Annotated in this window: 50 protein-coding genes and 1 tRNA gene (2 of these 51 running past the window's edge); 21 read left to right on the forward strand and 30 right to left on the reverse strand. The window is 69.2% G+C overall.

All coding sequences use genetic code 11. The annotated features are described in order from the left end of the window. The 5 genes from PSQ40_RS03875 to PSQ40_RS03895 all read left to right on the forward strand — a co-directional run. On the forward strand, window positions 1-231 hold the end of the coding sequence (locus PSQ40_RS03875) for an acyl-CoA dehydrogenase family protein (protein WP_273948960.1). 933 nt of this gene lie to the left of the window's left edge; the window shows 231 of its 1,164 coding nt (coding positions 934-1,164); the start codon falls outside the window, past its left edge; it ends in the stop codon at window positions 229-231. A 101-nt stretch (window positions 232-332) separates the two neighbouring features. Then, complete coding sequence (locus PSQ40_RS03880; RefSeq protein WP_273948961.1) at window positions 333-1,517, forward strand: CaiB/BaiF CoA transferase family protein; 1,185 nt, start codon at window positions 333-335, stop codon at window positions 1,515-1,517. Window positions 1,518-1,582: 65 nt separating this feature from the next. Beyond that, window positions 1,583-2,977: an MmgE/PrpD family protein gene (locus tag PSQ40_RS03885; RefSeq protein WP_273948963.1), complete on the forward strand. Its 1,395-nt coding sequence runs from the start codon at window positions 1,583-1,585 to the stop codon at window positions 2,975-2,977. Next, on the forward strand, window positions 2,974-3,852 hold the full coding sequence (locus tag PSQ40_RS03890) for an HpcH/HpaI aldolase/citrate lyase family protein (protein WP_273948964.1): 879 nt from the start codon (window positions 2,974-2,976) through the stop codon (window positions 3,850-3,852). The genes PSQ40_RS03885 and PSQ40_RS03890 overlap by 4 nt, the downstream gene beginning before the upstream one ends. Before the next feature lie 246 nt (window positions 3,853-4,098). Then, window positions 4,099-5,091 carry a tripartite tricarboxylate transporter substrate-binding protein gene (locus PSQ40_RS03895; protein ID WP_409338545.1) on the forward strand — a complete coding sequence of 331 codons (993 nt, stop codon included), beginning with the start codon at window positions 4,099-4,101 and terminating at the stop codon, window positions 5,089-5,091. A gap of 141 nt (window positions 5,092-5,232) precedes the next feature. Here the strand turns inward: PSQ40_RS03895 and PSQ40_RS03900 are convergent, their stop codons facing one another. The 3 genes from PSQ40_RS03900 to PSQ40_RS03910 form a co-directional block, all read right to left on the reverse strand. Continuing rightward, window positions 5,233-6,291: a Bug family tripartite tricarboxylate transporter substrate binding protein gene (locus PSQ40_RS03900; protein WP_273948965.1), complete on the reverse strand. Its 1,059-nt coding sequence runs from the start codon at window positions 6,289-6,291 to the stop codon at window positions 5,233-5,235. A gap of 42 nt (window positions 6,292-6,333) precedes the next feature. Beyond that, the gene (locus PSQ40_RS03905; RefSeq protein ID WP_273948966.1) at window positions 6,334-7,203 is read right to left on the reverse strand and encodes an isocitrate lyase/PEP mutase family protein; all 870 of its coding nucleotides are present in this window, start codon (window positions 7,201-7,203) and stop codon (window positions 6,334-6,336) included. 76 nt (window positions 7,204-7,279) lie between these two features. Beyond that, window positions 7,280-8,260, reverse strand: a complete 981-nt coding sequence (locus PSQ40_RS03910; RefSeq protein ID WP_273948967.1) for a tripartite tricarboxylate transporter substrate binding protein — start codon at window positions 8,258-8,260, stop codon at window positions 7,280-7,282. A gap of 177 nt (window positions 8,261-8,437) precedes the next feature. Between PSQ40_RS03910 and prpR the strand changes: the two genes are divergently transcribed. The 3 genes from prpR to PSQ40_RS03925 all read left to right on the forward strand — a co-directional run bounded on the left by prpR (window position 8,438) and on the right by PSQ40_RS03925 (window position 12,679). After that, window positions 8,438-10,441, forward strand: a complete 2,004-nt coding sequence (gene prpR / locus PSQ40_RS03915) for a propionate catabolism operon regulatory protein PrpR (protein ID WP_273948968.1) — start codon at window positions 8,438-8,440, stop codon at window positions 10,439-10,441. Between the two features lie 228 nt (window positions 10,442-10,669). Further along, a complete protein-coding gene (locus tag PSQ40_RS03920; protein ID WP_273948970.1) occupies window positions 10,670-11,650 on the forward strand; it encodes a cation diffusion facilitator family transporter in 981 nt (326 codons plus the stop codon). A 138-nt stretch (window positions 11,651-11,788) separates the two neighbouring features. Next, window positions 11,789-12,679, forward strand: coding sequence for a transglutaminase-like domain-containing protein (locus tag PSQ40_RS03925; RefSeq protein ID WP_273948971.1), 891 nt, complete (start codon window positions 11,789-11,791; stop codon window positions 12,677-12,679). Window positions 12,680-12,754: 75 nt separating this feature from the next. On the opposite strand, the gene PSQ40_RS03930 is transcribed toward PSQ40_RS03925, so the two are convergent. After that, window positions 12,755-13,258 (reverse strand): DUF1294 domain-containing protein, encoded by a 504-nt coding sequence (locus PSQ40_RS03930; protein ID WP_273948972.1) that lies wholly within the window; start codon window positions 13,256-13,258, stop codon window positions 12,755-12,757. 116 nt (window positions 13,259-13,374) lie between these two features. Between PSQ40_RS03930 and PSQ40_RS03935 the strand changes: the two genes are divergently transcribed. Further along, window positions 13,375-14,469 (forward strand): M14 family metallopeptidase, encoded by a 1,095-nt coding sequence (locus PSQ40_RS03935; RefSeq protein WP_273948974.1) that lies wholly within the window; start codon window positions 13,375-13,377, stop codon window positions 14,467-14,469. Between the two features lie 14 nt (window positions 14,470-14,483). Here PSQ40_RS03935 and nth read toward each other — a convergent pair whose 3' ends face one another. Beyond that, window positions 14,484-15,122, reverse strand: coding sequence for an endonuclease III (gene nth / locus PSQ40_RS03940; RefSeq protein ID WP_273948975.1), 639 nt, complete (start codon window positions 15,120-15,122; stop codon window positions 14,484-14,486). Between the two features lie 228 nt (window positions 15,123-15,350). After that, complete coding sequence (locus PSQ40_RS03945; protein ID WP_273948978.1) at window positions 15,351-16,178, reverse strand: HDOD domain-containing protein; 828 nt, start codon at window positions 16,176-16,178, stop codon at window positions 15,351-15,353. Window positions 16,179-16,475: 297 nt separating this feature from the next. Here PSQ40_RS03945 and PSQ40_RS03950 point away from each other — a divergent pair, with 297 nt between their 5' ends. The 4 genes from PSQ40_RS03950 to trxC all read left to right on the forward strand — a co-directional run bounded on the left by PSQ40_RS03950 (window position 16,476) and on the right by trxC (window position 19,627). Then, window positions 16,476-17,666 carry an aminotransferase-like domain-containing protein gene (locus PSQ40_RS03950; protein ID WP_273949910.1) on the forward strand — a complete coding sequence of 397 codons (1,191 nt, stop codon included), beginning with the start codon at window positions 16,476-16,478 and terminating at the stop codon, window positions 17,664-17,666. A gap of 63 nt (window positions 17,667-17,729) precedes the next feature. Then, window positions 17,730-18,734 (forward strand): aldo/keto reductase, encoded by a 1,005-nt coding sequence (locus PSQ40_RS03955; protein WP_273948979.1) that lies wholly within the window; start codon window positions 17,730-17,732, stop codon window positions 18,732-18,734. Window positions 18,735-18,797: 63 nt separating this feature from the next. Beyond that, window positions 18,798-19,175 carry a hypothetical protein gene (locus PSQ40_RS03960; RefSeq protein ID WP_273948980.1) on the forward strand — a complete coding sequence of 126 codons (378 nt, stop codon included), beginning with the start codon at window positions 18,798-18,800 and terminating at the stop codon, window positions 19,173-19,175. Beyond that, window positions 19,172-19,627 carry a thioredoxin TrxC gene (gene trxC, locus PSQ40_RS03965; protein WP_273948981.1) on the forward strand — a complete coding sequence of 152 codons (456 nt, stop codon included), beginning with the start codon at window positions 19,172-19,174 and terminating at the stop codon, window positions 19,625-19,627. The genes PSQ40_RS03960 and trxC overlap by 4 nt, the downstream gene beginning before the upstream one ends. Window positions 19,628-19,836: 209 nt before the next feature. On the opposite strand, the gene PSQ40_RS03970 is transcribed toward trxC, so the two are convergent. The 5 genes from PSQ40_RS03970 to mfd form a co-directional block, all read right to left on the reverse strand. After that, complete coding sequence (locus PSQ40_RS03970; RefSeq protein WP_273948982.1) at window positions 19,837-21,183, reverse strand: MFS transporter; 1,347 nt, start codon at window positions 21,181-21,183, stop codon at window positions 19,837-19,839. Window positions 21,184-21,351: 168 nt separating this feature from the next. After that, window positions 21,352-22,671, reverse strand: coding sequence for a diguanylate cyclase (locus PSQ40_RS03975; RefSeq protein WP_273948983.1), 1,320 nt, complete (start codon window positions 22,669-22,671; stop codon window positions 21,352-21,354). 139 nt (window positions 22,672-22,810) lie between these two features. Next, a complete protein-coding gene (gene serB, locus PSQ40_RS03980; RefSeq protein WP_273948985.1) occupies window positions 22,811-23,518 on the reverse strand; it encodes a phosphoserine phosphatase SerB in 708 nt (235 codons plus the stop codon). 138 nt (window positions 23,519-23,656) lie between these two features. Beyond that, on the reverse strand, window positions 23,657-24,307 hold the full coding sequence (locus PSQ40_RS03985; RefSeq protein WP_273948987.1) for a hypothetical protein: 651 nt from the start codon (window positions 24,305-24,307) through the stop codon (window positions 23,657-23,659). Between the two features lie 24 nt (window positions 24,308-24,331). Beyond that, on the reverse strand, window positions 24,332-27,811 hold the full coding sequence (gene mfd / locus PSQ40_RS03990) for a transcription-repair coupling factor (RefSeq protein ID WP_273948988.1): 3,480 nt from the start codon (window positions 27,809-27,811) through the stop codon (window positions 24,332-24,334). Window positions 27,812-27,890: 79 nt separating this feature from the next. Between mfd and ispD the strand changes: the two genes are divergently transcribed. Continuing rightward, window positions 27,891-28,652, forward strand: a complete 762-nt coding sequence (ispD, locus tag PSQ40_RS03995) for a 2-C-methyl-D-erythritol 4-phosphate cytidylyltransferase (protein ID WP_273948989.1) — start codon at window positions 27,891-27,893, stop codon at window positions 28,650-28,652. After that, window positions 28,649-29,128, forward strand: coding sequence for a 2-C-methyl-D-erythritol 2,4-cyclodiphosphate synthase (gene ispF / locus PSQ40_RS04000; protein WP_273948991.1), 480 nt, complete (start codon window positions 28,649-28,651; stop codon window positions 29,126-29,128). The genes ispD and ispF overlap by 4 nt, the downstream gene beginning before the upstream one ends. Window positions 29,129-29,186: 58 nt before the next feature. On the opposite strand, the gene PSQ40_RS04005 is transcribed toward ispF, so the two are convergent. Both PSQ40_RS04005 and ompR read right to left on the reverse strand, forming a co-directional pair. Then, on the reverse strand, window positions 29,187-30,593 hold the full coding sequence (locus PSQ40_RS04005) for a sensor histidine kinase (protein ID WP_273948992.1): 1,407 nt from the start codon (window positions 30,591-30,593) through the stop codon (window positions 29,187-29,189). Between the two features lie 91 nt (window positions 30,594-30,684). Then, window positions 30,685-31,416, reverse strand: a complete 732-nt coding sequence (gene ompR / locus PSQ40_RS04010; protein ID WP_273948994.1) for an osmolarity response regulator transcription factor OmpR — start codon at window positions 31,414-31,416, stop codon at window positions 30,685-30,687. 285 nt (window positions 31,417-31,701) lie between these two features. On the opposite strand from ompR, the gene PSQ40_RS04015 reads away from it, so the two are divergent. Then, the gene (locus tag PSQ40_RS04015) at window positions 31,702-32,451 is read left to right on the forward strand and encodes an SIMPL domain-containing protein (protein ID WP_273948996.1); all 750 of its coding nucleotides are present in this window, start codon (window positions 31,702-31,704) and stop codon (window positions 32,449-32,451) included. Between the two features lie 98 nt (window positions 32,452-32,549). Here PSQ40_RS04015 and PSQ40_RS04020 read toward each other — a convergent pair whose 3' ends face one another. Further along, a complete protein-coding gene (locus PSQ40_RS04020; protein WP_273948997.1) occupies window positions 32,550-33,332 on the reverse strand; it encodes a 3-hydroxybutyrate dehydrogenase in 783 nt (260 codons plus the stop codon). 72 nt (window positions 33,333-33,404) lie between these two features. Between PSQ40_RS04020 and PSQ40_RS04025 the strand changes: the two genes are divergently transcribed. From PSQ40_RS04025 to phaR, 4 genes are all read left to right on the forward strand, one after another. Then, window positions 33,405-34,325 carry an alpha/beta fold hydrolase gene (locus PSQ40_RS04025; protein ID WP_273948998.1) on the forward strand — a complete coding sequence of 307 codons (921 nt, stop codon included), beginning with the start codon at window positions 33,405-33,407 and terminating at the stop codon, window positions 34,323-34,325. Beyond that, entirely contained in the window at window positions 34,325-36,538 is a 2,214-nt protein-coding gene (locus tag PSQ40_RS04030; protein WP_273949000.1) for a RelA/SpoT family protein, read from the forward strand. The genes PSQ40_RS04025 and PSQ40_RS04030 overlap by 1 nt, the downstream gene beginning before the upstream one ends. A 121-nt stretch (window positions 36,539-36,659) precedes the next feature. Beyond that, window positions 36,660-36,736, forward strand: a tRNA-Val gene (locus tag PSQ40_RS04035). Window positions 36,737-37,167: 431 nt separating this feature from the next. Beyond that, window positions 37,168-37,701 (forward strand): polyhydroxyalkanoate synthesis repressor PhaR, encoded by a 534-nt coding sequence (phaR, locus tag PSQ40_RS04040; RefSeq protein ID WP_273949001.1) that lies wholly within the window; start codon window positions 37,168-37,170, stop codon window positions 37,699-37,701. Window positions 37,702-37,913: 212 nt separating this feature from the next. On the opposite strand, the gene PSQ40_RS04045 is transcribed toward phaR, so the two are convergent. The 5 genes from PSQ40_RS04045 to PSQ40_RS04065 all read right to left on the reverse strand — a co-directional run bounded on the left by PSQ40_RS04045 (window position 37,914) and on the right by PSQ40_RS04065 (window position 41,951). Continuing rightward, on the reverse strand, window positions 37,914-38,273 hold the full coding sequence (locus PSQ40_RS04045) for a protocatechuate 3,4-dioxygenase (RefSeq protein WP_273949002.1): 360 nt from the start codon (window positions 38,271-38,273) through the stop codon (window positions 37,914-37,916). Then, window positions 38,270-39,124 (reverse strand): gallate dioxygenase, encoded by an 855-nt coding sequence (locus PSQ40_RS04050; protein WP_273949004.1) that lies wholly within the window; start codon window positions 39,122-39,124, stop codon window positions 38,270-38,272. Before PSQ40_RS04050 ends, PSQ40_RS04045 begins: the two co-directional genes overlap by 4 nt. Window positions 39,125-39,160: 36 nt before the next feature. Beyond that, window positions 39,161-39,652, reverse strand: a complete 492-nt coding sequence (locus PSQ40_RS04055; RefSeq protein WP_273949006.1) for a nuclear transport factor 2 family protein — start codon at window positions 39,650-39,652, stop codon at window positions 39,161-39,163. Continuing rightward, window positions 39,646-40,365, reverse strand: a complete 720-nt coding sequence (locus tag PSQ40_RS04060) for an alpha/beta fold hydrolase (RefSeq protein WP_273949007.1) — start codon at window positions 40,363-40,365, stop codon at window positions 39,646-39,648. Before PSQ40_RS04060 ends, PSQ40_RS04055 begins: the two co-directional genes overlap by 7 nt. Before the next feature lie 161 nt (window positions 40,366-40,526). Beyond that, complete coding sequence (locus tag PSQ40_RS04065) at window positions 40,527-41,951, reverse strand: LysR substrate-binding domain-containing protein (RefSeq protein WP_273949008.1); 1,425 nt, start codon at window positions 41,949-41,951, stop codon at window positions 40,527-40,529. 261 nt (window positions 41,952-42,212) lie between these two features. Between PSQ40_RS04065 and PSQ40_RS04070 the strand changes: the two genes are divergently transcribed. Next, on the forward strand, window positions 42,213-43,145 hold the full coding sequence (locus PSQ40_RS04070) for a LysR family transcriptional regulator (protein WP_273949010.1): 933 nt from the start codon (window positions 42,213-42,215) through the stop codon (window positions 43,143-43,145). 38 nt (window positions 43,146-43,183) lie between these two features. On the opposite strand, the gene PSQ40_RS04075 is transcribed toward PSQ40_RS04070, so the two are convergent. The 11 genes in view from PSQ40_RS04075 to PSQ40_RS04125 are tightly spaced (at most 36 nt apart) and all read right to left on the reverse strand, a layout consistent with a single transcriptional unit that may run on beyond the window. Then, window positions 43,184-44,182 (reverse strand): fumarylacetoacetate hydrolase family protein, encoded by a 999-nt coding sequence (locus tag PSQ40_RS04075; RefSeq protein ID WP_273949011.1) that lies wholly within the window; start codon window positions 44,180-44,182, stop codon window positions 43,184-43,186. Window positions 44,183-44,192: 10 nt separating this feature from the next. After that, complete coding sequence (locus tag PSQ40_RS04080; RefSeq protein WP_273949012.1) at window positions 44,193-44,987, reverse strand: cyclase family protein; 795 nt, start codon at window positions 44,985-44,987, stop codon at window positions 44,193-44,195. After that, window positions 44,984-46,153, reverse strand: a complete 1,170-nt coding sequence (locus PSQ40_RS04085; RefSeq protein ID WP_273949013.1) for an MFS transporter — start codon at window positions 46,151-46,153, stop codon at window positions 44,984-44,986. Before PSQ40_RS04085 ends, PSQ40_RS04080 begins: the two co-directional genes overlap by 4 nt. A 14-nt stretch (window positions 46,154-46,167) precedes the next feature. Beyond that, window positions 46,168-47,298 carry an FAD-dependent oxidoreductase gene (locus tag PSQ40_RS04090; protein ID WP_273949015.1) on the reverse strand — a complete coding sequence of 377 codons (1,131 nt, stop codon included), beginning with the start codon at window positions 47,296-47,298 and terminating at the stop codon, window positions 46,168-46,170. Next, complete coding sequence (locus tag PSQ40_RS04095; protein WP_273949016.1) at window positions 47,295-47,693, reverse strand: Rieske (2Fe-2S) protein; 399 nt, start codon at window positions 47,691-47,693, stop codon at window positions 47,295-47,297. Before PSQ40_RS04095 ends, PSQ40_RS04090 begins: the two co-directional genes overlap by 4 nt. Beyond that, window positions 47,690-48,643 (reverse strand): VOC family protein, encoded by a 954-nt coding sequence (locus tag PSQ40_RS04100; protein WP_273949017.1) that lies wholly within the window; start codon window positions 48,641-48,643, stop codon window positions 47,690-47,692. Before PSQ40_RS04100 ends, PSQ40_RS04095 begins: the two co-directional genes overlap by 4 nt. Window positions 48,644-48,667: 24 nt before the next feature. Next, on the reverse strand, window positions 48,668-49,831 hold the full coding sequence (locus PSQ40_RS04105; RefSeq protein ID WP_273949018.1) for an alpha/beta hydrolase family protein: 1,164 nt from the start codon (window positions 49,829-49,831) through the stop codon (window positions 48,668-48,670). A gap of 36 nt (window positions 49,832-49,867) precedes the next feature. Then, window positions 49,868-52,288, reverse strand: coding sequence for an efflux RND transporter permease subunit (locus tag PSQ40_RS04110; RefSeq protein ID WP_273949019.1), 2,421 nt, complete (start codon window positions 52,286-52,288; stop codon window positions 49,868-49,870). Further along, window positions 52,285-53,337, reverse strand: coding sequence for a WD40/YVTN/BNR-like repeat-containing protein (locus tag PSQ40_RS04115; protein WP_273949020.1), 1,053 nt, complete (start codon window positions 53,335-53,337; stop codon window positions 52,285-52,287). Before PSQ40_RS04115 ends, PSQ40_RS04110 begins: the two co-directional genes overlap by 4 nt. A 10-nt stretch (window positions 53,338-53,347) precedes the next feature. Then, window positions 53,348-54,703: a DUF1329 domain-containing protein gene (locus tag PSQ40_RS04120; protein WP_273949021.1), complete on the reverse strand. Its 1,356-nt coding sequence runs from the start codon at window positions 54,701-54,703 to the stop codon at window positions 53,348-53,350. Window positions 54,704-54,719: 16 nt separating this feature from the next. Beyond that, window positions 54,720-55,746: the 3' portion of a DUF1302 domain-containing protein gene (locus PSQ40_RS04125; protein ID WP_273949022.1), read on the reverse strand. The gene runs 638 nt beyond the window's last position; only the last 1,027 of its 1,665 coding nucleotides appear in the window; its start codon lies beyond the right edge, outside the window; the stop codon is at window positions 54,720-54,722.

Here is a 55,746-nt window from a genome sequence, read left to right on the forward strand (position 1 = left end):
AACCAGCCCTGCGGCGCGCAAGCCAACATGGCCAAGTACCTGGCCGCCAAGGCCAGCTGGGAGGCCGCGAATGCCTGCATCCAGTTCCATGGTGGCTTCGGCTTTGCGCACGAATACGACGTCGAGCGCAAGTTCCGCGAGACGCGGCTGTACCAGGTGGCGCCGATCTCGACCAACTTGATCTACGCCTACGTGGCCGAGCATTTGCTGGGGCTGCCGCGGTCGTTTTGATGGGGGCGATGGTGCTTGTCCGGTGACTTTGGTGCTGGCCTTTTAGCCCTTCGACCACAACACCCCCTTCAGGTCCCCAACCTTTTCAGTGAGTCCACACCATGACCACCCGCCCCCTCGACGGCATCACCGTCATCTCGCTTGAGCACGCCATCGCCGCGCCTTTCTGTACCCGTCAACTGGCCGACCTGGGCGCGCGCGTCATCAAGATCGAGCGCCCTGGCGCCGGTGACTTTGCGCGTGCCTACGACCAGCGCGTCAACGGCGAAGCCTCGCACTTTGTCTGGGTCAACCGCTCCAAGGAAAGCCTGACCCTGGACCTCAAACAGCCCGCCGCCCTGCAAGTGCTCCAGCAACTGCTGCAAGACGCCGACGTGCTGGTGCAAAACCTGGCTCCCGGTGCCGCGGCCCGCATGGGCCTGGGCTACGAACAGCTCAAGGACAGCCACCCGAAACTCGTGGTCTGCGACATTTCGGGCTACGGCGAGGACGGGCCCTACCGCGACAAGAAGGCCTACGACCTGCTGATCCAAAGCGAGGCTGGCTTTTTGTCGGTCACCGGCACCCCCGACGAGCCCTGCAAGGCGGGCAACTCCGTGGCCGACATCGCGGCCGGCATGTACGCCTACACCAGCGTGCTGGCGGCCCTGCTGCAACGCGGCAAAACCGGGCGCGGCGGCCACATCGACGTGTCCATGCTCGAAGCCCTGGGCGAATGGATGGGCTACCCCATGTACTACGCCTACCAAGGGGCCACCCCGCCGCCGCGCAGCGCCGCGGCCCACGCCACCATTTACCCCTACGGCCCCTTCAAGGCCGGCGATGGCGGCACCGTCATGCTGGGCCTGCAAAACGAACGCGAATGGAAGCTGTTCTGCGAGCATGTGCTGCTGGCGCCCGAGCTGGCCGTGGACCCGCGCTTTGACAGCAACGCGCGTCGCAACCAGCACCGCGACACCCTCAAGGCCCTGATCCTGGACACCTTTGGCGCCCTCAGCAGCGCCGAGGTGCTGGCCCGCCTGGACCAGGCCCAGATCGCCAACGCCCGCATGAACGACATGGCTGGCCTGTGGGCCCACCCGCAGTTGCAGGCGCGCGAGCGCTGGCGCCAGGTGGGCTCGCCCGCCGGCCCCATCCCAGCCCTGCTGCCGCCAGGCCGCCACAGCAGCTTCGACTACCGCATGGACCCGGTGCCCACCGTGGGCCAACACACCGAGGCCATCCTGCGTGCGCTGGGCCGCAGCGACGCCGACATCGCCGCCCTGCGCGCCCAGGGCGCGGTCTGAGCGGCCCGTGCCGCGCCGCGCCTGAACTTTGCCGAACAACACACCCCGACGGAGACCGATCCACCATGCTGACCCCCACCGCCACCCTGGCGCGCTTTGCCGCCGAACTGCGCCACGAACACATCCCCGAGGCCGTGCTGCGCAAGACCGAAGACCTGCTGGTCGACTGGTTTGGCTCGGCCGTGGCCGGCCACGGTTCGCGCCCGGTGGAGAGCATCACCCGCTTTGCCGCCCAGATGGGGGGGCCGGCGGCCCAGGCGCCGGCCTTGGGCCAGGGCGGCGCCGAGGTGCTGATCTCGCGCCAGCGCGGCAGCGCCTACCTGGCCGCCATGGCCAACGCCGCGGCCTCGCATGTGGCCGAGCAGGACGATGTGCACAACGGCTCGGTGTTCCACCCGGCCACCGTGGTGTTCCCACCTGCCGTGGCGGTGGCGCAGGCGCTGGGGCGCAGCGGGCAGGACCTGCTGGCGGCCTCGGTGGTGGGCTACGAGGTGGGCATCCGCGTCGGTGAGTTTCTGGGGCGCTCGCACTACAAGGTGTTCCACACCACGGGCACCGCCGGCACGTTGGCGGCCGCGGCCGCGGTGGGCCACCTGCTGCGCCTGGACGCGGCGCAGATGCAGCACGCCCTGGGCTCGGCCGGCACCCAGGCCGCCGGGCTGTGGGAATTCTTGCGCACCGCGGCCGACTCCAAGCAGTTGCACACCGCGCACGCGGCCGCCGCCGGCCTGATGTCGGCCTACCTGGCGCAGGACGGCTTCACCGGCGCGGCGGAGATTTTGGCCGGCCCGCAGGGCATGGCCGCGGGCATGTCCAGCGACGCCGACGCCACGCGCCTCAGCGATGGCCTGGGTACGCGCTGGGCCACGGTGGAGACCTCGTTCAAATACCACGCCAGCTGTCGCCACACCCACCCGGCCGCCGACGCGCTGCTGCAGGTGATGCGCTCGCATGGCCTGCAACCGGCCGACCTGCACCGCGTCGAGACCCATGTGCACCAGGGCGCCATCGACGTGCTGGGCCCGGTCACCTCGCCGAGCACGGTGCACCAGAGCAAGTTCTCCATGGGCACCGTGCTGGCCCTGGTGGCGCAGTACGGCCACGCTGGCCTGGCCGAGTTTGACCAGCACTTCTTGAGCGCCACCACCCAGGCCTTGCGCGACCGCGTCACCATGCGCCTGGACCCCGAGGTGGACGGCGCCTACCCGCGCCGCTGGATCGGCAAGGTCACCGTGCACACCACCGACGGCCGCGTGCTGCACGGCCGCGTCGACGAACCCAAGGGCGACCCCGGCAACACCCTGAGCCGCGAAGAGATCACCGCCAAGGCCTTGCGCCTGGCCGCGTTCAGCCAGGGCGCCACCGCGGCCGAGATGCAGCAGGCGGTGGACGCGCTGTGGCAGGTCGCCCAGTGGCCCGTGGTGGGCGCCTTGCTGCCCAGCCGGGCGGGGGCCGCATGACGACGGCAGCGGCGCCGAGCGCGCAAGGCCCCTGGCTGGCGCGCGCGCGCAGTTTTCTGTTCGTGCCGGCCGACCGGCTGGAGCGCTTGCCCAAGGCGCTGGCCAGTGGGGCCGACGCGGTCATCGTCGACCTGGAAGACGCCGTGGCGCCTGCCGCCAAGGCCGGCGCGCGGCTGGCGCTGGCCTCGGCCTGGGGCGGTCTGGACGCCCCGCAGCGGGCCCGCCTGGTGTTGCGCGTCAATGCCGCGTCCACGACCTGGCACGAGGACGACCTCGCGCTGCTGGCGCAGCTGCCGGGGCTGGCCGGGGTCATGCTTGCCAAGGCCGAGTCCGCGGTGCCCTTGCAGCGCCTGGCGGAGCGACAGCCTGGCCTGGGCCTGCTGCCCCTGATCGAGAGCGCCGATGGGCTGCTGAACCTCAGCGCCATCGCCGCGGCACCGCAGGTGCTGCGCCTCGCCCTGGGCCACATCGACCTGCAGGCCGACCTGGGGATGGCCTGCAGCCCGGACGAGCATGAGCTGCTGCCCGCACGCTGGCAGCTGGTGCTGGTGTCGCGCGGGGCCCGCCTGGCGCCCCCGGTGGACGGCGTCACCGTTGCGCTGGACCAGCCTGGGCTGACCGAGGCCGACACCTTGCGCAGCCGCCGCCTGGGCTTTGGCGCCAAGCTGTGCATCCACCCGAACCAGGTGGCTGCCGTGCACCGTGCCCTGGCCCCGAGCGAGGCCGAGCGGGCCTGGGCGCAGCGCGTGCTGGCCGCGGCCGAGGCCGCTGGCGATGGCCCTGGGGCCGGGGCGCTGCGCGTGGATGGCCGCATGGTCGACGCCCCCGTGCTGGCGCTGGCGCGCCGCTGGCTCAGCGCCTCCGAACCCGTCTGAGCCGCCCCATGCCGCCGCCGCCTGCCATCCAAGCGACCTTGGCGTTTTCACTGACGCTAGGGAATGTGCCAAGTGCATTGACCCGCCGAGCTGCGCAACATGGGTGGCGGAGCAGGGAGAGCGCCACGGCTGCGGCGCTGGCGTCCAACACACACCACGCAGCCGACCCGGCCGAGTCGGCCTGACGCTGCGAGAGATTGCCTTTTGAAGCCTGATCACCTGACCTGAGAAAGAAAGAGACAAACCATGAACTCCCTGAAGACCCTGATGCGCATCGGCCTGAGCAGCCTGGCCGCCGCCTGCCTGATGGCGGTGGCGCCGGCCCAGGCACAGACCTTCCCGGACAAGCCCGTCACCATGCTGGTGCCTTTCGCGGCCGGTGGCCCGACCGACGTGGTGGCCCGGCTGATCGCCATCCCGATGGGCAAGGCCCTGGGGCAGACCGTGCTGGTCGAGAACGCGGCCGGCGCAGGTGGCACCATCGCCGCCACCAAGACCGCGCGCTCGGCCCCCAACGGCTACACCATCTTCTTGCACCACATGGGCATGTCGACCGCGCCCGCGCTCTACAAGAAGCTGACCTTCGACCCGTTGAAAGACTTTGACTACATCGGCCAGGTGGTCGATGTGCCCATGACCCTGCTGGCGCGCAAGGACCTGCCCGCCAACACCCTGCCCGAGCTGCTCAGCTACATCAAGGCCAACCGCGAGAAGGTCACGCTGGCCAATGCCGGCTTGGGCGCTGTGTCGCACCTGTGCGGCCTGCTGTTCATGAGCGCCATCGACACCGACCTCAACACCATCCCCTACAAGGGCACCGGCCCCGCCATGAACGACCTGCTTGGCGGCCAGGTCGATCTGCTGTGCGACCAGACCACGCAGACCGTGCCGATGATCAAGGAAGGCCGGGTCAAGGCCTTTGGCGTGACCACGCTGAAGCGCCTGAGCGCCTTGCCCAACCTGCCGACCCTCGACGAGCAAGGGGTGAAGGGCTTTGAGGTCAAGGTCTGGCATGGCATGTACGCGCCCAAGGGCACGCCGCCCGAAGCGCTCAACAAGCTCAATGCCGCGCTGCGCACGGCGCTGGCCGACCCGGCCGTGGTCAAGCGCCTCAACGAGCTCAGCTCCGACGTGCCGCCGTCCGACAAGATCACCCCCGAGGGCCTGCGCACCCACCTCGAGGCCGAGATCAACAAATGGGGCCCGGTGATCCGCAAGGCCGGCATCTACGCCGACTGATGGGCCACGGGGCCAGCCCGGGCCGGCCTCGGCCGGCACGGGCGGCCCAGCATGAACAAAAGGCGCCACCGTTTGCGGTGGCGCCTTTGTTTTTTCAGCGGCTGTGGTGCGCCGGCGGAGAGGGCCGCGCCGGCCCCCGCTTCATTCGATGCGGATGCCTGCGGCCTTCACCACCTGGCCGTAGCGCCCCAGGTCGCGGCGGATCTCGTCGCGGAACTGCTCGGCGCTGCCCGGCGTGGCCTCGATGCCCATGGCGATCAGCTTCTCGCGCACGGCGGGGTCGTTGAGCACGGCATTGAGCTCGGTGTTCAGTCGGGTCAGCACGGCCGGTGGTGTCTTGGCCGGGGCCAGCAGGCCGACCCAGGAATTGACCACAAAGTCACTGACGCCGCTCTCGATGAAGGTGGGCACGTCGGGCAGGGCGGCCGAGCGCTGGGCGCTGGACACCGCAATGGCCCGCAGCTTGCCCGACTTGACGTGGCCCGAGGCCCCGGCCACGGCGGTGTAGACCAGCGGGATGCTGCCGCCCAGCACGTCGCTCATCGCCTGGCCACCGCCCTTGTAGGGGATGTGGGTCAGCTGGGCGCCCGTGCGCTGGCGCAACAACTCACCCCCGATGTGGGGCGTGCCTCCGGTGCCCGAGGTGCCGTAGGACAGGCCATCGGCCTGGCTCTTGGACAGGGCGATGACCTCGTTGAGCGTCTTGGCCGGCACCGCGGGGTGGGCCACCAGGATCAGCACCGCATCGCCAATCTTGCCCACCGGCGCCAGGTCCTTGAGGGTGTCGAACGGGATCTTGGCAAACACGTGCGGGTTGATCACCAGGGTGCCGTCAAAGCCCAGCACCAGGGTGTAGCCGTCCGGGGCTGCGCTGGCCACGGCGGCGGTGCCGATGTTGCCCGACGCGCCCGGGCGGTTGTCGACGATCACCGACTGGCCCAGGCGCCGGCCCAGTTGCTCGGCGATCAGGCGGCCGCTGGTGTCGGTCACGCCGCCGGGCGTGAAGGGCACCACCAGGCGGATCGGGCGGTTGGGCCAGGCGTCCTGCGCGTGCGCTGGGCGCAGCGCGCTCAGGCCGGCCAGGGCCGTCAGCAGGGCCAGGCCTGTGGCAAGCAGGCGGCGGCGCGGTGTCGGGCCTCCGACAGGGCTGCCTGGGGGGTGGGCACGCAGGGCGTGTCCCGGGGCGCGTTGGGGGGTCATGTGGTGTCTCCTGTTGTTGGGTCGCGTCGGGGGCGCGCCGGTTTATTCGGTCTCAGCGTAGCGCTTATCGAAGTCCCAGACCTCCTGGAAACCCATGAGCTGGGTCAGCTCGCTGAAGGCCAGCAGCGGGGTGGGCACCTGGGTCGACGAGCCCTGATCGCGCAGCGCCTGGTAGACGCTCTTCATGGCCGCGGTGGCCGCCAGCAGCGAGGTGACCGGGAAGATCGCGAGCTTGTAGCCAATTTCCTCCAACTGCGCCTGGCTCAGCACCGGGGTGCGGCCGCCTTCGACCATGTTGGCGAGCAGGGGCTGGTCGAAGCTGCGACCGATCTGGCGCATCTCGTCCACGCTCTCGGGCGACTCGACGAACAAGATATCGGCCCCGGCCTTGGCATAGGCCTCGGCGCGGCGCAGTGCCTCGTCCAGGCCCAGCGCGCTGCGCGCGTCGGTGCGCGCGATGATCAGGAAGTCTTCGGAACGGCGCGAATCGGCCGCCACCTGGATCTTGCGCACCATGTCGGCGGTGGGGATGACGCGGCGACCCGGGGTGTGGCCGCACTTCTTGGGGAACTCCTGGTCTTCGAGCTGGATGGCGGCGGCGCCGGCCGCCTCGTAGCCGCGCACCGTGTGGCGCACATTGAGCAGGCCGCCGTAGCCGGTGTCGCCATCGGCGATCAGGGGGGTGCGGGCCATGCCGGCCATCGCGGTGACGCGGCCCAGCATGTCCGAGTAAGTGGCCAGGCCCGCGTCGGGCAGGCCCGTCAGCGAGGCCACGCTGCCAAAGCCCGTCATGTAGAGGGCGTCAAAGCCAAAGCTGTCGGCCAGGCGCAGCGACACCATGTCGTGCACGCCAGGGGCGATCACCAGGCCGGGTTGTTGCAGGCGTTGGCGCAGGTTGAGGGGGGCGGTCATGGGTTTCCTTTCAAAAAAATCAGTGCGGATGCGGGGCAAAAAGTGGACTTCAGGGGGATGGGCGCGTGCTGCGGTCTCATTCGGGCTGGATGCCGCCCTGCTGTGCCACGCGTGACCACTTGCTTTGTTCCTGCTGCAGGAACTTGGCAAATTCGGCCGGCGGGGCCAGCACCAGCTTGGCGCCCTGGTCGTTCATTTGCCGCTGCAGGGCGGGTTCACTGGTGACCTTCTTGAGGTCCTCGTTGAGCTGGCTGACCAGCTCGGCGCTCAGGCCGGTCGGGCCGAACAGGCCGTACCAGCTCAGCGATTCGACCTGGGGCAGGCCGGCCTCGCGGAAGGTCATCGCGTCCGGGAAGATGGCCAGTCGCTCGGCGGCCGCCACCCCGATCACCCGCAGCTTGCCCGACTGCACATGGGGCAGGGCGGTCAGCACGCTGGTCACGCCCATGGGCAGGTGGCCGCCGATGATGTCGACCATGATGGGGGCGCCCCCTTTGTAGGGCACGCCCTCGGTTTTGAGGCCGCCAGCCTGGCGCATCAGCTCGCCGGTCAGGCGGGTCTGGCCTTCCGAATAGCCCACGCCCAGAGGCTCTTTGCGGGCCGCGGTCAGCAGGTCGCCCAGCGTCTTGTAAGGCGACTGGGCCGACACCACCAGCACCATCGGCGAGTCGGCCAGGCGCGTGACGGGGGTGAAGGCGCGCGCCGTGTCGTAGGGCAGCGACTTCATCAGGATCGGGTTCAGCGCGTGCGAGCCCACCACCATCAGCAGGGTGTAGCCATCGGGGGCGGACTTGGCCACATGGGCCGAGCCGATGACGCCATTGGCCCCGGTGCGGTTGTCCACCACCACCGACACGCCCCACAGCTCGGACAGGCGTTGGGCCACGGTGCGGGCCACGATGTCGGTGCCGCCGCCCGGTGAGTAGGGCACCACGATGGTCACCGGCTTGTTGCCGGGCCAGCGGGCCGTTGGGCCTTGGGCGTGCAGCAGGGGGCTGGCCAGGCCGGCCGCCAGGGCCAAGCCCAGCGCCCGCCGCGTGGGATGAGAAAAGGTCATGTGTGTCTCCTGGGTGTTGTACTGTCCCCTCGGGTTCTGCAGGCTTCGTGCCAGCTTGGATGAATTTCTAAGTATTTGATTTCAAAGGATTTTTATTTTTTGTTGTCAGCAGCAGGTGTTTCACGAAACAATGGATGAAACATTGCATGTTGCATATGAAACGCTTGGAGCGCTGCCATGTCCCTGCCCCGTTTGTGTTTCCTGAGCTACCGTGAGATCCGCCAGCGCGCCCGGCCCATCGTGGAGGCCTACCGCGACCGCGCGCTGATCGAGGTGGTGGACGGCAGCTTCGAACAGACCCTGAGCCTGGCCCGCGAGCGCCTGGCGCGGGGCAGCGTGGACGCGTTCGTCAGCGCGGGCTCGAACGCCAGCCTGCTGCGCCGCCACCTGCAGGCGCCGGTGGCCACCATCCAGCTGGGCGGCTTTGACATCCTGCAGGCCCTGATCGAGGCGCGCCCGCTGAGCCAGCGCGTGGGCATCGTGATGTACGGCGAGACCATCCCGGAGCTGGAGTCGGTCAAGACCCTGCTCAACATCGAGATCCACCAACACGCCTACCAGACCCCCGCCGATGTGCGCGACTGCATGGCACGGCTGCGGGCCCAGGGCGTGCAGGTGGTGGTCGGCTCGAGCCTGGTGGTGGAGCTGGCGCGGCAGGACGGGCTGACCGGCATCCTGGCGTATTCGCTGGCCAGCATCCGGCAGGGCTTTGAGGACGCGCTCGAACTGGCCCGCGTGGCGCGGCTGGAGGCCGAGCGCTACGCCCAGCTGGACGGCGTGCTGCGCCACCTGCAGGACGCGGTGCTGGCGGTGGACCCGGCTGGCCGCGTGACCGCCGTCAACCCGGCCATGCTGGCGGTGCTGCAGCGACCGCAGGCTGCGGTGCTGGGCCAGACCCTGAGCCAGCTGAGCCCCGAGTTGTCGCTGGACAGCACCCTGCGCAGCGGCCTGGAGGAGCGCGGCGATGTGCTGCGCCTGGGCGGGCGCGACTGGCTGGTGCACCGCACCCCCATCCTCGCGCAGGACGCGGTGGCCGGGGCCGCCCTGACGCTGTACGACGCCAGCAACATCCACGAAGGCGACAACCGCCTGCGCATGCAGCAGCGACAAAACCAACGCGGGGCGCGCTACCGCTTTGCCGACCTGGGCGGGTCCAGCCCGGCCTGGCTGGCCGCGCTGGACGAGGCGCGGCGCTACGCGGCCACCGCGTTCAGCGTGCTGCTGCAGGGCGAGACCGGCACCGGCAAGGAGCTGGTGGCCCAGGCCATCCACCACGCAAGCGATCGCGCGCACCGCCCTTTTGTAGCGGTCAATTGCTCGGCCTTTGCCGAGGGCCTGCTGGAGAGCGAGCTGTTTGGCCACGAGGAGGGGGCCTTCACCGGCGCACGGCGCGGCGGGCGGCGCGGTTTGTTCGAGGCCGCGCACACCGGCACCTTGTTCCTCGACGAGATTGGCGACATGCCGCTGGCGCTGCAGACCCGGCTGCTGCGGGTGCTGCAAGAGCGCGAAATCTACCGCCTGGGGGCCAGCAGCCCGCTGCCGGTCGATGTGCGCGTGATCGCCGCCACCCACCAGCCGCTGGCGCAGCGGGTGCAGCAGGGCCAGTTCCGCGAGGACCTGTTCTACCGCCTCAACACCCTGAACCTGCAGCTGCCGCCGCTGCGCGAGCGCCAGGGCGACATCGGGGTGCTGGCGCAGCAGTTGCTGACCGCGCGTTTGCGCGCCCTGTCCCTGCCCGCCACACCGGCCCACACCCAGGCCCTGTTGGCGCCCTTGCTGGCCGCGCTGCGGGCCCACCACTGGCCCGGCAATGTGCGCGAACTGGAAAACGTCATGGATCGGCTGGCGGTCAGCCAGTTGCCACCGCGCCGCCCGCTGCCCGACGCGGCCGAGTTGATCCGCTCCGACCTGAGCGCACCGGGCCCCGCGCCACGGTCCCCAGCCGGGGCCGCCTGGCAGGACCGGCGGGCGGCGCCAGCGGGCGCCTCGGGGCTGCCGTTGGACCCATCGGCCCCCTCGGCCCGAGCGGCCCCTTCGGGCCTTTCGGAGCCCTTGACCGCCGCCAGCCCGGCCCAGCGCGCCGCTGAGGCCCTGGCGCGCTGCGGCCAGCACCACGGGCGCGCCGCGCAGGCGCTGGGCATCAGCCGCTCCACGCTGTGGCGCTGGCTGCGCTCGGCTTGAGCCGCCAGGGCCGCGGCGTGGCACTGGGCCGTGCCGCCGCCGGGGGGTTGCAGGGCGGGGGCTGGTGTGGAGGCTGGTGTGGAGGCTTTGGGGCTCGCGCTGGCGGGGGCTCAGGGGCCTGAGCCGGCCGCGGCTTCAGCCCGGCGTCATCGGGAGCGGCTAAAGTGCCTGGGCGTGTGGCTGCCTCGCAGGGAGGCGGGCCCACCCGCTTTGCCTTTTGGACATGCCATGAATTACCAGGAAAGCCCCCAAGACCACGAAGACACCGAGTTCAGCCAGGCCGAGCGCGCCGCCGCCGGGTCGCGCAGCACCTGGGTCAGCGTGGTGGTCAACCTGGTGCTCAGCACCTTGCAGATCGTGGTCGGTGTGCTGACCAAGTCGCAGGCCTTGATCGCCGACGGCGTGCACTCGCTGTCGGACCTGGTGTCCGACGCGGTGGTGCTGGTGGCCAGCCACCACAGCCAGAAAGAGGCCGATGAGGGCCACCCCTACGGCCACCACCGCTTCGAGACGGCGGCCTCGCTGGTGCTGGGGCTGCTGCTGTTGGCGGTGGGCTTGGGCATGCTGTGGTCGGCCGCGCTGAAGCTGGAGCACCACGACACCATCGAGCGCGTGCATGTCACCGCGCTGTGGGTGGCGGCGTTGGCGCTGGTCGCCAAGGAGCTGCTGTTCCGCTACATGCTCAAGGTGGCGCAGCGCGTGCGCTCCAGCATGCTGGTGGCCAATGCCTGGCACGCGCGCTCGGACGCCGCGTCCTCGCTGGTGGTGGGGGTGGGCATCCTGGGCAACCTCGCGGGCTACCCGTTGCTGGACCCGATCGCGGCGCTGATTGTGGGCTTCATGGTGGCGCGCATGGGCTGGTCGTTCGGCTGGGACGCGCTGCACGACCTGATGGACCGCGCGGTCGATGAGCAGGAGGTCGAAGCGATCCGCCAGACCCTGCGTGACACCCCCGGTGTCAGCGGCGTGCACGATGTGCGCACCCGCCGCATGGGCGACATGATCGTGGTGGACGCCCACATCGAGGTCGATGCCCAACTGACGGTGGAGGCCGGCCACGACATCGCGGTGGCGGCGCAGCAGCGGGTGCTCAAGCACCACCGCGTGCTGACCCTGATGACCCACGTCGATCCCTGGAAACGCCCCGATCTGGACCACGCCGGGGCCGAGGCCAAGGCCCCGTCGGGCTCGGTCAGCGCGCAGGCGTAACATGGTGGGCGGTGGACGGGCGTGTTTCTTGCCTGTCCCCTGCAGGCCCACCGGGGGTGGGCCGCTCCTCACTTCTGCAGGGATTTCATGTCATTTTTCTCCCCTGGCGCCCGCTTTGTCCCTGGCGGGGCCTGAGCCATGGTCCGCATCGAACTGGCCATCGCGCTCCACTACCTGGTGTCCGCTCCGGGCGCCGATTTCATCTTCAACATCCAGGCGGCCCACACGCGCCGGCAGTGGGTGGTGCACGAGCAGTTGGGCGTCAGCCAGCCGGTGCCCCTGCTGATGCACACCGACCCCGCGACCCAGGCGCGCAGCCTGCGCCTGAGCGCGGCGGCCGGGCCGCTGAGCGTGCAGTACCGCGCCACGCTCGACCTGGACCACCTGATCGCGCCGGGCGCCAGCATCCCCGAGATCCCGGTCTCGCAGCTGCCGCCCGAGGTGCTGACCTACCTCTACCCCAGCCGCTACTGCCAGTCCGACCAGCTCAATGCGCTGGCCATGGCCGAGTTTGGCGCGCTGCGCCAGGGCTACTTCCGGGTGCAGGCAATCCAGGAATGGGTGCAGCGGCGCGTGGCGTTCACGCCGCGCAGCAGCAACTCGACCACCTCGGCCATCGAGACCCTGGCCGACGGGGCCGGCGTGTGCCGCGACTTTGCCCACCTGATGATCGCGCTGTGCCGGGCCATCAACATCCCGGCGCGTTTCACCACCGGCATCGACTACGGCGCCGACCCGGCCCTGGGGCCGACCGACTTCCATGCCTATGTCGAGGTCTACCTGGGCCACCGCTGGTACATCTTTGACCCGTCAGGCACGGCCATCCCGATGGGCTTTGTGCGCATTGGCACCGGCCATGACGCGGCCGATGCCTCGTTTGCCACCATCTTCGGGCCGGTGTCGTCGGAGCCGCCGCGCATCGAGATCGCGGCCGTGCTCAGCCCCCACCCGGGCGCGGTGCTGCCCTACCGGCGCACCGAGGGCGTCAGCACCGACGGCGGCCTGGTGGCCGGCGCCTGGGTCAACTGAGCCGGTTGGCCGCGCCGCGCCGCGGGTGCCCTGGTTCGGACAGGTTTGCGCTGGGCGCGGCGCGCTGGCAGCGCTTCAGGGCAGGGGGTAGAGCGGCGTCCAGGGGGCCAGGATGGGCGTGAACAGCAGCGCGAAGGCGGCCCAGTTGAGCCACACGGTGAGCCAGAAGCGGCGCCGGAAAGTCACCTTGCTGGACTTGTGGCGCAGCACCTCCTGCGCGATCACCGCGCCAGGCCAGCCGCCGGCCAGGCCCAGGCCCAGCAACACGCTCTCGCGGGTGCGCCAGGTGCCGTGCCGGGCGGCCTCCTTGTCGCTCATGTAGGCGCCGTAGCACAGCGTGCTCATCAGCGCGCAGTACACCCCCACCTGCCAGGGCAGGTCGCCTTGCAGGCTGGCCACCACGTACAGCGCAATGCCGGCCGACAGCGCGACCAGGCTGGCGGTGCGCCAGCGCGGGCGGGCGGGTCGGCGCGGGGGCGTTGGCGGGCGCCGTTTGGGGCGCCACACTTCGGGGGCCGGCGGGCCGGACACGCGGGTCGGTCTGGCGCTGGGGCGTTGCGGGGGCTTGGGACGGTTCACAGGGGGCCTTGGGGCGGAGGGGGCGGTGGCGGGGCCGTGCCTGCCGGGCGGCGCGTGCAGGGCGCTGGCCGGGCGGCTACAGTGGCAGATCTTTGCCTGATTTTGGACTTTTTTCCATGCCTTACAGCCTCACCTTGTCGCGCCATTTTTCAGCCACCTACGCCCAGGCACGCAGCCAGTTCCTGGCGGCGGCCGAGGGGCGGGGAACCTTGCAGTCCTGGCAGCACCCGAGCCAGGTCGGCGCGTCGGGCGAGGCCCTGGCCATGGATGTGTTGCGGGTGGGGGCGGACCCGGCGCGGCGCCTGTTGGTGATCACCTCGGGCCTGCATGGCGTCGAGGGGTTTTGCGGCTCGGGCTGTCAGCTGGCCCTGTTGCACGACGCCGATTGGCTGGCGCGGGCCGAGCGCGCCGGCGTGGCCGTGCTGCTGGTGCACGCGGTCAACCCCTACGGCTTTTCGCACCGCTGCCGCGTCAACGAGGACGGCATCGACCTGAACCGCAACTTCCTCGATTTCAGCCAGCCCCTGCCCGTCAACGCGGGTTATGCCGACCTGCACGCCGACCTGTTGCCCGAGACCTGGCCGCCGTCGCTGGCCCACGAGGAGGCCCTGGCCCTGGCCGAAGTGCGCCTGGGACCCACGGCCTGGCGTGACGCGCTGTCCAGCGGCCAGAGCAGCCACCCCGCCGGGGTGTTTTACGCGGGCCAGGGCCCGGCCTGGAGCAACCGCACCCTGCGCCAGGTGCTGCGCGAGCACGGGGCGGGCTGTGACCGGATCGGCTGGATCGACATCCACACCGGCCTGGGCCCCGAAGGCCATGGCGAGAAGATCTATGCCGGCCGCAATGACCCCACCGACCTCGCGCGGGCCCGGGCCTGCTGGGGGGCGGATGTGTTCTCGCCGTTCGAGGACGGGTCTTGCACGGCGGTGGTGCGGGGCAGCGCCGCGCACAGCCTGTACGACGAATGCCCCCAGGCCGAGCCCCTGTCGTTGGGGCTGGAGTTTGGCACCCGGCCGTTCGACGAAGTGCTGTGGGCCATGCGCGTGGACCAGTGGCTCAACCAGCACCCCGACACCCCGGTGGCCGAGCGCGAGGCCTGGCGCCAGCGCGTGCGCTCGGCGTTCTGCATCGACACCCCCGAGTGGCGCGGCATGGTGGCGGGCCAGACCCGCGTGGCGGCGCTGCAGGCCCTGGCCGCCCTGGCCGCCTGAGGCCGGGCCGCGCTTCAAGGCGCGGGGGTCTTGTCCTTGAAGTCGCACCAGCGCGCCACGCTGCATTGCCAGCATTGCGGCTTGCGGGCCTGGCACACATAGCGGCCATGCAGGATCAGCCAGTGGTGTGAGTCCACCGCGTAGGCCGCGGGCACGCGCTTGAGCAGCTGCATCTCCACCGCCAGCGGGTTTTTGCCAGGCGCCAGGCCGGTGCGGTTGCTGACGCGGAAGATGTGGGTGTCCACCGCCATGGTGGGTTGGCCAAAGGCCACGTTGAGCACCACGTTGGCGGTTTTGCGCCCAACGCCGGGCAGCGCCTCCAGGGCTTCGCGGGTGCGCGGCACCTGGCCCTGGTGCTGTTCGACCAGGATGCGGCAGGTCTCGAGCAGGTGCCGGGCCTTGCTGCGGTAGAGACCGATGGTTTTGATGTATTTCTCAAGCCCGGCGAGGCCCAGGTCAAGGATCTTCTGCGGCGTGCCTGCCACCGGGAACAGGCGCCGCGTGGCCTTGTTCACGCCCACGTCGGTGGCTTGGGCCGACAGCAGCACGGCGGCCAGCAGCTCGAACACCGTGGTGTATTCAAGCTCGGTGTTGGGCATCGGGTTGGCCGCCTTGAGGGTGGCAAAAAAAGGTTCGATGTCTGATTTTTTCATGCGGGGCAGCGCGGGGACCAGGGGGCAGCGCCGGGAGCGCTGGCGGCCGGACGGCCACGGGTTCGCATTGTGGCGCGGAATCCCCGCGCGGTGCGGGCGGGCCCGCCGTGCCCCCACAGGCCCAGCCCCCGGCGAGCCGCGCTGGCCCCGCATCGGTCCCGCATCGACCCAGCGCTGGGCCCGCGCATCAGGCCACGGCGCGGGGCCGGCCACCCCCGGCGGGGAGGCTCAGTGCAGCACGCTCATGTCGAGGAACTGGTCGACCGTGGGCAGGTGCTCGGCCATCCACACCGGGTCCAGTTGCAAGGCACCCATGACGTCCTGCGGCAGTGCGGCAATGGCCTCGCGCACGGCGGCCGCGTCGCCCGCCTTGGGGGCGCTTTCGGCCAGCAACTCGGCCAGGTGCAGCAGGCCCCCCAAACGGCAGAAGGGGCGGCTGGCCATTGGGTCCGACGCGTGGTCCAGGCCCTGGCTGATCAGCGCCGGGAAGTTCCAGCGCCGCGCCATCTCGGCGCTGACCTGGCTTTCGGTGAACCCCAGCAGCAGGTTCTCCCGCTCCCAGCGGCCCCCGGGCAGGTGGGGCTGGCGTTCGATTTCGGACAGCGCTTGCGGCAGGCGCTGGCCAATCACGATCTCCCCCAGGCGCAGCATCATGCCGGCCAGCCAGGCGGCTTGCGGGTCAACCTCAAGGCGGCGGGCCAGCCAGTCGGCGTAACCGGCGCAGGCCATGCTTTGTTCCCAGAACTCCTGCCGGTTCAGGCCCGAGATGTCCGGAAACGCCCCGTTCAGGCAGGCCGACAGCGCCAGCGTGCGCACCTGGCCGAGGCCGGTCATGAGGATCGCATCGTCCAGGCTGGCCACCGTGCGCGGCAGGCCAAAGCGGGCGCAGTTGGCCAGGCGCACCAGCTTCACGGTCAGCGCGGGGTCGCGCGCCAGGATGTCGCGCACCGAGCGCGACGAGCTGTCGTCGTCGTGCAGGGTGCGGATCAGGGATTGCGCCACTTCCGGCATGGTGGGGAGTTGGGCGTTCTGGAAAAACTCGGCAAGCAAAGGCATGTGAGGCTCCTCGGAACAGGGGGTGGAGAGCCCCATTTATGCCGCTGATCGGGCCGTGTGTACAGAGGTTATTTGCCGATTTAAATGCCATGCATGAAATATAAATATCAAATAAATGGCTTTTTTTCTGATTCTGATCGGTGGGCGAACCCAAATGTTGAAATCCCACCTGCCGGGTCTCGCCTTGGCCGTCGCCGGGCCCGCGGGCGGCGTTGCCCAGAGCCGCTGACCTCAGTCGCTCGCGGGGCCCCCGAATTAGCGACAATGGCGGCCAGAAAGTGAGAACGTGCCATGCCTTTGCAATTCGCTGACCGACTGAACAACGTTGAAACCTCCGCCATCCGCGAACTCTTCAAGTTGCTGGGCAAGCCCGGCATCATCAGCTTTGCCGGGGGCTTTCCCGACAGCGCCATGTTCGACGTCGACGGCATCCGCGAAGCCGTCAACGCCGCCCTGGCCGAAGAAGCTGGCGCCGCCCTGCAGTACGGTGCGACCGAAGGCTACAACCCGCTGCGCGAGCAACTGGCCCAGTTCATGACCAGCAAGGGCGCCCAGGGCGTGGCCGCTGACAACCTGATCGTCACCACCGGCAGCCAGCAAGGCCTGGACCTGCTGGGCAAGACCCTGATCAGCCCGGGCGACAAGGTGATTGTCGAAGGCCCGACGTTTTTGGCCACCATCCAGTGCTTCCGCCTCTACGGCGCCGAGCTGATCAGCGCGCCGGTCGATGGCGACGGCGTGAAGGTCGATGAGCTGGAGAAGCTGATCGCCGAGCACCGGCCCAAGTTTGTGTACCTGATCCCCACCTTCGGCAACCCCAGCGGCGCCATGCTGACCCAGGCCCGCCGCCAGAAGGTGCTCGAACTGGCCGTCAAGTACCAGACCCTGGTGGTCGAGGACGACCCCTACGGCGACCTGTACTTTGGCGAGGCCCCGCCGCCCAGCCTGCTCAACCTCAGCGCCAGCGTGCCGGGCAGCCGCGAGCTGCTGGCGCACTGTGGTTCCTTGAGCAAGGTGCTGTCGCCGGGCCTGCGCGTGGGCTGGATGATTGCCCCGACCGAGTTGCTGGCCAAGGCCACCATGTGCAAGCAGTTCAGTGACGCCCACACCAGCACCTTTGCCCAGGCCACTGCGGCCCAGTACCTCCGAGCCGGCCGCATGCCGGCCACCCTGGCCAAGGTGCGCGCGGTGTACGCCGAACGGGCTCAGGCCATGGGCGATGCGCTGCGCAGCGACCTCGGCGAGGCGATCGAGTTCGTCCAGCCGCAAGGCGGCTTGTTCGTCTGGGCCCGCCTGACGGGGGCGGGCGGCAAGGTGGCCGATGGCAACGTGCTGGCCAAGCGCGCGATCGAAAAGGGCGTGGCCTTCGTGCCGGGCAGCCCCTTCTTCTGCGCCAACCCCGACCACGCCACGCTGCGGCTGAGCTTTGCCACCGCCGACGTGGCCAAGATCCGCGAAGGCGTGGCGCGCCTCGCCCAGGCGCTGTAAGCCCCACACCACCAGGGCCTGCGGGCCCTTTTTTGCGACCCCCTTTTTTTGGCAGGAGACGCCATGCAGTACCGTTCTTTGGGCAAGAGCCCCTTGCAGGTTTCGGCTTTGTGCCTGGGCACCATGATGTTTGGTGACCAGACCGGCCTGGACGAGGCCAGCGCCATCGTGGCGCGGGCGCGGGAGCAGGGCGTCAACTATCTGGACACCGCCGACGTCTACACCTCGGGCGCGTCGGAAACCCTGGTGGGCCAGATCCTGCAAGGCCAGCGCCACGACTGGGTGCTGGCCACCAAGCTGGGCAACAAGATGTCCAACCGGGTCAACGAGGGCCACTATTCGCGCAGCTGGATGCTGCGCGAGGTCGAGGCCAGCCTGGGCCGCCTGCAGACCGACTTCGTGGACATCCTGTACCTGCACCGCGACTTCAATGGCATGGACCTCGAAGAGCCGCTGCGCGCGCTCGACCAGTTGCTGCGCCAGGGCAAGATCCGCTACTGGGGGGTGTCCAACTTCCGCGGCTGGCGCATCGCCGAGATCATGCGCCTGGCGGGCCAGTTGGGCATGCCGGGGCCGGTGGTCTGCCAGCCCTACTACAACCTGCTGAACCGCATGCCCGAGGTCGAAATTTTGCCGGCCTGCGCGCACTACGGCATTGGCGTCACGCCCTACAGCCCGGTGGCGCGCGGTGTGCTGACCGGCAAGTACCTGCCAGGCCAGGCCCCGGCCGAGGGCAGCCGGGCCGCGCGCGGCGACAAGCGCATTGCCGAGACCGAGTTCCGCGAGGAGTCGCTGCTGATCGCCCAGCAGCTCAAGGCCCACGCCGAGGCGCGCGGCTGCACGCTGGCGCAGTGGGCCACGGCCTGGGTGCTGGCCAACCGCGCCGTCAGCTCGGTGATCGCGGGCCCGCGCACCCTGCAGCAGTGGGAGGACTACCGCCCCGCGCTCGACGTGGTCATCACCCCCGAGGACGAGGCCTTGGTCGACCGCCTGGTGCCGCCTGGCCACCCCTCAACGCCCGGCTACACCGACCCGGCCTACCCCTTGAACGGCCGCCTGCCGCGCTGAATCCCCCGCCCGCGGGAGGGGCGGGGCCTTGAAACATGGGCGCCTGCCCTCAAGTCTGGGGGCATGAGCAAGACCCGAACCGACATCACCCCGCTGGCCGCTCTGGCACACATGCTGGACCGGCTCGACGCCTCCGCCACCCCGGCCGACCCGCTGCAGTACCGCCTGCTGGCGAGCCGCACCCGCCAGCTGCTGAGCGACCTGTCGCAGCAGGCCGGGGCGCAAGAACCCCTGCAGGCCCTGCTGCGCCAAAGCCCGGCGCTGGTGGCCTTGTACGAAAACCTGCATTACGCCGAGGCCGGGCTGTGCCGCTCGCCGCTGGCCCAGGCGGTGGCCGCCGAAGTGGCCATGCGCCAGTGCCTTCAGCGCTGGACCCGGAGCCCGGCCGCGCCCGGCGCCCCGCAGACCGACGCGCGCGCCGAACCCGGGACACCCGCGTGAGCAGCGCCGCCAGCCCCGAGGCGCTGCATGTGGTCTGCCCGCACTGCCACACCACCAACCGCGTCCGGCTGGCGCAGTGGAACCAGGCCCCCGACTGCGGCCAATGCAAGCAAGCGCTGTTTGGTGGCCACTCGCTGGCGCTCGATGACGCCACGCTGTTTGACCGCCACATCAGCCGCAACCAGATCCCGGTGCTGGTGGACTTTTGGGCCCCGTGGTGTGGCCCCTGCCGCATGATGGCGCCTGCGTTTGAGCAAGCCGCCCAGCAGCTGGAGCCCCGCTTCCGCCTGGCCAAGGTCAACACCGAAGCCGTGCCCGCCCTGGGCGCGCGTTTTCAGATCCGCAGCATCCCGACGCTGGCCCTGTTTGTGGGCGGGCGCGAGGTGGCGCGCCAGCCCGGGGCCTTGGGCGCCACCGACATCGTGCGCTGGGTCCAGTCACAGCGCTTCTGACGCCGCGTTTGTGATGCTGCGCTTGTGACGCCGCGCTTCTGTCGCGGCGGCGCCCAGCGGCAAGCCCGGGCGGTGCCGCCCGGGGGCCGCCGCGCCTGGTCTGAAACCACCCCAGACCCCGAACCAGGCCCCGAACCAGGCAACGTCACGGTTCGTTGGTTTGTTGGGTTGTTGGTGGACCGGTGGACCGGTGGACCGGCTGTGGCGCCTCAGTGGCGTGCCGCGTCCGGCGCCGGCAGCATGCGGAACAGCAGCGCCCCGATCAGCAGCATCAGCAGCACGGTCAGGTTGACCGCCTGGTAGACCTCCCAGCCGTGTGCCTGCGCCCAGGTGGCGCTCCAGCCCGTGACCCACTGCATCAGCGCGATGCCCAGGAACATGGCCATGGTGTAGAGCGCCATCGCACGGCCGGTTTGCTCGGGCGCATACGCTGCACGCACATCGGCGTACTGCAGCACGATGAAGCCGCACAGAAAGCCAATCACCAGGCTGGCCAGCACCGTGAGGCTGGCCAGTGGCGACAGGCCACACACCGCAAACAGCGCCGACAGGCCGAGCGTGAAGCGCAGGATCCAGCGCCGCCGCTGGGCGCCCTGCACCGGCAGGCGGCCGAACAGCGGTGGGCCCAGCAAGCCGATCACCGACACGGCCAGCGCCACATGGCCGCTTTGCACCAGGGTGAAGCCATGGCGGTCCATCAGCAGCGGCCCCAGCCAGAGCCCGCGCAGCGTGATGAAGGCCGCGTAATTGACCGCCGCCAGCGCCAGGATGCCGGCGGTGTGCGGCAGGCGCAGCAGGGGACCCATGCTGCGCAGGGCCTGCAGCACGCTGTCTTCAGGGCGCGGCCCGGTTTGGGGGGCCTCGCGCACCCAGATCCACACCGCCAGCCAGGCCAGCGCACTGCCCGCGGCCAACACGCCAAAGCCCACCCGCCACGAACTCAGCTCGATCAGCCAGGCCAGTGGTGTGCCGGTCAACAGCAGGCCCAGCCCGCCCAGCCCCATGATCAAACCTGACAGGGCCGCAAAGCGGGCCGCTGGGAACTGGCGCGCAATGAACACCGTGCAGGCCAGGAAGGCGGGGGCGCAACCGGCCCCCACCAGGGTCTGCCCCAGCAGCAGGCTCGCGTAGCCGGTGGCGCTGGCCGACAGCAGCGCTCCCGCCACCGTCAGCGGCCACGCGCACAGCAGGGTGCGGCGGATGCCGTACAGGTCGATGCCCACCCCCATGAAGATCTGCAAGCCCCCAAAGGCCAGGTGAAAGGTGGCGGCAAACAGCCCCAGCTGACTGGCCGACAGGCCCAGGGTCTGCTGCAGGGGCGCCGCCATCATGGCCGCCACCGTGCGGAAGGCCTGGCTGATGATGAAGCCCAGACACAGGGCCAGCAGCGTGGCCCAGAGCCAGCCGGTGCCCTGGGGCGCGGACGGGCCCGGTGGGGCGGGCTCGGCTGCCGCCTCTGACGGCGCCTCTGACGGCCCCGCTGACAGTGCCGCATCGGGGCGCTGGCCGGGCGAGGCGGAGGCCGGGGGGTGGTGAGGGGGCTTGGGCGAAGGCATGGCGCGTTGATTGTGCCGCTCCGGACGGCGCCGGCCTGTCGCGCGTGCGGGCCTGCCGCCATGCCGGTGCGTGGCCTGAGCCCTCAAGGGGGGGGCGTTGGGGCTTGGGGTGGGGCCGCGCAGGCGGGCGACGCCGGGGCGGCCGGGGGCCGTCCGGGATGCGAGGCCTCAGGGGCGGGGGCCGGCCGTGGCCGAGGCGGCGTCGGCACCTTGGGCCGCAGGCCGCGGATCGGGCGCCTGCACCCAGCGGTCGCGGCCCGCCTGCTTGGCCTGGTAGAGCGCGCGGTCGGCCCGCTCCAGCAGTTGCTGCGGGTGCTCATCGGCGGCACTGCGGTTGGCCAGGCCGATGCTGGCGGTCAGGGCGCGGGGCGGGGCGCTGTCGCCGTCGCGAACCCACAGCACGGTGCGGCGCAGCTGCTGCACGATGCGTTCCGCCACCTGCGCGGCCTCCTCGGGCTGGGTATCGGGCAGGATCATGGCGAACTCCTCGCCGCCCAGGCGCCCCACCACGTCCGAGGCACGCAGTTCGCTGCGCAGCACCTGGGCCAGCGCCACCAGGGCGCGATCGCCCTCCAGGTGGCCAAAGCGGTCGTTGATGGATTTGAAGTGGTCCAGGTCGAGCATCAGCAGCGCCAGGGGGCTGTTGCGCTGGCGCGAGGCCAGGAACAGCGACTCACCCAGCTCCAGCAGGGCACGTCGGTTGGACAGGCCGGTCAGCGGGTCGGTGCGGGCCAGGCGCTGCAGTTCGCGCTCGAGGTTCTTGCGCTGGGTCACGTCGCGGTAGATGCCCTCCACCCCGGCGAAGGCGCCGTTGTGGTCGTACAGCGCGTGGCTGCTGATCGAGATGTCGATCACCCGGCCGTCGCGGCGCACCATCTGCCCGGGGAAGTCGGACACCTCGCCATGCGCCATGATCGCGGCCTTGAAGGCGTCGCGGTCCGCGCTTTGCGGGTAATACGATTCGGCGGTGCGGCCCTCGATCTCATGGGGCTGGTAGCCCAGCACACGGATCACCCCGGGCCCGACGTGCTGCACCACGCCCTGGGCGTCGGTGCGGTAGTAGACGTCCTGCATTTTTTCGAACAGGCGGCGGAAGTTGTGCTCGCTTTCGCGCAACTGGTGCTGCAGTTCGTCGAGGTGGGTCATGTCCACGCCATTGATGACCACGGCCGGCGCCCCTTGCCAGACGGTGGCCACGCTGCTGACTAACACGATTCGGATCCGCCCCTGGCAGGTTTGCACCCGAAAAGCCGTGCTTTGCATGGGCAGGCCAAAGTGCTCGGGGCGGGCGCTTTCTTCGCGCCGCTGGCGCGCCAGATCGGCGTCCTGGGGGTGCAGAAAGCGTTCAACCGACTGCCCCAGCACCTGCTGGGCCACATCGGCCTCGAGCAGCCGCAGGCAAGCGCGGTTGACCTGGCGCACCAGGCCGTCACGCACGACCATCACGGCCATCGGCAGCAAATCGAGTTCGGCGGGCAAAGGGTCCATGGGGGCGGGCCATGGGCGCGCGGGTGGCGCGCGTTGCGGCCCCCTTTCAACAGGGGTCAATGTCGGGACTCACAGTGTGCCCTGAAGGCGCGCCGCTGGGCGATTGCCCAGCCTGCCGATCCGGGTTTGACCCGCGGGATCAGGCCTGCAGTTCGAGCAGGCGGTCCAGTCCGCCTTGGTTGATGGCCACTTTGGCCTGGGCGCGCACGCGCGGCTTGGCATGGTAGGCCACCGACAGGCCCGCCACACCCATCATGGGCAGGTCGTTGGCGCCGTCGCCCATGGCAATCGTCTGGCTCGCCGGGATGCCCATCAGGGTGCTGACTTCGAGCAGGGTGCGGCGCTTTTCTTCGCCGTCACAGATGTCGCCCCAGGGCTGGTCGACCATGCGGCCGGTCAGCACGCCGTCGACCACCTCGAGCACGTTGGAGCGCGCGAAGTCAATGCCCAGGCGGGCACGGATGCGGTCGGTGAAGAAGGTGAAGCCACCGCTGACCAGCAGCACCTTGAGGCCGGCGGCCTGGCAGGCGGCCACCAGTTCGGCGGCGCCGGGGTTGAGCTGCAGGCGCTCGTTGTAGACCTGCTCCATGTGGGCCACGGTGACCCCCTTGAGCAGGGCCACGCGCTGGCGCAGGCTGTCTTTGTAGTCGGTGATCTCACCGCGCATGGCGGCTTCGGTGATGGCCGCGACTTCGGCCTTGCGGCCCGCGGCGTCGGCGATTTCGTCCACGCACTCGATGTTGATCAGGGTCGAGTCCATGTCAAAGGCGATCAGCTTGTACTGGCTCAGGTCCAGCGGAGGCGTGAAGTCTTGGAGCACGAGGCCGGGGGCGAATTCTTGGGGCATGGGGAAGTCAGGGCGCTGCAGATGGGGCTGGTTGGGGCCGGTCGGGCCCCGGTTTCCACGCTCGGGCCCGGGCTGGCCAGGGCCTGGCCGGGGCGGGCGAAGTGTTGCGTCAGATTATAGGGAGCGCACCCGGCGGGTTCAGGGCTTGGGCAAGTACAGGCTGTCGGACCAGGTGGCCAGCCACTGCGGTCGAAAAGCCACCAGGATGGCCGCCAGCATGCCGGTCATGAAGCCGTCGCCCCAGGCCATCAACCAGTGCGCGACCAGGGACAGCCCGGGGTCCACGCCCGGCAGCGCATGGCCCGTCCACTGGGCCAGCGCGGTGGCGGCAAAGTTGCACGCCACGGTGCCCAGGAAGGCCCGGCCCAGCACATAGACAAACAGGTGCGGACCGATCCAGCGGCGGATCGCGGCGCCCAGCAGCAGCGCCAGGGTGGCGGGCAGCAGGCCTTGCCAGAAGGCCTGGTCCAGCATCACTGCCACGCCCTGGCCGGCCAGCCAGCCCGCGCTCAACGCCACCCCCAGCAGGCAGGGCGCGGCCAGGGGCCAACCGAGCATCAGCACCGCCAGGCAGGCGCCCGACCACTGCAATTGCAGTGGCATGGCATGCAGCCAGGGCAGGGCCCACAGCCAGGGCAGCAGCACGCTGAAGCCCAGCAGGGTGGACAGGCGCTGCGAGCCCTGCGGCCCGCTGAGCAGGCGCCAGGGCCGCATCAGCGCCGACACCAGCAAGGCCAGGCCCCAGGCCAGGGCTTGCAGCAGGGCGGTGGCGTCGCTCGGCGTGTCCATGGCGGTGCCTCAGGCCAGCCGGGCTCAGGCCACGGCCAGCGGTTGGCCCAGTTGGCGCAGCACATCGCGCACGGCCTGGGCGCGGTCCTTGGGCTCCTTGACCTCGCGTTCGATGCGCAGCTTCTCGTTGCCCGCCAGCTTGATGTGGCGTTGCTTCTGGATCAGGTCGATGATGCGCATCGGGTCCACTGGCGGGTTGGGCTTGAAGGTGATGGTGATGACGCCCGGCGCGGCATCGACCTTGACCACGCCATAAGGGGCGCTGAGCACGCGCAGGCGGTGCACGTCGATGAGGGTCTGGGCCTGCGGTGGCAGTTTGCCGAAACGGTCCACGATTTCTTCCAGCAGCGTGTCGATCTGCTCGGGCGTGCGCGCGGTGGCCAGCTTCTTGTAGAAAGACAGGCGCAGGTGCACATCGCCGCAGTAATCGTCGGGCAGCAGGGCCGGCGCGTGCAGGTTGATGTCGGTGGTCACCGACAGCGGGCTGAGCAGGTCGGGCTCCTGGCCGGCTTTGAGGCTGCGCACGGCCTCGGACAGCATCTCGTTGTAGAGCTGGAAGCCCACTTCAAGCATGTTGCCGCTCTGGCTTTCGCCCAGCACCTCGCCGGCGCCGCGGATCTCGAGGTCGTGCATCGCCAGGTAAAAGCCACTGCCCAGCTCCTCCATCGCCTGGATGGCCTCCAGGCGCTGGGCGGCCTGCTTGGTCAGGCCTTCGGTGTCGGGCACCATGAGGTAGGCGTAGGCCTGGTGGTGGCTGCGGCCGACCCGCCCGCGCAGTTGGTGCAGCTGGGCCAGGCCGAACTTGTCGGCGCGGCTCATCACGATGGTGTTGGCACTGGGCACGTCGATGCCGGTCTCGATGATGGTCGAGCACAGCAGCAGGTTGAAGCGCTGCGCCACAAAGTCGCGCATCACGCGCTCCAACTCGCGTTCGGGCATCTGGCCGTGGGCGATGCCGATGCGCGCTTCGGGCAGGATCTCTTCGAGCTTCTGGCGCCGGTTCTCGATCGTCTCGACCTCGTTGTGCAGGAAGTACACCTGGCCGCCGCGCTTGAGCTCACGCAGCACCGCCTCGCGGATCACGCCAGTGCCCTCGTTGCGCACAAAAGTCTTGATGGCCAGGCGCCGCTGCGGCGCGGTGGCGATCACGCTCAGGTCGCGCAGGCCCTCAAGCGCCATGCCCAGGGTGCGCGGGATCGGGGTGGCGGTGAGCGTCAGCACGTCGACTTCGGCGCGCATGGCCTTCATGGCCTCCTTGTGGCGCACGCCAAAGCGGTGCTCCTCGTCGATGATCAGCAGGCCCAGGTTGTGGAACTTGACCGACTCGCTGAGCAGTTTGTGGGTGCCGACCACGATGTCCACCGTGCCGTCGGCGAGGCCCTTGGCCGCCGCGCTGATTTCTTTGGCCGAGCGGAAACGGCTCATTTCGGCGATCTTCACCGGCCACTTGCTGAAGCGGTCCACCAACGTCTGGTAGTGCTGCTCGGCCAGCAGCGTGGTGGGGGCCAGAAAGGCCACCTGGCGCCCGCCGGTGACGGCCACAAAGGCGGCGCGCAAGGCCACTTCGGTCTTGCCGAAGCCCACGTCGCCACAGACCAGGCGGTCCATGGGGCGCGGGCTGATCATGTCCTGGATGACGGCGTGGATCGCGGCGCGCTGGTCGGCGGTTTCCTCGAAGCCGAAGTCGTTGGCAAAGGTCTCGTAGTCACCGGGCGAGTAGCGGAAGGCATGGCCTTCGCGGGCCGCGCGGCGGGCGTAGATGTTGAGCAACTCGGCGGCCGCGTCGCGCACCTGTTCGGCCGCGCGGCGTTTGGCCTTTTCCCACTGGCCGCTGCCCAGCTTGTGCAGCGGTGCCTCGTCGGCACTGACGCCGGTGTAGCGGCTGATCAATTGCAGCTGGCTGACCGGCACGTAGAGCACCGCCTTGTCGGCGTACTCAAGGTGCAGGAACTCCTGCATCGCGGGGCTGCCATCGGGGTTCTTGCCCTGGCCCAGGTCCATGTGGATCAGGCCACGGTAGCGGCCGATGCCGTGCTGCGAGTGCACCACGGGGTCGCCGACATTGAGCTCGGACAGGTCTTTGATCAGCGCCTCGACGTCGCTGACCTGCTCTTGCTTCTTGCGTCGGCGCGTGGTGGCGCCGGCCGCGAACAGCTCGGTCTCGGTGACGAAGTCAATGCCCTGGTCCAGCCAGCTGAAACCCACGGTGAGCGCGGCGGTGGCGATGCCGATCTTCTCGCCGGGGTCGGCCTCGAAGGCGGCCAGCGACTCGAAGGCCGGCGGGCTGACGCCGCCGGCCCGCAGAAAGTCGAGCAGGCTTTCGCGTCGGCCATCGCTTTCGGCCAGCAGCAGCACGCGCTGCGGCGTGTTGCGGATGTGGGCCTGCAAGCGGGCCAGCGGCTCTTCGGCGCCGCGCAGCACCGACAGGTCGCCCAGGGCCTGCACGCTGACGCCGTCGGCGCTGTCGGCCTCGCGCGGGCGCAGCGAGAGCTGGGCATGTTCGCCGGCCCTGCCGTAGAACTGCTCGACGCTGAGGAACAGGCTCTCGGGCGGCAGGGCGGGGCGGTCGGGGTCCCCCTGGATCAGGCGGTAGCGCTCGCGCGTGTCTTGCCAAAAGCGCTGGAAGGCGGGCTCGAGTTCGCCGTGCAGCACCACCGTGGCGTCGGCGCCCAGGTAGTCAAAGACGGTGGCGGTGTCGTCAAAGAACAGCGGCAGGTAGTACTCGATGCCGGCGGTGGCAACGCCATTGCCCATGTCCTTGTAGACCCGGCTCTTGGTCGGGTCGCCTTCGAGCAGCTCGCGCCAGCGGCTGCGGAACTTGGCCCGCGCCGCGTCGTCCATGGGGAACTCGCGCCCGGGCAGCAGGCGCACCTCGGGCACGGGGTAAAGGCTGCGCTGGCTGTCGGGGTCGAAGGTGCGGATGGAGTCGATCTCGTCGTCGAACAGGTCGACGCGGAAGGGCATCGCGGCGCCCATCGGGAACAAATCAATCAGGCCGCCGCGCACCGCGTATTCACCGGGACTGACCACCTGGGTGACGTGGCTGTAGCCTGCCAGGGTGAGCTGGCTTTTGAGGCGCGCCTCGTCGAGCTTTTGCTTGACCTTGAACTGGAAGGTGTAGCCCGCCATGAAGGACGGCGGGGCCAGCCGGTACAGCGCGGTGGTGGCGGGCACGATGACCACATCGGCGCCGGTGTCCTTGTCACGCTGCTGGATGCGCCACAGCGTGGCCAGGCGCTCGGAGATCAGGTCCTGGTGCGGCGAAAACGTGTCGTAGGGCAGGGTTTCCCAGTCCGGGAACAGCGCACAGCGCAGATCGGGCGCGAAGAAGGCGATCTCGTCCAGCAGGCGCTGGGCGTCGCTGGCGTCCGCGCAGACGATGGCGGTGGGTTTGCCTGCGGCTTTCTCGCGCAGGCCCAGGCGGGCCAGGAGCAGCGCATCGGCAGAGCCGACGGGGCGGGGCAGGGTGAAGCGTTTTCCGACAGAAAGTTTGGGCAGTTCCATGGCGTCCAGCAATGGCAAACACCCCCCGTGGCAAAAGACGGGGGGTGCGCTGCAGGGATTTTAGAATGGGCGACTTCTTATGACCGACACCGCCTTGCATCAACCCCACACTTCATCCACCGCAGCGCGCTTTTGGGCGCTCATTCCCTGCGCGGGCGCGGGCGCCCGCGCCGGTGCCACGGGCCCCAAGCAGTACCAGGCCCTGGCCGGTCGCCCCCTGGTGGCCCACACGCTGGCGGCTTTTGCCGCCACCCCCGGCCTGGCCGGCATCCTGGTGGTGGTGGCGCCTGGCGACACCACGCTGGAAGACCAGGGCCTGGCCGAGTCGGTCCATGTGGCCGACTGCGGTGGCGCCAGCCGTGCGGCCAGCGTCGGTGCTGGCCTGGGCGTGTTGCACACCCTGGGGGCCCAGCCCCAGGACTGGGTGCTGGTGCATGACGCTGCGCGCTGCCTGATCACCCCGGCCCAGATCCAGCGCCTGATGGCCGCCTGCGCTGACGACGCGGTGGGCGGCCTGCTGGCCCAGCCCCTGGCCGACACCCTCAAGGTGGGCACGGCGGGGCGGGTCAGTGCCACGCTCGAGCGCAGCGACAAATGGCTGGCGCAGACCCCGCAGATGTTCCGCCTGGCCCCGTTGCAACAGGCCTTGCAGGCCAGCGGCCCGGGCGTGACCGACGAGGCCAGCGCCATCGAGGCGCAAGGCCTGCAACCGCTGCTGGTGGCGCCCGAGGGGGCCAATTTCAAGGTCACTTACCCGGATGACTTCGCCCTGGCCGAGGCGGTGCTGCGGGCCCGTCAGGCCGCGTTGGCCGCCCCCGCCACCCCCCGGGAGGCCGCATGAAGCTGCGTGTTGGTGAAGGCTGGGACGTGCACGCGCTGGTGCCGGGCCGCAAACTCATCCTGGGCGGTGTCGAGGTGCCGCACACCCTGGGGCTGTTGGGCCATTCGGATGCCGATGTGCTGTTGCACGCGATCACCGATGCGCTGCTGGGCGCGGCCGGCCTGGGCGACATCGGGCGCCATTTTCCCGACACCGACGCGCAGTTCAAAGGCGCCGATTCGGGTGTCCTGCTGGTCGAGGCCGCGCGCCGCGTGCAGGCTCAGGGCTGGCGCATCAACAACATCGACAGCACGGTGGTGGCCCAGGCGCCCAAGCTGGCGCCCCACATCCCGCTGATGTGCGAGCGCATTGCGGCCCTGTTGGGCCTGGCGCGCGACCAGGTCAATGTGAAGGCCAAGACGGCCGAGAAGCTGGGCCCGGTGGGCGAGGGGCTCAGCATGGAAGCGCGCGCCGTGGTGCTGTTGCTGGCGGACTGAACGGCGGTCGGGTCAACCGCGTCGCTGAGCCGCTGGCGGCACACCGGCCGCCAGGCCCTCAAGCCCTTTGCAGCTTGATGTGGGCGGCCAGCCCGCCCGAACTGCTGTTGGCGAGCATGAACATGCCGCCCATGCGTTGCACCGTCTTGTTGACGATCGACAGACCCAGGCCCGCGCCCGTGGCGTGGGTGCGCGCGGCATCGCCCCGGAAGAACGGCTTCACCAGGTCGCTGAGGATGTCGGGTGGCACGCCCGGGCCGTGGTCGCGCACCTTGAGCAGCACCCATTCCTCGCGCGTGCGGGCCGCGATTTCCACCACCGCGATCGAGGTGTTGGGGGTCTTGCCATAGCGGCGGGCGTTCTCGATCAGGTTGGACAGCACGCGGGCCAGCTCGACTTCGTCGGCCAGCACATGGGGGTCGTCCTGCAGCGAGACGTGGATCTTCAGGTCGGGGTCGTCCTGCACACCATAGAGGCAGGACTCCACCACATCGGCCAGGCGCACCGTTTTGAGCTGCACATGGTCGGGGCGCGCGTAGTCGAGGAACTTGTCGATGATGGCGTCGAGCTGCACGATGTCGGCCACCATGTGGTCGCGCGCGTCGACGTCGGCCACGCTCATCTCGGTCTCCAGACGCAGGCGCGCCAGCGGGGTGCGCAGGTCGTGCGAGATGCCGGCCAACATGACGGCGCGGTCCTGTTCCACTTTGGCCAGCTTCTGGGCCATGCGGTTGAAGCCGATGTTGACCTCGCGGATTTCGCTGGTGGCCACCTGTTCGTCGAGGTGGCTGGCGGCAAAGTCGCCATCGCGCACCCGGTTGGCGGCAAAGGAGAGCTGTTGCAGCGGCTTGTTGATCAGGCGCGCAATCGCCGCGGCCCCGGCCAGCGACAGCACCGCGGCGGTGATCATCCAGATCAGCCAGGTGCGCCCGCTGGCGGGGCTGAACCGGGCCCGGTCCATGAGCAGCCAGTTGGCGTCGCCATTGATCTCAAAGCCGACCCAAAGGCCGGACTCCTGGTTGACGCGCTGCGCCACCACGGTGCCGGGGCCCAGCCGCTCGGCGACCTCCAGCGCCACGCGCTGGCCCAGGGTGTTGTCGGCTTCAAACAGGTCGAATTGGTCGCCCGGCTCGCGCGGCAGGATGCGCAGCCCTTCCTGGTCGGCCATGGTCTTGATCAGGGACATGCGCGCGATGCCGTCGGCATGCACCAGCGCAGCCCGGCTGAGGTTCACCAGCGAAGCGATCTGGTGGGCCGTGTGCAGGGCCCGGGGCTCCAGTTCAAGCGCGCGCAGGGTTTGCAGCCAGGCCAAGATGCTGCCGACCAGCAAGATGGCCAACAGGAAGAAGGTGCGCCAAAAGAGGTTCAGCCCCACCCTGGAGCGGCTGCGCGCCTGCCGCGTCAGTTCGAGCGGAGCAGGGCTGGTGGCGTCGACCTGATGATCGCTCGATTTCTTTTTTTTCACATGAATTTCAGCGGGGCACCTGAAGGGACGCGGGGGGCGGGCGCATCAGGCCGCATCCCCCCCGGGTGCAGGGTGGTCGGGGCGAGCAGGCTCAGTTGCCGCCATCCGGGACAAAGACATAGCCCACGCCCCAGACGGTCTGAATATAACGCGGCGCCGCTGCATCCACCTCGATCAATTTACGCAGCCGTGACACTTGCACATCGAGGCTGCGGTCAAACGGTTCGAATTCGCGGCCGCGGGCCAGCAGGGCCAGCTTTTCGCGCGACAGCGGCTGGCGCGGGTGGCGCACCAGGGCCTTGAGCATGGCGAACTCGCCGGTGGTCAGCGGCAGTTCTTCGCCATTGCGCTGCAGCGCGCGGGTGCCGAGGTCGAACACAAAGGGGCCGAACAGCACCTGCTCGTTGTCGCCCGACGGCGCGCCAGGGGCCTCCTGGGGCGGGCGGCGGCGCAGCACCGCGTGGATGCGGGCCAGCAGTTCACGCGGGTTGAAGGGCTTGCCCAGGTAGTCGTCGGCGCCCACTTCGAGGCCCACGATGCGGTCCACGTCCTCGCCTTTGGCGGTCAACATGATGATCGGTGTGCGGTCATTGGCCGCGCGCAGACGTCGGCAGATGGACAGGCCGTCCTCGCCAGGCATCATGAGGTCCAGGACGATCATGTCCACGGATTCGCGCAGCAGGATGCGGTTCAGCGCCTTGCCGTCCTCCGCCACCATGACCTCAAAGCCTTCCTGGCTCAGGTAGCGACGCAGCAGGTCACGGATGCGCGCGTCGTCGTCGACGACCAGAATCTTGTCGGTGCGGGTGCTGGATTGGTTCATTTTTGTTGACCTAATTTGTAACAGCACCGATTTTGAGACTTGTTACAGGTGCTTGAACAGCGTTTTTGTGGCGTTATCACACACTGTTACAAGACTTGCGAATATGAATGGAAATCGTCTGACAAGCTTGTGAGATTGGCGCTGCTGGCGGCGCTGGACGGCCGCAGAATGGGGGGCGTCCGGGGCATGTCGGGCGCCGCAGGGCACCTGTTCGCCGTGGGCCATAGTCAAGGCAATCGGTCAGATGGGTGCTCGTTTTTGTTTCAATCTACTGGAGACTGATCCATGGTTTTCTTGTCTCGCCGTGTTGGCGCTGGCCTGGGTTCGACCGCGATGTTGTTGTGGGCGCTGGGCGGCAGCGTGGGCTGGCCGGGCCTGGCCCGGGCCGAATCGGTGCTCAGTGCCGGACCTCAGAACGTGCTGCAGCTGTCCAGCAGCGGGTCGGTCGAGGTGACCCAGGATTGGCTCACCCTGACCCTGGGCCTGACGCGCGAGGGCAGCGATGCCGCCGTGGTGCAGGCCCAGTTGCGCACCGCGCTGGACGCGGGCCTGGTCGAGGCGCGCAAGTCGGTGCAAGCCGGCCAGGTCGAGCTGCGCACGGGGGCGTTCAACCTGTTCCCGCGCTACAACCGGGACGGCAAGATCAACGGCTGGCAGGGCACGGCCGAATTGGTGCTGGAGGGCCGCGATGTGCCCCGCCTGACCGCCACCGCGGCGCGCATCACCAGCCTCAATGTGACCCAGGTGCAGTTCTCGCTGAGCCGCGAGCAGCGCGCCCGCGTCGAGGGCGAAGCCCAGGCCCAGGCGGTGGAGCGCTTCAAGGCGCGCGCCACCGAACTGAGCCGCCAGTTCGGCTTCTCCAGCTACGTGTTGCGCGAGGTGAATGTCAGCTCGTCCGATGCCGGCAGCCAGCCGCGCCCCCGCATGATGGCCATGGAGGCCAAGGCCGCCGCCCCGATGGCGGCCGACCTGCCGGTCGAGGCCGGGCGCAGCACGGTCAACGTCAACGTCTCGGGCTCGGTGCAGATGCGCTGAGGCACGGCCGCACAAAAAAGGCGCCCCTCGGGGCGCCTTTGTGGCAATCCACAGGCCTCAGGCGAGGCCACTGGCCCGTGGCCCCGGGCCGGTGCCGCTCACTGCGCGGTCCAGCCGCCGTCCATGTTCCAGGCCACGCCGCGCACGTTGTTGCCGGCGGGCGAGCAGAAGAACACGGCCAGCTCACCCAGTTCTTCGGGCGTGGTGAACTGCATCGAGGGCTCTTTTTCACCCAGCAGGGCGCGGGTGGCCTGTTCGTTGGTCCACTGGTTGGCCGCGGCCTTGGCGTCGACCTGTTTTTGCACCAGCGGCGTGAGCACCCAGCCCGGGCAGATGGCGTTGCAGGTGATGCCGGTGGTGGCGTTCTCCAGGGCCGTGACCTTGGTCAGGCCGACGACGCCGTGCTTGGCGGCCACATAGGCCGACTTCTCGGCCGAGCCCACCAGACCGTGCACCGAGGCGACGTTGATGATGCGGCCCCAGTTGGCCGCCTTCATGCCCGGCAGCGCCAGGCGGGTGGCGTGGAAGGCACTGGAGAGGTTGATCGCGAGGATGGCGTCCCACTTCTCGACCGGGAAGTCTTCGACCCGCGCCACATGCTGGATGCCTGCGTTGTTGACCAGGATGTCCACGCCGCCAAAACGCGACTTGGCGAACTCGATCATGTCGGCGATTTCGGCCGGCTTGCTCATGTCCGCGCCATGAAAAGCCACCTGCACGCCATGGGCCTGGCCCGCGGCCGCGACTTCGGCCTGGGGTGCGCTGGCGTCCCCAAAACCGTTGAGGATGACGTTGGCGCCTTGGCGGGCCAGGGCCTTGGCAATGCCCAGGCCAATGCCGCTGGTGGAACCCGTGACCAGCGCTGTTTTACCGTTCAACATGCGTACTCTCCAGATGATTTAGGATGCCAATGAACTCGATTATCAAGCCGTCCTGCGGGTCGGCCCGACGCCATGAGCCATCCTACGCTGAACTACGTACCTTGCCCTGACGCCCAGGGCAGTCACCGCATGGCTTACTGGGCCTGGGGGGACCCGACGGCCGCCCACGTGCTGGTGTGTGTGCACGGTCTGGCCCGCCAGGGGCGCGATTTTGATGTGCTGGCGTCGGATTTCGTGGCCCGTGCGCCGCACCCGGTGCGCATCATCTGCCCCGACGTGGTGGGCCGCGGTCAGAGTGACTGGCTCAGCGACCCGCAGGGCTACCAGATCCCCACTTACGCGGCCGACATGCTGACGCTGCTGGCCCACCTGCAGGCCCAGGCCCCGATCCAGGCGCTGGACTGGTTGGGCACCAGCATGGGCGGTCTGATTGGCCTGGTGATGGCCGGGCAAGCCGGTTTGCCTCTGCCCGTGCCGGTGCGCCGCCTGGTGATCAACGACGTGGGCCCGGTGATTGAATGGTCGGCGCTGCAGCGGATTGGCGCTTACCTGGGGCAGCCGGTGCGCTTTGCGGACGAGGCGCAGGCGGCGGCGGGGCTGTGGCTGATCTCCAGCAGTTTTGGCCCGCACACCCCCGAGCAGTGGCTGGCCCTGACCCGGCCGATGCTCAAGCCCCTGCCCGACGGCGGTCTGGGCCTGCATTACGACCCGGCGATTGCCGTGCCCTTTCGCTCGTTGACCCAGGCCGCAGCCCAGGCCGGCGAGGCGGCGCTGTGGCAGCTGTATGACCACATCCAGGCCCAGACCCTCTTGCTGCGCGGGGCCGACTCCGACCTGTTGTCGGTCGAGACCGCCGCCGCCATGGCCCAGCGCGGCCCGCGCGCCCAGGTGGTGGAGTGGCCTGGCGTGGGCCATGCGCCGACCCTGGTGGCGCAGGCCCAGCGTGATACGCTCTTTGGCTTTTATTTTGGACCTGAGGCCTTGGTTTCCTGATGAACAGTCTCCCGGTGGCGCCGTCTGGCCCACCCTCCCGCTCAGCCCCCGTTCCCCAACTCATCACGGCCACGGCCCAAGACCTGTCCGGCCAAGTCGATGTGCTGGCCCGGGCCCGGGCCTTTGCCGAGCCTTTTCTGGTCGATCAGACCCTGATCTCCGGTGAGAACACCCTGGCCCATGCCGACGCCGAAGCCGCCATCCTGCAGCTGATCGGGGGCTCCGAGGCCATGCAGGCGGCCTGTTACCTGGTCTACACCTGTGAGCACCTGAGCAAGCCCCAGGAGGTGATTGCCAAGGTGTTTGGCGACAACTTCGCCACCTTGGCGGTGGAAACCACCAAGCTGATCCGCATCCAGCAACAGGCCCGCGCGGCCGAGCAGCGCCTGGACGACCCCGCGGTGCAGAACGAGAACGTGCGCAAGATGCTGCTGGCGTTCTCGCGCGACCTGCGCGTGGTGCTGCTGCGCCTGGCCTCGCGCCTGCAAACCCTGCGCTACTACGCCGCGTCCAAGAAACCCATTCCGCCCAGCCTGGCGCGCGAGTCGTTGCATGTGTTTGCGCCGCTGGCCAACCGCCTGGGCATCTGGCAGATCAAGTGGGAACTCGAGGACCTGTCGTTCCGCTTCCTGGAGCCCGAGACCTACCGCGAGGTGGCCCGCCTGTTGGACCAGAAGCGCACCGAGCGCGAGCGGTCGATGGCGGCGCTGCGCCAGGACCTGGAGGCCGAGTTGCGGGCCCAGGGCATGGTGGTCAGCGTGCAGGGGCGACCCAAGCACATCTACAGCATCGTCAAGAAGATGCGTGGCAAGGCGCTGGACTTCGACCAGGTCTTTGACATCCGCGCGCTGCGGGTGATCGTGGGCAGTGTGAAGGACTGCTATGCCGCCCTGAGCTGGGTGCATGAGCGTTTCACCCCCATCCACGCCGAGTTCGACGACTACATCGCGCGCCCCAAGCCCAACGGCTACCAGTCGCTGCACACCGTGGTGCGCGACACGCTCGGCAAGCCGATCGAGATCCAGATCCGCACCCAGGCCATGCACGACCACGCCGAGCACGGCGTGGCCGCGCACTGGGCCTACAAGGAGGCGGGCACCAAAGGGTACGCAGGGGTCTCGGCCAGCAGCGAATACGACGCCAAGATCGCGGTGCTGCGCCAGTTGCTGGCGTGGGAGCGCGACCTGTCGGGCCCGCAGCACCAGCAGGGACTGTTTGAAGACCGCATCTATGTGCTGACGCCGAACGCCGCGATTGTCGAACTGCCCCAAGGCGCGACACCGGTGGACTTCGCCTACACCTTGCACACCGACGTCGGCCACCGTTGCCGCGGTGCGCGTGTGGACGGCGCGATGGTGCCGCTCAACACGCCCTTGCAGAACGGGCAGACGGTGGAGATCACCATCGCCAAGGAGGGCGGGCCTTCGCGCGACTGGCTCAACGCCGAACTGGGCTTCCTGACCAGCCACCGGGCCAAGGCCAAGGTGCGGGCCTGGTTCAATGCGCTGGTGACCCACGAGACCGTGGCGCGTGGCCGCGAGGCGGTCGAAAAGCTGCTGCAACGCGAGGGCAAGACCGCCATCAAGCTCGAAGACCTGGCCTCGCAGCTGGGCTTCAAGTCGGCCGACGCCTTGTTTGAGGTGGTGGGCAAGGACGAGTTCTCGCTGCGCAACATCGAGACCCTGTTGCGTCCGCCCGAGCCGGTGCTGGAGCCCGACGACTACCTGTTGCTGCGCAAGTCCCGCCACGTCGACAAGACGCCCAAGGGCGGTGTGCTGGTGGTGGGCATCGATTCGCTGATGACCCAGCTGGCCAAGTGCTGCAAGCCCGCGCCACCCGATGCGATTGGGGGCTTTGTCACCCGCGGCAAGGGCGTGAGCATCCACCGCCGCGATTGCAGCAACTTCCGGGAGATGGCCGCCCGCAGTGCCGAGCGGGTGATCGAGGTGGAGTGGGGGCGCACCAAGGGCGTCGAGCACGCGGTCTACCCGGTCGATGTGGCGATCGAGGCCGCGGACCGCCAGGGCTTGCTGCGCGACATCTCCGAAGTCTTTGCGCGTGAGAAGACCAATGTGATCGGGGTGCAGACCCAGTCCGTCAAGGGCACCGCGTGGATGACCTTCACCGTCGAGGTGGCCGACTCGGCCCGCCTGGGCAAGGTGCTGGGTCTGGTGGCCGCGGTCACGGGGGTGCGCTGGGCCCGCCGCCGCTGAGCGGTGTGGGCAGCGTGGTGCGGGACGGGGAGCGAACTGCAAAAAAACGAGTTTTTTTGAGTTTCTGCCAAACACCCGAAAAAACCGTGCTAGAATCGAATTCTCGAATGCAAACAGACATAGGCGCGTAGCTCAGCTGGTTAGAGCACCACCTTGACATGGTGGGGGTCGTTGGTTCGAGTCCAATCGCGCCTACCAGTTTATCTGCTGAAGTAAACCAGACTTCAGACACAACAGAAAACTGAACACAAAGCCTCCGGGCTTCTGTTGATCAAGCCACCCACCGGGTGGCTTTTTCTTTTTCCGGTCCCGCTTTCGGTCGCGTTCCCTCGCGCCCCTTCACTGTCCCCTTTCTCGCCCGATCCAGCGCTGACCATGCCATGGTGACATGGGGCGGCATTCGTCGGCATTCTTCAGCAGGGGGCCGACCCGGCCGCGCAGGCGGGTGGCGTGGTTCGCTGCGGTGAACGTTCATCGCAGCTTGGATGGCCCGGTGCGGGCGCCGCTGCCCTCTGGGTGGGTGCAAAATGACCGGTCAGGGTAATCCTTGGCCGTTGGTCAGGCGGGTGCTCCCTAAAATGTGACGATTCAACGATATTTCGGTCCCAGCGGATCGAGGAGCCTCATTCGTGCAAAGCAAGAAAAACGCTGCTGGCAAGCCGGCTCAGCGTGTCATCAAAAAGTACCCCAATCGGCGCCTCTACGACACGGACACCTCCACCTACATCACGCTGACCGAAGTGCGTCAGCTGGTCATGGACAACGAGTCCTTTGTGGTGCGAGACGCGAAGACCAACGACGACCTGACGCGCAGCATCCTGCTGCAGATCATCCTCGAAGAAGAGGCGGGCGGCGCCCCCATGTTCACCGAAGCGGTGCTGGCCAGCATCATCCGTTTCTACGGCCATGCGATGCAGGGCTTCATGGGCTCGTACATCGAGAAGAACATCCAGGCCTTCTCGGACATGCAGACCCAGCTGACCGCTCAATCCAAGAGCGTCTCGCCCGAGATGTGGGCGCAGTTCATGAGCATGCAGTCCCCTGTGCTGCAGGGCATGATGGGCAATTACGGCGAGCAATCCAAGACCCTGCTGACCCAGATGCAGGAACAGATGCAAAAGCAGACCGAACAGATGCTGGGCGCTTTCGGTCTCAAGCGCTGAGCGCGCTTGCCACGCGACCGGACTCGGCGCCGGCGCGGCCCCGCCGGGGGAGGGCTGGCGCCAGTGGCCTGGGGGCGCGGGCCCAGTGACTGCCCGCCGAGGCCTGGCGACTGACCAGACCCCACCAGGCCTCACCAGGCCTCACCAGAACCTAGAGCCCCGGGCCCGGGCCGCGCGCGGCGTGCGCCCACCTCCGCGCGGGCCCAGGCCCCTCAGCGGGCGTCCGGCACGCGACGGGTTTGCAAGAAGGCCTCCAGGGTCTCGCCCCGCATGGCGGCGTAGACCTCCAGGTTGGACAGGCGCAGCACCCGGGCCAGTTTCTCCAGCACGAAGAAGTTGACCCCATAGCGCACCAAGCCGATCCAGTCCCGGTTCAAGATCAGGGCTTGTTCGTGCTCGCTGAGCTTGGCGCCTTGCATGGCCTGCAGGGCGTTGTCCAGAAAGGCCTGCCGGTTCTCGGCGCGGCGCAGTTCCCAGAAGAAGCGATTGATGCGCAGCGCCTGCACGCTCAGGCGCAGGTCAAAGGGGTAGGTGCCCTCGAGGTCCTCGAGGCCTTGCAGTTGCCGGTTCATGGGTGGGCCTCCGGGCCTTGGTCTTCGTACAACACCACCGCCATGCCGGTGGTGGTGGCCAGGTAGTAGTTTTGGTGCAGGCGGCGGACCTGGGGGCTCAAAGCGCCGCGCATCGCCAGCCACATGATGACCTCGGCCCCTTCGGCGCCGCCGAGGCGGATGTAGTCGGCATGCGTCAGCGTGGTCAGGCGCTGCGGATCGTCGGCCAGCCAGTCCATGAACTGGTGGTCCCACGGCTCGTTGTTGAAGCCGGTGCGCTCGCCATGGATCTGGTGCGACAGGCCGCCCGTGCCCACCACCACCACCTTGAGGTCTTCCGGGTAGGCCTGCACCGCGCGCCGCACGGCCTGGCCCAGCCGGAAACAGCGTGCCGCGGACGGCAGCGGGTGCTGCAACACATTGACCTGGATGGGCAGCACCGCGCCGGGCCAGTCGGGCCGGTGGGGCCACAGCAGAGGCAGCGGGGAGTGGCAACCGTGATCCAGCGGTCGGTCCTGGAACACCGCCATGTCGAAGTCGTCGTTGACCAGGGATTCGGCGACGTGGATGGCGAGGTCGGTGTGCCCTTTGATCGGGGGCAGCGGACGGGTGCCGGCGCCCTCATCGGCCAGCTCGAAACTCGGGCTGACACCAATCGCAAAGGTCGGATAGAAGTCAAAAAAGAGGCTGTTCGCGTGGTCGTTGTAGAAGAACAGCAGGACGTCGGCCTGCTGCTCGGCCAGCCAGTCCGCAACGGGTTGGTAGCCGTTGAACAGCGGCGCCCAGGCGGGCTCCTGGGTGCGCCCCTTGTCGTAGGTGAGGCCGATGGTGGGCACATGCGAGGTGCCGATGCCGCCAATGATGGTTGCCATGGGAAGTTGTCAGGGGTTGGGAGCGCGCGCGGGCGCTCAGGGGCGGGTGAGTCCGCTCGGTGGCGGGGCCTCGGGGCTGTGCAGGATGAAATGGGCATGGCGCCGGTGGATCCGCCAGCCGTCGGGCGTGGGCACCAGCAGGTCGTTGAACTCGCCGAGCAGTTGGCGTGCTTCGGCGGGGCGGCCCTCCGGGCCGGCGGCATCGTCGAGGTTGCCGCGCCACAGCAGGACCGTGCTGATGGCGTGGGCGAAGTCGCTGCCTTCGGGCTCGATCAGGACATTGGTCAGCAGGTGGCGCGTCAGGCGGTGCGCGGGGCGCGAGGCGTAGGCCGCCTCGATGGCGGCCCGACCGATCAGTGGAGCCGCGCCCGGGCGTTGCAGCTGGGCATCCACCGTGAACCAGGCTGCCAGCGCCTGAGCGTCCCCGGCGTCGACCGCGGCGGCGGCCTGGAACAGGGTGCGGCGGCAGGCCTGCTCAATCAGCAAGGGGTGCCAGGCGTCCCGTGCCGGGCTGGACGGCGTCAGCATGTCTGCTCCAGCCAGCGCCGCAGCGCCCCGGTCACGGCCGCTGGCTGTTCCTGGGGACTCATGTGCCCTGAGTCCTCGATCACCACCAATCGGGACTGCGGCGCCAGGGCCTGCATCTGCTCATGCCGCGCCAGCGGGCTCCAGCTGTCCTGGCGTCCGCACAGCAGCAGCGTGGGGCCACGCCACTGGGCCAGCACCGGTCGGGCGTCCGGACGGCCCAGCAGGGCCTGGATCTGGGCCGCGAACACGGCCGTCGATTTGCGCGCCACCATGGCCACGATGTCTTCGAACAAGGGGGTGTTGAGCCGCTCCGGGTGCACCATGCCCACCGCCCAACGGCGGGCCATGGTGGCCATGCCTTCTGCACGTGCCAGGGCCAGCAGCGCCAGGCGCTGCTGCTCTTCGGCCAGGCCGTCCGGGCCCTCGGGACGGGGGGTGACGCCGGTGTCCAGCAGGGCCAGGCGCTCAATGCGTTCGGGGGCCAGTCGCACCATCTCCAGGGCGACGCGCCCGCCCATCGAATGGCCGGCCACGCACAGGCGCTCGGCGGGCACGGCGGCCAGCACATGCGTGGCCATGTCGGTGATCGAGGACCGGGTGCCGTAGTCGGGCACGACACAGGGCCGTTCGCCGAGGCCGGTCAGCTGGTCAGCCCAGACGGCCTCATCGCACAGCAAGCCCGGCAGCAACACCACGGTGGCTGGGGCGCTCATGGGCAAGCTCCGGTCGGCAAGGCGGCCCGCCAGGTGCTGAGCTGCGGGGGCGTGGCCGTCGGCGCCCCGTGTGGGGTGGGGGGATGCAATTTCATGGGCGCAGTGTCCCACCGGCCGGGCGGCCCGACCAATGCAAGCGAGTGCGGGGCCATGCGCGGGTCTTATAAGGGGCTGTCGGCACACACGGCGTGCAATGCGGTGATCAGGCCTTGCAGCTCTGGCGGGGCCGGCGCGTCGCTGCGCACCAGCAGGCCCACCGTGCGCTGCAGGGTGCCAAGGGGAACCGGGACGATGCCCAGCACCCCCGCCACCCGTTCGACCTGCACCTGCCGCCGGGCGCTGAGCGTCAGGTGGTCGCTGTGCGCTGCGAGGCTGTGACTGAACGGCACGCTGTTCGACTGCAGGGCCGCGCGGGGCGGCGGCAGCCCGGCGGCGGTGAAGGCGCGCTCCAGGGCGACCCGGGCCGGGGTTCCGGGCAAGGGCAGGACCCACGGCCAACGCAGCAGTTCCGCCAGGCTCGGGGGCGATGCCAGGCAGGGGTGGCCGGTTCGGGCCACCACCACCAGTTCGTCGTCGAACAGCGGTTCTTGCCGCAGATCGCTCGGGGGCTGCGGCCGCAAACCCCCGACGATCAGGTCGACGTCGCCACTCTGCAGGGCCCGGGTCAGGCTGTCGTAGGTGCCATCGACCACGGTCACTTCGACGCCGGGTTGCTGGGTGCGCAACCGGGCAATGGCCCGCGGCAGGACCTGCTGCACCGACAAGGGCAGGGTGCCCACCACCAACTGGCCACGGCAGGCCCCTTGCCGGGCCGCCAGCTCTGAGGCCAGCGCCCGCAGCTCGGCCATCGCCAGCTTCACGCGCCGCAGCAGCGCCTGGCCGCTGTCGGTGAGCTGGGTGCCTTGCGGGGTGCGTCGGCACAGCGGGGCGCCACAAGCGTCCTCCATCACCCGCAAGGCGCGGTGGACCGCCGGTTGGCTCAGCCCCAACCGGGCGGCGGCGCGCGACGCCGACCCCTCGCTCGCGAGGGCCAGCAGGGCCCGAATCGAGGCCGGCGCCACCACCGCTGCAAAGCGCTCGGGCCGTGGCGATCGACGGGCCGCGGCGCGTGGGGCGCGCCCCGCCGCTGCCAGCTGCAGGGCTTCTGTCGCCCCTTGGCACAAGGCGTCGTGCAAGCGCTGGGCCCGCAGCGCCACGCGGGCCCCCCAGGGGGTGACGCGCATGCCACGGGCCTGGCGTTCGAACAGCGCCAGGCCCAGCCGCTGTTCCAGGTCCAGCACGGCGCGGGTCGTCGCGGGTTGGGACAGGTGGATGGCCTGGGCCGCGCGGGTGCTGCTGCCATGGGCGGCCACTGCGGCCACACAGCGCAGACCCTTGAGCCAGTTCACCGACTCGGGCAGGTCGCGGCTCAAGGGCGCGTCATCGCAGCGCTGTGGTGGGTCGGGCAATGGCCCCGCCTCCAGCGGCTGCGCGGTGGGGTGGTTGGTGTCCAGCATCGGGGCGGTGATCAGGGGCGAAGCGGTTGGATGGGAATCAGTTGGGGGCGCCATGGTCACCTGGCGGGTGGGGCAGAAAGCACAACGCATGGCGGTGGCCTCCTTTGGATGGCCCGCCAGGGGTTGGCGCAGGTAGCATGGGACACCGCGGCCTGCCGTGCGGCCAGTGCCGCAGCCAGTCGGGCGTCCGGCCTGGGGGCGCGGTGTCGCTGTCGGTTGACCGGCGCCGCCGCAGGTCGGCGTGCTGGCGGACCTGGGGGCCGCGGCGTCACCTGGCGGACAGCATCGAGGCCCGGGCGCGTCGGCGGCCCGATCTGTCACGCACAATAAGCCGCCCATGTCCGTCATCCCATGCGTTTCAAGAAGCTCGACCTCAACCTGCTCGTGGCGCTCGAAGCGCTGCTGACCGAGCGCAACGTCACCCGTGCCGGGGAGCGATTGGCCTTGAGCCAGTCTGCCACCAGCAATGCCCTGGCCCGCCTGCGCCAGTACTTCAATGACGAATTGCTGGTGTCCGTGCGGGGCAAGCTGGAGCTGACCCCGCGGGCCGAGGTGCTGCACGAGGCGGTGCGCGACCTGCTGCTGCGCATCGACACCACGGTGGCGGTCGAGCCGGAATTCGACCCGCGGGCCTCGGACCGGGAGTTCACCCTGTTTGTGTCGGACTACTCGATGGAGGTGCTGATCCCGCGTGTGCTGGCCCTGGCCGCGCGTTGTGGCAGCCGCATCCGCCTGCGCCTCAAGCAGCAGGCGGCCCACCCCTACCGCAGTCTGGAGCACGGCGAGGCCGATTTCCTGATCATCCCGGGCATCTTTTGCTCGCCCGACCACCCGCAGCAAAAGCTGTTCGCCGACCACTTTGTGTCGGTGGTCTGGAAAGACAGCCCCCTGGCCGTGGGCGAGTTGACGCTGGAGCGCTACCTGGCCGCGTCGCATGTCGACATGCAGCCGTCGGACGACGAACTGCCGGTGCTGGAGCACTGGTTCACGGCCGAGCACCGCATGCGCCGGCGTGTGGCGGTGTCGAGCCACAACTTCGTGGCCATTCCCCACATGGTGGTGGGCAGCGACCTGATCGGCACCGTGCACTCGCGGCTGGCGCAGATGGTGATGCCGGCGATTCCCGTGGTGGTCCGGCCGGTGCCGCTGCCCATGATGGAATTCGAGCAGACGCTGCAGTGGCACAAGTACCGCAGCCGCGACCCGGGCCTGATCTGGCTGCGCAGCCTGCTGGTCGAAGCGGCCAGTGAGCTGGCGACGCCCATGGCGTCCCCGATCCCCTGAGCGGGCCCAGGCCAGCACCGGGCTGGCTGGACGCCAGTTCATCGGCGTGCGGCGCCGGGCGCAGCCACGACCTGCTGGTCGAGCACGCCGAAGGGGCCCTCGGTCCCGTCGTCGAAGCGGGCCACCATGCGCGTGCGGTCGCCAAATTGCAGGTACGGGGTGACCGCAGCCCCCTGGTCCAGCATTTCGATGGCGCGCCGCTCGGCCACGCAGGACGAGCCCACCTCGCGGTAGTTCAGGTTCGACACCGTGCCCGACCCGATCACCGTGCCCGCCACCAGGTCGCGGCTGTAAGCCGCATGGGCCACCAGCTGGTCGAAGCCAAACGCCATCGCAGCACCGTGCGGTGCACCGAATCGCTGGCCATTGAGGTCCACCTCCAGCCGCATGTGCACGCGGCCGCGGGACCACGCGGCGCCGAGCTCGTCGGGGGTGACCGCGATCGGCGCCACGCTGCAGGCGGGCTTGGCCTGGACCCAGCCAAAGCCGGTCTTCATCTCGATCGGCGCCAGCCGGCGCAGCGACCAGTCGTTGATCAGCACCACCAGGCGGATGTGGCGCAGCGCTTGTTCGGGCGGCGTGCCCATCGGCACCGCGTCGGTGATGACCCCGAACTCGCCCTCGAAGTCGATGCCATCCGCTGCGCTGGGCAGCACCACGTCGGCGGTGGCGGGCAGGAAGCGGTCGGACAGGCCCTGGTACATCAGGGGTCGCTCGGTGTAGTCGTGGCCCTCGGTGTGGAAGACCTGGGCCATCAGGTCGCCATGCGCCTGGAACGCTGAACCATCCAGCCACTGCCACGCACGGGGCAGCGGGGCCAGCGCCTGGCGGATGTCGAAGGGCTGGGCCTCGGGGCAGTGACCCGCATCCAGTGCCTGGGCCAGCGCGCGCAGCGGTGCCTCGACCTCGGTCCAGTGGTCTAAGGCGCTTTGCAGGGTCGGGGCCAGGCTGCTGACGCGCAGGCATTGTTGGCCGGTCTGGGACACCAGCACCAGCTGACCGTCCGGGCTGCCGTTGAAAAGGGTGCACAGTTTCATCGGGCGCGCCTCAGGCTTCCAAGATGGCCACGGCCCGGGTCCAGCCGGCGCTGGCGCCGCGGATCTTGTGCGGGAAGCAGCTGATCATGAAGCCATGCGGCGGCAGGGCCTCGAGGTTGTGCAGCTTTTCCAGGTGGCAGTAGCCAATGTCCCGCCCCGCCTTGTGGCCCTCCCAGATCAAGGCCTTGTTGCCGGTTTCGGCCACTTTCTGGGCGGTGTAGCTGAAGGGGGCATCCCAGCTCCAGGCGTCGGTCCCGGTCAGGCGCACGCCACGCTCCAGCAGGTACATGGTGGCCTCGTAGCCCATGCCGCAGCCGGTGCTGACGTAGTCGGGCTGACCATAGCGAGCACCGGCGCGGGTGTTCACCACCACGATGTCCAGCGCTTGCAGCTCGTGGCCGATGCGGGCCAGTTCGGCGGCCACATCGGCCGCGCTGGCCACGTAGCCATCGGGGAAGTGGCGGAAGTCGAGCTTCACACCGCGTTGGAAGCACCATTCCAGGGGCACCTGATCGATCGTGATCGAGGGGCGGGCGCCGCCGTTCTTGGCGTCCTGGGTCGAGTGGAAATGCCACGGTGCATCGAGGTGGGTGCCGCTGTGGGTGGTCAGCGTCACCCATTCGGCGGCGGCGGCTTCGCCGTCAGGAAAGTCCTCCGCCCGGGTGCCCGGCATCATGGCGATGAACTCGGGCAAGGTGTCCTGGTGCCGTTGGTAAGTGATCTTGGGGGCCAGGGGCGGGGGGTCCGACAGCACGTCGTTCTCGAGGTAGATCGACAGGTCGATGAAGCGGCGTTGGGGTTTCATGCGGTCTCCGGGGTCAGGGGGGAAGAAGGGGTGGTGGGCAGGCGCGACATGCAGGCCAGCGCCACCGCGCCGATCAGCAGCGCGGCCACGCCCAGGCTGGTGTAGCCCGCGGCCTTGACCAGCGTGCCGCCCAGCACCGGCCCCAGGGCCGCGCCCACCATCAGCATGGCGGGGGTGGCGGCCATGGCCCGGCCGCTGGGCTCGAGTTGGGCCATCAGGCCAAAGGCAAAGGTGTGGGTGAAGATCATCACCGCCGCGAACACCGACGCGGCCAGCGCGTAGGCCATGAAGTGCGGGGCGCCCATGATCACGGCCGCCAGCAGGGCCTGCAGCAGCGGGCCGGCGATCAGCACCCGGCGCGCCGGCCAGCGCTGTTGCAGCAGCGCGGCCAGCCCCGCGGGCAGCAGGTTGACCAGGCCCAGCACGACCAGCACGCCGGTGACCTGGGCCGCGCTGTAGCCGCGGCCATGGCCGACCAGCTCCAGGAAGCTGAAGGTCATCGACTGCACCAGGGCCATGGCGCTGACCCCGATGATGCCGAACCACACCGGCGCGGGGATGCGCGTGTTGGCGGTCGGGTGCCCAGGCTCACCGGCCTGGGGCCGTGCCAGCTCCGGTGCCGGAAACGCCAGCGCGCAGGCCACCGCGGCCAGGGCCATCACGGCGCTGAACACCGCGAACAGGCGCGGCCCGCCGTGCATGGCAATCCAGCCGGGCACCACGGCCATGAACGCCACCGCGAACACCCCGAGGGCGACGCCGACCAGCGCAAAACGCCGGTGTGGGTTGTGGCTGCGCGCGATGGTGCCATGGGTGGCGCTCAGCGACAGGCCGGCACTCAGGCCGCCCAGCGCGTGCAATGCGACCATCGCACCGTAGGGCAGGGGCTGGGTCAGCCAGGCAAAACACAGGGCCGAGACGGCGTAGCCGCCCGTGGCCACCCAGCGGGGGCTCAGGCGCTGGAAGCGCGTGGCCAGCGTGATGCTGGCCAGCACGGCGCCGGCCAGGAAGCTGGTGGCCAGGGCGCCGGCCTGCTGCGGGTCCAGCCGGTAATGCTGTACCAAAGTGCCGATCCAGACCGGCAGCGCGATCAGGTCGACCATGCCGGCGCAGTGCGCCACCATCAGCGCCACCAGACCGGGGGCGCGGGTTGTGCGGGTGTTCATGGTGGGACCCTGGCTCAGATGGGCTGTGCCAGCGCGGCCAGCGAGTCGCGCATGATCTGCGCGTGTTCCTGCTTGTCGCCGCCCTCGATCTCGATGCGGCACAGGCGCTCGGAGTTCTGGATCACGAGGCGGCAACGGTCCCAGCGCCGGGCGTGGAAGGCGTCGAGGGCCGGCTGCAGCGCGCTGGCTGCGGCCAGTTCATCGGCCAGCACGATGCCGCTTTCGATGCCGATGCCGGCCCCCGACGCCAGGTGCGGCGTGGTGGCGGCCACGGTGTCGCCAATCAGCACCAGGCGGCCACGGTTCCACGGGGCGGGCACCAGCAGGTTGGCCAGCGGCCGGTAGTCGATGGCGGCTTCGGGCGTCAGGGCGTGCGGGATCAGGGCGGTGATCAAGGGGTCGGGGAAGCCCCGCATCAGCCCGGCGAAAACCTGTGGCCAAGTCGCTGGGTCGATGTGCTCCTTGGTCGGGCGGTCTTCGGTGATGAACATGTACATGTGCGTGCTCGACACCGGGTTGACCCCCACCTTGATGTGCTGGCCCAGCCACATGCGCGGGCGCACGATGGCGTCAGGACGCGGCAGCACCGCGCGCCAGACGCCCTGGCCGATGTACTCGGGCGGCTTCACCTCGGGGAAGAACTGGCTGCGCAGTTTGGAGTGCACGCCATCGGCACCGACCACCAGGTCATAGCGACCGTGGCTGCCGTCGTCAAAGAGCACGGCCACACCTTCGCTGTCCTGGCTGATCGCCGACCAACTGCAGCCCAGGCGCACCGACACACCGGCCTGCCGGGTGGCGTCGGCCAGGATGCGCGCCAGGGTCGGGCGCATGATGCCGCCGCCGCCTTCCACGGTGGAGCCCACCGGGATCGGGGTCGGCAGGTCGGCCACTTTTTGGCCCGTGGGCAGGCAGATCTCCACGCCGCTGACCACATGGCCCTGTTCGGCCACGGCCTCATAGACCCCCAGGGTCTGCAGCGCGCGCAGCGAGGCGCCGCCCAGGGTGATGCCGGCGCCCATGGGGCACCACTGCGGGTCGATCTCCACCAGATCGACTTCGATCCCATGGCGGCGCATCCGGATGGCTGCTGCCATGCCTGAAAAGCCACCCCCCACCACCAATACTTTTTTCACTGCGGTCATGTCTCCACCTTGTGTTCCTTGAGTTGTTCCAATGCCCCGTCGTCAGACAGGGCGAAGACGGCGCCGTGCGCGTCCACGCGCAGCGGTCGCCGTTGCAGGCTTTGGCCCAGGCAGGGGCCTTGCACGCACAGGCCACTGTCCTTGTCGAACAGGGCCCCGTGGGCATGGCACTGCACATGCGTGCCGGCCGCATTGAGGTGGGCGTGGCGGCGCCAGGCCATGGGCACGCCCTGGTGCGGGCAGCGGTTGACCCAGCCTTGCAACTGGCCCCGGTGGCGCAGCACGAACAGGGTGTCCTGCCCTTCGCCCTCGGGGTCAAAGCCGCGCACCTCGCCCTCAGCGATGGCACTTTCGTGGCACAGCGGCCACGCCCGTGCGCCGGCCTGGGGGCTCATGCGTAGTCGCCGTTGGCCGAACTGGCCGGGCCGGGAATCCACTTGTTGCGGTAGCGCAGCAAGAAGGCCTGCGATGCATCGGCGCTCATCGGCACCTCGCGCGCGGTCCAGGTGCTGTCGTGCAGGTCCATGTCGGCGTCCATCTCGAGGTGACAGGCCAGCGGGCTGTTGAAGTACCAGAACCAGTTCGAGCCGAACAGGTGGCGACCCGGACCCCAGAAGGCCTGGTAACCCTTTTCGATGAAGCGGTGGCCGTTGCGCAGCACTTCACTGGGGCCACCGAAGTGGAAGGTGAAATGCTCCACGCCGGTCATGAAGGCCGGGGCCCCGATCAGGAAATGCGAGTGGTGCTCCAGGGAGCCGCCAGGTTGCAGGAAGGGGCCGGCGCCGGTGAAGCGGTCGGTACAGCGGAAGCCCAGGCGCTCGACATAGAAGGCCTCGGCCTTGGCCACATCGGGCACGAAGTACACGATGTGCGACAGCGTGCGCGGGCGGATCGGGCCAGCGTCGGGGTCGACCCCGAGGTGGTTGACGGGGCGCTGGAACGGCGAGCCTGGCACGTTGGCGATCTCGCCGGGCAGGCCCAGGTCGCGCTTGCGGCTGATCTGGAAGCCCAGCGTGAAGCCCGCGTCGTCCACCGACTCCAGGCTGCCGTCGGCCAGCCGGCGCACTTCGCGGTCGCGGCCGAGTTCGGTGGCGATGGCGTCCAGCGTGGCGGCATCGGCGACGCCGAGCACGGTCTTGCGCAGCAGGCAGCCATTGGCCATGGCCGGTGGCAGGCTGGCATCGCTGGCCGCAGCCAGCTCGACGGCCGAGCCATCGAGGGCTTCGTAACGGCCGCCGGTGCCATCTTCGCGCGCCGCGATCAGGCCATAGTCTTTGAGGTATTGGGCGCAGCCTTCGAGGTCTTCGACGCCGAACAGCAGGGTTTCAAGTCCAGTGATTTTCATGGGAGGTTCCAGGGGAGGGGGATGTCAAGCGGTGCGCGCGCGCAGGGTGGCGGCCACCCAGTCGGCGATGTAGTGGCCAGCGTTGATGCTGTTGTCGAAGCTCGCGTGCTGGACGCCACCTTCGCGGTCTGTGAAGATCTTCAACTCGCGCTTGGGGCTGTTGACCAGCTGTTCATAGGTGCGGTGGGCCCACTTCAGCGGGATCTGCGAGTCGCGCTCGCCGTGGGTGACCAGGAAGGGCACCTTGATCTTCTCCACCACGCCATCGAGGTGCACGTCTTCGGCGATGCGCATGAAGTCCTCGACGTTCTTGGCGCCCCAGACCCAGCAGACGTGGGCCCAGTAATGCGGCACCGGGAAGTCGCCCTCGCGTTCCAGGCGGCGCTTTTGCACGTCGCGCCAATCGTGGTTGGCACCCCAGGCCACGCCGCAGGCAAAGCGCGGCTCCATGGCCACGGCCCGGGGGCAGTAGTAGCCGCCCAGCGAGACACCTTCGCAGCCAATGCGCTTGGGGTCGACTTGCGGGTGCTGTTCGAGCCAGTCGACCACGCAGCTGGCCCAGTGCTCGGCGTCGTAGCGTGCGGTCAGGCCCTGCAGGCGCAAGGCTTCGCCGGTGCCCGGTTGGTCCACCATCAGCGACGACACGCCGCGCTTGGACAACCACCACGACAGGCCCACCAGGTACTTCATTTCCTTGGTCGAGTCGAGGCCGTTGAGCTGCACCAGCAGTGGCGCGCGCTCACCGGGCTGCAGGCCCTCGGCGGGGAAGTAGAGCGCCGACAGGTGGGTGCCGGCATAGGGGATCTCCACGCGCTGAACGCGGTCTCGCATCAGGCCGGCACCCTTGTGGAACAGCGCCAGTTCGCGGCGGTACAGGTCCAGGCGGCCCGGTGCGTCGTGGGCCTGCAGTCGTTCGGCCGTGATCAGGTACGCAGAGGCGCGGCGGTACTTTTCGCCGGCCGAGAACAGGCGGCCCTTGGCTTCATCTTCGGCGGCCAGTTCGCACAGGCGGTCGGCCATGTGCACCCAGGTTTCGCGGAAGGCCTGGGTGCCCGCGGCATCGGGGGCCTTGGCGGCCTCTTGCAGCGGGGCGCACATGATTTCGATCTCGCCGACGCGCGCACCCATCTCGATGGCCAGGTTGACCGAGAGGTTCCACACGTAGTTGGTTGGGAAGTACTTGAACATGGTGTCTAGAAAGGACAGGTTGAAAAAACGGAGGTTTCAGGCCTGGCGGGCCTGCAGCGGTGCCGCGGAGCCGGGCACCGGGGCGATGGCCCGGGGTTTGAGGAGGAAGTGCGCCAGAGCGGGCACCAGCAACAGCGCTCCCAACATGTTCCAGAGGAACATGAAGGCCAGCAGCAGGCCCATGTCGGCCTGGAACTTGATCGGTGATGCGACCCAGGTGATGACCCCGATGGCCAGGGTCACGCCGGTCAGCATCACCACCTTGCCGGTGAACAGCAGGGCCCGGTGGTAGGCCTCGGACAGGCTCTTGCCCTCGCGCAGCTGGGCCAGCGTGACCGACAGGATGTAGAGCGCGTAGTCCACGCCAATGCCGACGCCCAGGGCAATCACCGGCAGCGTGGCCACCTTGACGCCCATGCCCAGCGCCACCATCAGGGCCTCGGCCAGCATCGAGGTCAGCACCAGCGGCAACATGGCCACCAGCACGGCGCGCCAACTGCGGAAGGTGATGAAGCACAGCAGCGTCACGGCGCCATAGACCAGCACCAGCATCAGGCCCCAGGCCTGCTTGACCACGATGTTGGTGGCGGCCTCGATGCCGGCCGACCCCGCTGCCAGCAGGAACTGGGTGCGCTCGTTGTTGTGGGTCTGGGCGAACGCCTCGACGTGCTCGACCACCCGGGCCAGCGTGTCGGCCTTGTGGTCTTGCAGGTACACGTAGACGGTCAACAACGAGCAGGCGTCGTTGTAGAGGCCGCGCGGGGCGCTGGCGGTGACGGTGTTGAGCATGTCCTGGTTGGGCAGGAACTCGTACCAGCGCGGGTTGCCCTCGTTGAGGCCGGCGAGCATGCGGCGGTTCAGCAAGGCGAGTGTGTTGCTGCTCTCCACACCGGGCAATTGACGCAGCTGCCATTCCAGCGCATCGACCAGGCTCAGCGTTTCGAGGTTCGAGCACTGGCCCTCGGGGGTGCGCACCATCACCGCGAGCACATCGCTGCTGGCGCCGTAGTGCTGGTTCACAAAGGCCACATCGCGGTTGTAGCGGCTGTCGGCGCGCAGCTCGGGCGCCCCGGGGTCGAGGTCGCCGATCTGCAACTGGCGGCTCACGGCGTAGCCGCCCAAGCCCAGCACCACCGCCACCAGCACCGCCACGCTGGCCCAGCGGCGGGTCGTGAAGTGGTCCAGCCAGGCCCACAGCGGGTGGCGGGCTGCACCCTCGTCGGCCGCCTGTTCGGCGCGCAGGCTGCGGGCCGCGGCCTGCGGGCTGACCCCGACATAGGACAGCAGCACGGGCAGCAGGATCAGGTTGGTGAAGATCAGCGCGGCCACCCCGATGGACGCGGCCAGGGCCAGCTCGCGGATCACCTGGATGTCGATTACCAGCAGCACGGCAAAGCCCACTGCATCGGCCAGCAGGGCGGTCAGGCCCGCCAGGAACAGCCGCCGGAAGGTCATGCGGGCGGCCACCAGGCGGTGCATTCCGCGGCCCACGTCCTGCATGATCCCGTTCATCTTCTGCGCACCATGGCTCATGCCAATCGCAAACACCAGGAACGGCACCAGGATGGAGTAGGGGTCCAGCGCCTGCCCCATCAGCGGCAGCAGGCCCAACTGCCAGACCACGGCGACCAGCGACGCCAGCACCACCAGCGCCGTCGAGCGCAGGCAGCGGGTGTAGCCGAACACCATGGCCGCGGCGATGGCGACGGCCAGCGCAAAGAAGCCCAGCACCGCGCGCACGCCCCCGATCAGGTCGCCCACGATCTTCGCGAAACCCGTGATGTGCAGCTGCACGCCCTGGGCTTGGTAGCGTTCGCGCAGCGCCTCCAATTGGGTGGCCAGCGCGGCGTAGTGGATCGGCTGGCCATCCGCGCCTTGCGACAGCAGGGGCACGAAGATCATCGACGAGCCTGCGTCGTGTGCCACCAGCTGTCCGACCTCGCCGGAGCGGGCGACGTTGGCGGCCAGTTGCTGCAGCTTGGCGGGCGAGCCGTCGTAGCCGTCGGGGATCACGGGACCGCCCTCCAGCCCGTCTTCGGTCACGCCGATCCAGCGTGTGCTGGGCGTCCACAGGGACTTCATGCGGGCCCGGTCCACACCGGGCAGCAAGAACACCTCGTCCGACAGGCGCTGCAAGGTCTCCAGGTAGCGGGCATCGTAGAGGCTGCCCTGCGGCTGCGCCACCACAATGCGCACCGCGTTGCCCAGGCCGCTGAGCTCGTGTTGGTAACGCAGGTAGTTCTGGATGTACGGGTGGCTGCCAGGGATGGTCTTCTCGAAGCTCGCGTTGAGTTCGAGCCGGGTGGCTTGCCAGCCCAACAGCACGGTGACCAGGGTGCACAGCAGCACCACCAGACCCCGGCGGTTGAACAGCAGGCGCTCGACCCAGGCGCCAGATTGGGGATCAAAGGCGGCGCTGTCGCTGCGCACGCCCCCGTGGACGGGGATGGCGCTCATGGTCGACCTCCGGTGGGTGTGGCTGGGTTGATTTGCTGCGCCCCCGCCACGCCGACCACCGTCAGGCGGCCGTCGCGGTGCGCCAGCAGGCCCGCAGGCATGGGCTGCGCCCGGGCGGGCACCGCTTGCGCGACCTCGCCCTGCAGGCGAAACAGGCTGCCTGACTGACTGGCCAGCCAGGTGCTGCCTTGGGCGTCGGTGGTGGAGGCCAGGATGCTGGTGGCACCGGGCAGGCTCACCGCCGACCACTGCTGCCCCTCGGCACTGCGCCAGACATGGCCGCGCAGGCCCGCCAGCAGCAGGCTGCCGCCGGGGCCGATCTCGGCCGTGAACCAGCTGCCTTTGTAGGGCGAGGGCAGGGCCTGGAAGCTGGCGCCGTCGTCACTGGAGCGTGCCAGCACGCCTTGCTCGCCCGCGAGCAGCACCGCGTTGCCGCTGCGCCGCACGGTGTACCAGTGCATGCCGCGCGGGTTCGGCAGGCGCTTCATCCAGGGCTCCCAGGTCTGGCCGCCGTCCCGGGTGTGGAACGCCAGGCCGTAGGCGCCCACCGCCAACAGGCGGCGCGCGTCCCACATCACCACATCGAGGAAGGGCTTGTCCGGCCCGTCGGCCAGCAGGCGCTCGGCCTCGGCCACCGCGTCCGGCGTGCTCGCCGACTGGCGCGCGATCTCGGCCAGTTGACGGCCATCGAGTCGAAGGGTCCAGCGCTGCCCCCCGTCCTGGGTGGTCAGCACGGTGCCGCCATGTCCCACCGCCACGCCTTGGCGGTCATCGGCAAAGCGCACCATGGTCAGGGTCACGCTGACCGGGCTGCGCACCTGCTGCCAGGTCTGGCCTTGGTCGTCGCTCAGCGTGATCAGGCCCCGCTCACCCACTGCCACCAGGCGCTGGCCCGCCCAGGCCACCGACAACAGCACGTTGCGGGCCGGGTCGCGGACGGTCAGGGCCGGGCGGGTCAGGGCGTCGTTGGCCGCGGCAGCACCGGCCGCAGGGTGCGCTCCGCCCGCCGCGAGCGCCAACGCCGCGGCTAAGAAAGTTGCAGACTTCATCGGGAGGTTCTCAGCGCAGACCCTCGGCGGCCAAAGCGTCGGGGGTGAAGTGGCTTTCCGCGCGGCGCGGCATGATCTTGTAGTGCTGTGGGCGTTCGTTCACCACACCGCTGGCGTACCAGGCGCCAGAGATCAGGTCGTTGAAGCCCCATTGCTGTTGCGGCGTGGTGGCCGGCAGATCGGGCATCACCACCGGGTGTGACCAGACGGTCTTCCACAACTGGCCCTTGGCGTCCCAGCGGTCGGCCAGCACGGCGACCCAGGTGTCTTCGTCCACGTAGTAGCGGCCCCGCGGGGCCTGGTGGCGCTGGCCCGGCTTGAGCTTGGCCTCGATGACCCAGACCCGGTGCAGCTCCCAGCGCACATGGTCGGGGTTGAGGTGGTTGTCCATCAGCACATCGCTGTCCTTGGTGGGCGTGTGCAGGCGGTTGCTGTTGTAGGGGATCAGCATCTCCTGCTTGCCCACAATCTGCCAGTCAAAGCGGTCGGCCCGACCGCCAAAGACGTCCACTTCGTCGAAGCTGGCCACGCCGCTGGTCGCGGGCGTGGGGGTGTCGCAGCAGGCGTTGGGCAGCTTGCGCACCCGGCGCTGTCCGGTCAGGTAGACCCAGGCCCCCGACTTGTCCTGGTCCAGGTGCTGACGACCCACCAGCGCTTCACCCGCGCGCACCGGCGGACCGCTGTTCAACAGCCGGATCAGCCAGTATTCCCCATTGAAGGCGTCGGCCTGGCCTGGGGCGTAGTAGGGCATCTGGAAGTCGCCGATGCCCTGCACCGACAGCACTTTCTGGCCGCTGGCCGTGCCCAGGTAGCCGCGGAAGTCGGTCTGCCAGGCTTCGCCGCGCCAGTGCAGCTCGTGGTTGGCCATGACCTCTTTGCCGTTCTTGGGGATGGGGAACGGGATGCCGCCATAAGCCCCCTTGACCACTTCACCGTCGAGCGTGGCGCTGGTGGCGTTTTTCAGCGTGTTGTCGTAGACCCACTGCGGCGCTGCAGCGGTGCGGTGGGTCTTGTAGACATCGACGCGGTAGGTCTGCGGGTACTTTTTGAGCAGGGCCTGTGTGCCCTCGGTCAGTTTGGCCGCGTGCTGGGCCAGGTTGGCGGCGGTGATGCTGTAGAGCGGCTTTTCACTGGCGAACGGGTCACCGCGGCGGCCCCCATTTTTGAAACCCGGCAGCGGCGTGGTGTAGCCGCCGGTCCAGGCCGGGATGCTGCCGTCCTTGTTGCCGGCGCGCTCGGCACCCAATGGCGTGAGTTCGCTTTTCAGTCGGGCCGCCTCGGTGGCGCTGACCTCGGCGTGGGCGGGCAGGCACAGGGCCAGGGCGCAGAGGCCCGCGCCCAGCAGGTGCTGTGGGGTGGTGTTCATGGCTTGTCTCCTCAAATCAGAAAGTGGTGCGCAGCGACAGCGTCAGGTAGTCGCGGTCCTTCAGGGCTTGCAGGAACTGGGTGTTGTTGTTGATGTCCAGCGTGGTGCCTTCCTTGCCGTAGAAGTGCTGGTAGGTCAGTGCCACGTTCCAGCGTCCCAGGTAGACACCGGCCAGGCCCAGGCTCAGGTCGCCACCGCGGTTCGGGCCGAAGGCCGGGCCCACGGCCGAGGAGCGGCCATCGGTGTAACCCACGCCAATCGACGGCGTCAGGTCCAGACCGGGCACCACCTGGCGGTAGGAGGGGGCGAACACCATGCGCACGGCCCAGGCCGATTTGTCGGCGTTCGGGTTCAGCATGGTCTCGTTGCGGGTGACCTTGAGGCGGGTGTTCCAGGCGATCTCGCCCACAAAGCTGGCCTCATTGGCGATGAACGACGGCCCCAGCGAGGCCAGCCACGAGAACTGGGCGTGCGCGGTTTCGCCCACCGCATAGCCTGGGCGGCTGTTGTTGTTCAGCCCCGTGTTCAGGCCAATGCTGGGCAGCACAGTCTGGCCCGAGCTCGACAGCGGGGCGTTCTGGCGGTAAGACATTTCACCGGCCAAGCTCCAGTCGCCAACCGCCTTGGCGAAGCTGGCGCCATAGGCGCGGATGCCTTCGTGGTAGGCCCAGCGGTAGCTGCTGGGGGTCAGCGCGGGCGGGAAGCCGCTCAGCGTGTTGTAGATGTTGGAGGCCGACGTCGCATGGAATCGGATCGCGTACAGGCCGAAATCCGTGTCGATGGCGGGCGCGCGCCAGCGCAGTTGCAGACCGCCCTGCCCAGTGTTCCGGGCGCCCAGGTCCGGGCGGGCGGCAAACGCCGTGCTCGGGCTGGTCATGATGCGTTCCGCGCCCGGGCCCAGCGCGTCGCTGGTCGACAGGAAGGCCCCCACCGGCATCATGCGGGTCTTCTCCCATTCATAGCCCAGGTAGCCGCCCAGCGAGACGTCGGTCGACCATTGCCACTGGGCCGAGAGCTTGCCGGTCGGCCGCGCGATCTCTTTG

The sequence above is a fragment of the Curvibacter cyanobacteriorum genome, from assembly GCF_028649475.1.
GTDB lineage: Bacteria > Pseudomonadota > Gammaproteobacteria > Burkholderiales > Burkholderiaceae_C > Curvibacter > Curvibacter cyanobacteriorum.

Coding starts and splice junctions, on each gene's coding strand:
- PSQ40_RS03880 (WP_273948961.1), top strand. CDS start 333: ATGACCACCCGCCCCCTCGACGGCATCACCGTCATCTCGCTTGAGCAC.
- PSQ40_RS04085 (WP_273949013.1), bottom strand. CDS start 46,153: ATGAACACCCGCACAACCCGCGCCCCCGGTCTGGTGGCGCTGATGGTG.
- prpR (WP_273948968.1), top strand. CDS start 8,438: ATGTCCCTGCCCCGTTTGTGTTTCCTGAGCTACCGTGAGATCCGCCAG.
- ispD (WP_273948989.1), top strand. CDS start 27,891: ATGACCGACACCGCCTTGCATCAACCCCACACTTCATCCACCGCAGCG.
- PSQ40_RS03925 (WP_273948971.1), top strand. CDS start 11,789: ATGGTCCGCATCGAACTGGCCATCGCGCTCCACTACCTGGTGTCCGCT.
- PSQ40_RS04100 (WP_273949017.1), bottom strand. CDS start 48,643: ATGAAAATCACTGGACTTGAAACCCTGCTGTTCGGCGTCGAAGACCTC.
- PSQ40_RS04070 (WP_273949010.1), top strand. CDS start 42,213: ATGCGTTTCAAGAAGCTCGACCTCAACCTGCTCGTGGCGCTCGAAGCG.
- PSQ40_RS03895 (WP_409338545.1), top strand. CDS start 4,099: ATGAACTCCCTGAAGACCCTGATGCGCATCGGCCTGAGCAGCCTGGCC.
- PSQ40_RS03985 (WP_273948987.1), bottom strand. CDS start 24,307: ATGGACACGCCGAGCGACGCCACCGCCCTGCTGCAAGCCCTGGCCTGG.
- PSQ40_RS03900 (WP_273948965.1), bottom strand. CDS start 6,291: ATGACCCCCCAACGCGCCCCGGGACACGCCCTGCGTGCCCACCCCCCA.
- PSQ40_RS04110 (WP_273949019.1), bottom strand. CDS start 52,288: ATGAGCGCCATCCCCGTCCACGGGGGCGTGCGCAGCGACAGCGCCGCC.
- PSQ40_RS04115 (WP_273949020.1), bottom strand. CDS start 53,337: ATGAAGTCTGCAACTTTCTTAGCCGCGGCGTTGGCGCTCGCGGCGGGC.
- mfd (WP_273948988.1), bottom strand. CDS start 27,811: ATGGAACTGCCCAAACTTTCTGTCGGAAAACGCTTCACCCTGCCCCGC.
- PSQ40_RS03975 (WP_273948983.1), bottom strand. CDS start 22,671: ATGGACCCTTTGCCCGCCGAACTCGATTTGCTGCCGATGGCCGTGATG.
- PSQ40_RS04030 (WP_273949000.1), top strand. CDS start 34,325: ATGAACAGTCTCCCGGTGGCGCCGTCTGGCCCACCCTCCCGCTCAGCC.
- ompR (WP_273948994.1), bottom strand. CDS start 31,416: ATGAACCAATCCAGCACCCGCACCGACAAGATTCTGGTCGTCGACGAC.
- PSQ40_RS03920 (WP_273948970.1), top strand. CDS start 10,670: ATGAATTACCAGGAAAGCCCCCAAGACCACGAAGACACCGAGTTCAGC.
- PSQ40_RS03945 (WP_273948978.1), bottom strand. CDS start 16,178: ATGCCTTTGCTTGCCGAGTTTTTCCAGAACGCCCAACTCCCCACCATG.
- PSQ40_RS04055 (WP_273949006.1), bottom strand. CDS start 39,652: ATGCTGACGCCGTCCAGCCCGGCACGGGACGCCTGGCACCCCTTGCTG.
- PSQ40_RS03970 (WP_273948982.1), bottom strand. CDS start 21,183: ATGCCTTCGCCCAAGCCCCCTCACCACCCCCCGGCCTCCGCCTCGCCC.
- PSQ40_RS03890 (WP_273948964.1), top strand. CDS start 2,974: ATGACGACGGCAGCGGCGCCGAGCGCGCAAGGCCCCTGGCTGGCGCGC.
- PSQ40_RS03935 (WP_273948974.1), top strand. CDS start 13,375: ATGCCTTACAGCCTCACCTTGTCGCGCCATTTTTCAGCCACCTACGCC.
- PSQ40_RS04025 (WP_273948998.1), top strand. CDS start 33,405: ATGAGCCATCCTACGCTGAACTACGTACCTTGCCCTGACGCCCAGGGC.
- PSQ40_RS04015 (WP_273948996.1), top strand. CDS start 31,702: ATGGTTTTCTTGTCTCGCCGTGTTGGCGCTGGCCTGGGTTCGACCGCG.
- PSQ40_RS04105 (WP_273949018.1), bottom strand. CDS start 49,831: ATGTTCAAGTACTTCCCAACCAACTACGTGTGGAACCTCTCGGTCAAC.
- PSQ40_RS04075 (WP_273949011.1), bottom strand. CDS start 44,182: ATGAAACTGTGCACCCTTTTCAACGGCAGCCCGGACGGTCAGCTGGTG.
- PSQ40_RS04050 (WP_273949004.1), bottom strand. CDS start 39,124: ATGGCAACCATCATTGGCGGCATCGGCACCTCGCATGTGCCCACCATC.
- PSQ40_RS04080 (WP_273949012.1), bottom strand. CDS start 44,987: ATGAAACCCCAACGCCGCTTCATCGACCTGTCGATCTACCTCGAGAAC.
- PSQ40_RS04090 (WP_273949015.1), bottom strand. CDS start 47,298: ATGACCGCAGTGAAAAAAGTATTGGTGGTGGGGGGTGGCTTTTCAGGC.
- PSQ40_RS04095 (WP_273949016.1), bottom strand. CDS start 47,693: ATGAGCCCCCAGGCCGGCGCACGGGCGTGGCCGCTGTGCCACGAAAGT.
- PSQ40_RS03955 (WP_273948979.1), top strand. CDS start 17,730: ATGCAGTACCGTTCTTTGGGCAAGAGCCCCTTGCAGGTTTCGGCTTTG.
- PSQ40_RS03960 (WP_273948980.1), top strand. CDS start 18,798: ATGAGCAAGACCCGAACCGACATCACCCCGCTGGCCGCTCTGGCACAC.
- PSQ40_RS04020 (WP_273948997.1), bottom strand. CDS start 33,332: ATGTTGAACGGTAAAACAGCGCTGGTCACGGGTTCCACCAGCGGCATT.
- PSQ40_RS04120 (WP_273949021.1), bottom strand. CDS start 54,703: ATGAACACCACCCCACAGCACCTGCTGGGCGCGGGCCTCTGCGCCCTG.
- nth (WP_273948975.1), bottom strand. CDS start 15,122: ATGAAAAAATCAGACATCGAACCTTTTTTTGCCACCCTCAAGGCGGCC.
- PSQ40_RS04060 (WP_273949007.1), bottom strand. CDS start 40,365: ATGAGCGCCCCAGCCACCGTGGTGTTGCTGCCGGGCTTGCTGTGCGAT.
- PSQ40_RS04045 (WP_273949002.1), bottom strand. CDS start 38,273: ATGAACCGGCAACTGCAAGGCCTCGAGGACCTCGAGGGCACCTACCCC.
- PSQ40_RS03905 (WP_273948966.1), bottom strand. CDS start 7,203: ATGACCGCCCCCCTCAACCTGCGCCAACGCCTGCAACAACCCGGCCTG.
- ispF (WP_273948991.1), top strand. CDS start 28,649: ATGAAGCTGCGTGTTGGTGAAGGCTGGGACGTGCACGCGCTGGTGCCG.
- serB (WP_273948985.1), bottom strand. CDS start 23,518: ATGCCCCAAGAATTCGCCCCCGGCCTCGTGCTCCAAGACTTCACGCCT.
- PSQ40_RS03910 (WP_273948967.1), bottom strand. CDS start 8,260: ATGACCTTTTCTCATCCCACGCGGCGGGCGCTGGGCTTGGCCCTGGCG.
- PSQ40_RS04065 (WP_273949008.1), bottom strand. CDS start 41,951: ATGCGTTGTGCTTTCTGCCCCACCCGCCAGGTGACCATGGCGCCCCCA.
- PSQ40_RS03885 (WP_273948963.1), top strand. CDS start 1,583: ATGCTGACCCCCACCGCCACCCTGGCGCGCTTTGCCGCCGAACTGCGC.